A 57,247-nucleotide genomic window follows, 5' to 3' on the forward strand; every position below is an offset into this window, starting at 1 on the left:
CGTTCGCGTTGGGACGGCTTTAACTGGCCGACCCTGATGTCGCCGTCCGGCGTGCGCGAGCCGGTGCACCGTGCTACGTGCAAGACCATCGAGCCGGAAGAAATCTGGCGCGTGATCGGCAACTACGCCCAGGCCGCGCGGCGCGCCAAGGCCGGTGGCCTGGATGGCGTGGAGCTGTCCGCCGTGCACCAGCACATGATCGACCAGTTCTGGAGCCCACGGGTCAACAAGCGTACCGACGAATGGGGCGGCACCTTTGAAGGCCGCATGAAGTTCGGCCTGGAAGTGTTGAAAGCCGTGCGCGCCGAAGTGGGCGACGACTTCTGCGTGGGCATGCGCCTGTGCGGGGACGAGTTCCACCCGGACGGCCTGTCCCACGAGGACATGAAGCAGATCGCCAAGTATTACGACGACACCGGCATGCTCGATTTCATCGGCGTGGTCGGCTCGGGCTGCGACACCCATAACACCCTGGCCAACGTCATCCCGAACATGAGTTATCCACCGGAGCCGTTCCTGCACCTGGCCGCCGGTATCAAGGAAGTGGTCAAGGTTCCGGTGCTGCACGCGCAGAACATCAAGGACCCGAACCAGGCCACGCGCATCCTCGAAGGCGGCTATGTGGACATGGTCGGCATGACCCGCGCCCACATCGCTGACCCGCACTTGATCGCCAAGATCAAGATGGGCCAGATCGACCAGATCAAGCAGTGCGTCGGCGCCAACTATTGCATCGACCGCCAGTACCAGGGCCTGGATGTGCTGTGCATCCAGAACGCCGCGACCTCCCGTGAATACATGGGCGTGCCGCACATCATCGAAAAATCCACCGGGCCGAAACGCAAGGTCGTGGTGGTCGGTGCCGGCCCGGCCGGGATGGAAGCCGCGCGCGTGGCGGCCGAACGCGGCCACGACGTCACCCTGCTGGAGAAAAAAGAATTCATCGGCGGACAGATCACCACTGCCTCCAAGGCCCCGCAGCGCGACCAGATCGCCGGCATCACCCGCTGGTTCCAGCTGGAGCTGGCGCGCTTGAAAGTCGACCTGCGCCTGGGCGTCGCGGCGGATGCCGAGACCATCCTGGACCTGCGTCCGGACGTGGTGGTGCTGGCCGTCGGCGGGCATCCGTATATCGAGCAGAACGAACACTGGGGCGCCGCCGAAGGCTTGGTGGTGAGCAGCTGGGATGTGCTCGACGGCAAAGTCGCGCCAGGCAAGAACGTGCTGGTGTACGACACCATCTGTGAGTTCACCGGCATGTCGGTGGCCGACTTCCTGGCGGACAAAGGCAGCCAGGTGGAAATCGTCACCGATGACATCAAGCCTGGGGTGGCCATCGGCGGTACGTCGTTCCCGACCTACTACCGCAGCATGTATCCCAAGGAAGTGATCATGACCGGCGACATGATGCTGGAAAAGGTCTACCGCGAAGGCGACAAGCTGGTGGCGGTGCTGGAGAACGAATACACCGGCGCCAAAGAGGAGCGGGTGGTGGACCAGGTGGTAGTGGAAAACGGCGTGCGTCCGGACGAAGCGATTTACTACGGGCTCAAGGAAGGTTCGCGCAACAAGGGCCAGATTGACGTCGAAGCCTTGTTCGCGATCAAGCCGCAGCCGTGCCTGAGCGAAGCGGGCGAGGGCTACCTGCTGTTCCGCATCGGCGACTGTGTGGCGCAGCGCAACACCCACGCCGCGATCTATGACGCCTTGCGCCTGTGCAAAGACTTTTGATCAGGTGAACTCGGTCAAATGTGGGAGGGGGCTCGCTCCCGATAGCGGTGGGTCAGCTACAGCTGTATCGACTGACAGACTGCTATCGGGAGCAAGCCCCCTCCCACATTCAGGCCCGGTTTCACAGTAGACCTGTGTGGTCTGTGGGAGCTTCACCATGTTGAACACCTTGCTGCCTATTCTCTTGTTTGCCGCTCTGGGCCTCGCTGCGCTCGGCGCCTTGCGCCGGGTGAACATGTGGCGCCGTGGGCGCGCGTCGAAGGTCGACCTGCTGGGCGGCCTGCTGGCCATGCCCAAGCGCTACATGGTCGACCTGCACCACGTGGTCGCCCGCGATAAATACATCGCCAACACCCACGTCGCCACGGCCCTGGGCTTTGTGCTGTCGGCGCTGCTGGCGATCCTGGTGCACGGCTTCGGCCTGCATAACCGCATTCTCGGTTACGCGCTGCTGCTGGCCTCGGTGCTGATGTTTGTCGGCGCCACGTTTGTCTACCTGCGTCGACGCAACCCGCCGTCGCGCCTGTCCAAAGGCCCGTGGATGCGCCTGCCGAAAAGCCTGATGGCGTTCTCGGTGAGCTTCTTCCTGGTGACGCTGCCGGTGGCTGGGGTCCTGCCCGCCGACTTCGGTGGCTGGCTGCTGGCCGCGCTGCTCGGCGTTGGCGTGCTGTGGGGCGTGTCGGAAATGTTTTTCGGCATGACCTGGGGCGGGCCGATGAAGCACGCCTTCGCCGGTGCCCTGCATTTGGCCTGGCACCGCCGCGCCGAGCGCTTTGGCGGGGGCCGTTCCACCGGTTTGAAACCGCTGGACCTGAACGATAAAACCGCGCCCCTGGGCGTGGAAAAACCCAAGGATTTCACCTGGAACCAACTGCTCGGTTTCGACGCCTGCGTGCAGTGCGGCAAGTGTGAAGCGGCGTGCCCGGCGTTCGCCGCCGGCCAGCCACTGAACCCGAAAAAACTGATCCAGGACATGGTGGTCGGCCTGGCCGGTGGCACCGATGCCAAGTTCGCCGGCAGCCCGTATCCGGGCAAACCCATTGGCGAGCACGGCGGCAACCCGCACCAACCGATCGTCAACGGGCTGGTGGACGCCGAGACCCTATGGTCATGCACCACCTGCCGCGCCTGCGTGGAAGAGTGCCCGATGATGATCGAGCACGTGGACGCCATCGTCGACATGCGCCGCCACCTGACCCTGGAAAAAGGCGCCACGCCGAACAAGGGCGCCGAAGTCCTGGAAAACCTGATCGCCACCGACAACCCCGGCGGTTTTGCGCCGGGCGGTCGGCTGAACTGGGCGGCGGACTTGAACCTGCCGCTGCTCAGCGACAAGGGCCGCTGCGACGTGCTGTTCTGGGTCGGCGACGGTGCCTTCGACATGCGCAACCAACGCACCCTGCGCGCGTTCGTCAAAGTGCTCAAAGCCGCCAAGGTCGACTTCGCCGTACTCGGCCTGGAAGAACGCGACAGCGGCGACGTGGCGCGACGCCTGGGGGATGAAGCGACCTTCCAGCTGTTGGCCACGCGCAATATCCAGACGTTGGCCAAGTACAGCTTCAAGCGCATCGTCACCTGCGATCCCCACAGTTTCCATGTGCTGAAAAACGAATACGGCGCCTTCAACGGTGACTACGTGGTGCAGCACCACAGCACGTTCATGGCCGAGCTGATCGACGCCGGCGCGCTGAACCTGGGCCAGCACAAAGGCAACAGCGTGACCTATCACGACCCGTGCTACCTGGGCCGCTACAACGGCGAATACGAGGCGCCGCGCCAAGTGCTGCGGGCGCTGGGTATCGAGGTCAAGGAGATGCAACGCTCGGGCTTCCGTTCACGCTGCTGCGGCGGCGGTGGCGGCGCGCCGATCACCGACATTCCCGGCAAGCAACGTATTCCCGACATGCGTATGGACGACATCCGCGAAACCGGTGCCGAGCTGGTGGCCGTGGGTTGCCCGCAATGCACCGCGATGCTTGAAGGCGTGGTCGAACCGCGTCCGCGGATTTTGGACATCGCTGAGTTGGTGGCCGACGCCTTGCTAGAAGACGCTGCCCCTGCCAAAGCCCCGATCAAACGTGAACCTGCGGAGGTGCATTGATGAGCGACATTATCCGCCGCGACCCACGGGCCGAATGGATTGCCCGCAACCGCCTGCACCCGCTGCATGCGGCGATGCAACCGGTGCAACACAGTTGGATGGGCCCCAACGGGGTTATCCGCAAAAACGTACACGGTGTCGGGTTTATCGGCCCCAACGGCATCAAGCGCATCGACCGCAGCGGCGCCCAACAGGGCGGCGCGGCCAAGCGCACGGCGGCGGTGGAAGTGCAATTGCCGCTGCATCAGATCGCCGAACCGGCGTTCTACATCAGCGTCGTGCCAGACATGGTCGGCGGCCGCTTGAGCAGTCACGACCGCGACCTGCTCGGCCTCGCCCGGCAACTGGCCGGCAGCGACGGCGCGGTGCTGGCGGTGGTGTTTGGCGAGCACAAGGAAAGCGCGTTTGCCACGGCCGGCGTCGACCGTCTGCTGGTGCTCGAAGGCCATGAGTTCGACGGTTATGCGCCGGAGCAACGTGTCCAGGGCCTGCGGGCTGTGGATAACCAGTTCAACCCGCGCCACTGGCTGCTGCCCGACAGCCGCAGCGGTGGCGGTGAGTTGGGTCGGCGCTTGGCCGCCAGCCTCAACGAACGCCCGGCCACGCGGGTCTGGCAGATCAAGGGCAACGAATGCATCGGCCGCGCCGGTGCCGGCCAGCAAGATTTGGCGCGGCCACTGCCACGCCTGATCCTCGCCGCCGCCGAATGCGCCGAGCCGGTCAGCGACACCCGTCACGAAGTGCTGCCCGTGGAGTTATCCACAACCCTGGCGCGCCGCCTGCCGCGTATCGAAGACCTCGGCGCGGTGGCGGTGGACCCGGCGGCGATTCCCATGGCCGAGGCCGAATTCATTTTCTCCGGCGGCAATGGGGTCAAGGACTGGGCGCTGTTCCACCAGACCGCCGCCGCCCTGGGCGCCACTGAAGGCGCCTCGCGCGTTGCGGTGGACGATGGCTTCATGGCCCGCGATCGCCAGGTCGGCGCCAGCGGCACTTGGGTCACGGCGCGGGTGTATGTAGCCGTGGGGATTTCCGGGGCGATCCAGCACCTGCAAGGCATCGGTGCCTGCGACAAGGTGGTGGCGATCAACCTCGATGCGGGCTGCGACATGATCAAGCGTGCCGACCTGTCGGTGATCGGCGACAGCGCGGCGATTCTGCAGGCCTTGATCGATGCGGTTCACACATACCGCAACGGCGCCAAGCGCGATGCGGCTTAAGGAAATGGCCATGACCACGAATGTAATCAGCCTGGTGTCCATCGGCGCCCACCCCACCTCCGGCCGCCCGCGCCGCGCCGAACAGGATGCGCGCGCGGTCGAATTGGGCCTGCAAATGGCGGGGGATAAGTTGCAGGTGCTGCACGCCGGCGACATTGCCGAACCGACCTTGCGCAGTTACCTGGGCATGGGCTTGCCCCAACTGCATGTGCTCGAACAACCGGCGGGCAGCGATGCCTTGCCGGTGCTCAGTGAATATTTGCGCGAGTCCGGCGCCCAGGTGGTGCTCGCCGGCAGCCAGGCCGAAACCGGTGAAGGTTCGGGGATGTTGCCGTTCCTGCTCGCCGAGCAACTGGGCTGGCCGTTGATTGTCGGGCTGGCGCAGGTGGAGTCCATCGACGGCGGCATCGCCCATGTGCTGCAAGCCTTGCCACGGGGCCAGCGGCGGCGCCTGAAGGTGCGTCTGCCGTTCCTGGCCACGGTAGACAACGCCGCGCCCAAGCCACGCCAGAGCGCCTACGGCCCGGCGCAACGCGGGGAACTGGCGGCCCATGAGGTCGAGGTCGAAGAGGACGAATTATTCGCCGGCGCCCAGCTGAATCCCGCCAAGCCACGGCCCAAGCGTCTCAAGGTGATCAAGGCCAAGAGCGGCGCCGACCGCATGAAAGCCGCGACGGCCAAGGCCAGCGGTGGCGGCGGGCAAGTGCTCAAGGGCCTGAGCGCCGAAGACGGCGCGCAAGCGATCCTCAAGCTGCTGATCGAAGAAGGCGTCGTGCGCTGACCCGCCCCTACCGCCATCGCTCCTACCGTCAAGGTGGTGGGGGTGGTGGGGCGGCGGGTTTGGGTACCAGTTCCGGCAACGGCGGCGGCAAGGCCTGCCATGTCGCGTCCGGCTGCTGCATCGGCGGTGGCAGCGGGGGCAAGGCGTCGCCGCCGCTCGGTTTGAGGATCATTTTGTCGGTGGTGTCGCGCAGGATCATGCCTTCGGTCGAACTGCGCGCCTCGGTGCCGCTGTGGAAGGTGCTGATCTGGGAAATCGGCAGGTCCAGGTTGCGTTCGATCCTGGGCGTGAGCAGCAGGATGATTTCGGTCTTTTGCTGGGTGGTGACCTGGGTACCGAACAGCTTGTTGCCGAGCCATGGGATCTGGCTCAACCATGGCAATCCTGAACCTTCCTCGACGTCGGCCGTGCGGATCAACCCCGAGACGATCTGGGTTTCATTGTTGCGCGCGGTCAACAGGGTCTTGGTCGAGCGCGACCCCAGCTCAAACGTGGCCGGTACGTTTTCCGAGCCGGGAATGCGTTTGGTGATGTGGCTCATCTCTACGTTCAATTCCAGGTTCACCTCATCGCTCAGGCTGATGATGGGCTTGAGGCGGATTTGCAGGCCCACGTCCTGGTAAGACACCGACGAGGTGGTGACCTGGTTGGCGGTGGTCGTGGTGACTACCGGAATCTTGTCGCCGATATTGACCTCGGCCTCTTCGCGGTTACGCACCCGCACGCGCGGGTTGGCCAGGGTCACGGTGTTGCCGCTGCGCTGCAGCATATTGATCCGCGCCGAGGTGCTGCCGGCGTCCAGCAGGATGTTGTCGCTGTTGAGGCCGCGCAGCGCGCTGAGGGGCGTGCCCGCCAGCCCGGCCGGTACATTCGCCAGGTTGCCCACGGACAGGCCGATCGCATCCGGGTAGTCGATACCCAGGTTCTTCTCGTCGGTCACCGCCACTTCCAGCACTTGAATGCCGATGGTCACTTCCGCCTGGGCGATGTCCAGCGCTTCCACCAGTTTTTCCACGGCACTCAAAGTGTCGAGCCCGTCGCGCACGATCACCGCGTTGAGGCGTTCGTCCACCAGCACCTCCTTGGGCTTGAGGGTTTGTTTGATCTCGGCGGCGACAACCTTGGCTTCGCCATGGCTGAGGTAGAAAGTGCGCACCGCGAGCTCGCGGTATTCGCGTTCCTTGTCCGGGCGCCGGGGGTAAATCAGCAGGGTGTTGTTGTTGAGGATTTTCTTTTCCAGGCCTTGGGTGGTCAGCAGCAGGTTGAGCGCGTCCTCGGCGGTGGTGCGGCTGGCGGTCAGGCTTGCCGAGGCGCTGGGGTTGACGTCCTTGTCGATGACAAAGTTGACCCCGGACAAGCGGGCGATGGTCTCGAAAATCGTGGTCAGGCTTTGCGCGCTGAATTCCAGACTCAGCGGTTTGCGCATGGCTTCGGACAGGTCGGCGCTGAGGTAATCGGCGCTCACCAGTTCACGGGTCAGGGCGTTGCGAAAATCCAGGGCCTCTCGGTAGTTGGGCTTTTGCGCGATGATCTGGCGCACCAGGTTAAGGGCTTCCACCGGGTTGGCGCGCTTCATTTCATAGGCCCGGGCCAGTTGCGGGCGCAGTTGTTTCATCGCCTGGATGTTCTGGATTTCCTGGCGCGCGCCGAGGTTGGCGGGGTCGTATTTGAGGATGGTTTCCAGGGCCCGCAGGGCCGCCGCATCGTCACCGCGCATCAGCGCGGTGCTGGCCTCGCGGCTGTATTGGGCGACCAGTAATTCCAGGTTGCTGAATTGCGCGGTGCGCAATTGCACGTCGTCGGGGGCTTGCCTGGATTCGGCCTGCAACACTTCCACCGAGCGCACGATGTCGCCTTTCTGGCGCAGCTCATCGCTCTGCTTGATCGCCCGCTGGGTTTCGCACCCGACCAGCACCAGCAGTGCCAGGCTCAAGGGGCCCCACGGAGGTATGCTCATGATCGTGTCCTGCCCGTGTCAGTGGTTGTCCAGGCGCAAGGTGCTGGCATGCTTGAGGGGCATGTAGGTCAGCACCACCACGCTGTCGGTGAGCTTGTCCAAGCGGTAGTGCGCGTCGAGCATCTTGCCCGGCACGATGCGTCCGGGCACCGAGCAGCGGTTGCACAGGGTGTACTGGTTGCCGTTGCCGCTGAGCACGACGATTTTTGCCTGGTGCTCGTAGCGCCACTGCGCACTCACGCGAAACGGCAGCGGCGGCGGCTTGGGCGGCGTGGTGTCGACCGGTGGCGGCGGCGGTGGCGGCGGGTTCCAGGATTGGCTGGGGAACAGGTCGACCGTCGTCGCCGGCGTTGGTGTGACCGGCCGCGCTGGCGGCGCCGGCTCGAGCGGGCGGGTGGCGACCGGCGTGGCTGTCTGGGTGGGGCTGTCGGGTGTTTCCTGCCAGAACAGCCAGGCGCAGCCCACCAGGGTGAGCAGCAGCAATACGCGCAGATACAGCGGCAGCTTCATTCCACCACCCCCAGCACGCTCAGTTTGAGGTTGATGTTCAGCATGCCGCTGCTGATGGCCTTGCGTTCCAGGGTGAGGCTTTCGATGCGCACCGCCGGTTCGCGTGCCATCTCGTTCAGCACCTCGCGCAACAGGCTGTAGGGGCCGGTGAGGGGGATTTCCACCTCCAGGCGTTGCAGCCCGGTGTCGCCGGGGGCGGAGTACGCTAGGTTGGTCTGCTCGATGAGGAAACCGCGTTGGGCGAGCAAGCCCAGGAGTTTTTCCAGGCGCGGGGCGAAGTCCTCGGCGCCGGGCATTTTTTCTACCGCCACCGGCTCCGTGACCTGAACCTCCTGGGGCTGTTCGGCGATGCCGGCTTCCAGCTCCTGGCGCCGTTGTTGGTCGCTGATCAGCGCCGGACGAATCACCGCCACGTCGATCAACAGCGCCGCCGCCATCATGCCCAGTGCCAGCAGCCCCCAGAACCCCAGGCGTTGCCGGCACTGCATCAGCTGCCAGCGCAGGCGCGGCATATGGCGGCTGAGGGCGTCCATCGGCGGCTACCCTGCGCCAACGCTGAGTTTGACCTGCACCGGGTGTTGCGGGTCGTCGGTCTTGCGCATGCTCTGTTGCAGGTTCACCTGTACGCCGGGCTGGGCTTGCAGCCGTTCGACAAAGCGAAAGGCATCGCCGAGCGCCTTGGCCTCCAGCTCCAGGTTCAGCCGTTGTGCCTGGGTGTTGACCTCCAGGCGCGTCAGGGCAATGTCCCGGGACCAGGCCTGGGCCACGGCGTCCATCAAGGCGAAGGGGCTGGCCGATTGCTGGGCGAAGGCCGCCAACTGTTGTTTTTGCGCGGGCGACAGGCGGATCGCTGCCTGGATCAGTTGCTCCTGGCGACGCGTCAGCTGGATAAATTGCTGCTCTTGTTCATCGGTCTGCCGTTGCAGGTCTTGCATGTGTTGCCACTGCTGCCAGGTGCTGAACGACAGCACGGCGGCGCCCAGCCACAGCGCGGCCACCCAGGCCCGTCGAGGGGCGCCGGGGTGCTGGAAATCGACGTTGGGCGCACGGGGTGCGCGCAGCGCTTGCCAGAAGCGCATGAGCCTGGGGTTCATACCGAGGGTTCCTCCAGCCACGGGTGCAAGGGCCCCAGGCGTTCGTCCGTCGGGGTGTTGGCGACCACTCGCAGGGGCAGTGCGGCTCGCTCCACCAAGAGGCCGGCGGTGAACAGGTTGTCGTTCAAGGCACTGTCGGGCTGGGTCGGGATCGCACACACCTGGTCAAGCACGCCGTGCTGTCGATACAGGCAACTGAGGCCTTCGGCTTCGGGGACCGCCAGCACGCAGTCGTCGGGCAAGTGTCGCCAATACCGGCGGGCGACGGCCGTCAGCAGCGGCTCGCAAGTGACCAGGGGCAAATGGTGCAGCTTGAACAGGTCGCGCAGGTCGTGCAGCAAGTCCCGCGGCGTGGCGACCGCCAGGCGTTGCTGGCCGAACGCGCCGTCGGCGAGCTGCACCTGCCAGGCCGGCAGGTCGAGGCCCGCCTGCTGGCTGAACGTGGCTTCGGCGAAGCCCTGCCAGTCGTCGCTGCTGTACAGGCCGGTCTGCCAGGGCAGCATCAGGTAGTGCACATGGGGGAAACCCAGCAGCAGTGTGGCCCGGTCGAGAAACCGCACAGGCCCGCGCGGCACCTGTTCGAGCAGCTCGGCGCAGGCCGTCAGGGGGGCGCCGGCACTGCGCGCGCGCCACACCGGCGCGCCCCGCCAGCGTGCCCGCGCGGCCCATTCGGCGCCGGCGCTGTGCAGCCACGCCACATGCTCAATAAAGGGAAATGACACGGTGGATCTCCTTGAGCGTGGTGTGGCCCAAGGCGGCATGGGCCAGGGCGATATCGCGGATAAACACATGGCCGGCGTCTCGCGCCAGTTCACGCAAGGTGGATGCTGAGCTGCGCTTGAGCAGACCCTCTTTGATCGAGTCGTTCAGGCTCAGCACTTCGGCCAGGGCGAGCCGGCCGCGATAACCGGTGTGACGGCAGGCGTCGCAGCCTTTGCCTTCGCGATAGGCCCCGTTGTCGAGTTGGGCCTCGGGCAATTGCGCCAGGCGGGCGATGTCCGCGTCGGGGCGAGTCTCTACGCCGCAGTCCGGGCAGACGCGTCGCACCAGGCGTTGGGCGACAACGCCATTGAGGGCTTCGACGAAACTCGCCGGGTCCACGTCCATGTAGGTGAAGCGCTCCAGCACGCTGAACGCGCTGTTGGCATGCACCGAAGACATCACCAGGTGCCCGGTCAGCGCCGCCTGCACCGCGATGCCGGCGGTTTCGCCATCGCGGATTTCCCCCACCAGAATGGTGTCCGGGTCATGGCGCAGGATCGAGCGCAGGCCACGGGCGAACGTCAGGCCCTTCTTGTCGTTGACCGGGATTTGCAACACGCCGGGCAGTTCGTATTCCACCGGGTCTTCGATGGTGATGATTTTTTTCTCGCCGGTGTTGGTCTCCGACAAGGCCGCATACAAGGTGGTGGATTTGCCGCTGCCGGTGGGACCGGTCACCAGCAACATGCCGTAGGGTTCGCTGGCCAGCACGCGGATGCGCGCGATGGTGTCGGCGTCCAGCCCCAGGTTGGCCAGGCTCAGGGATTCGCCGCGCTGGGATTTGTCGAGAATCCGCAGCACCGCATCCTCGCCGTGGATGCTGGGCATGATCGACACGCGAAAATCCACTTCGCGGCCCTGGATTTTCATCTTGAAGCGCCCGTCCTGGGGCACCCGCCGCTCGCCGATATCCAGCTCCGACAGGACCTTGAGGCGCGACAGTGCCTGCTCCGCCATGTCCATGCCGCTGGCTTGGCCCATCTGCTGCAACACGCCGTCGATGCGGTACTTGATGACCAGGCCCTGCGGGGTGGTTTCCACGTGGATATCGCTGGCACGACTTTGCAGGGCATCGAACAGCATGGAGTTGACCAGGCGCACCACGGGGTTGTCGTCGCGGGCGATGCTGCTCAGGGAAATCTCCTGGGCAGCCTGGCCGACCGGGCCGTTTTCGTCGGCTTCGCCGAAGGGCTGCATGACCCGTTGGCTGGCTTCGGCCTGGGTCAACTGGGCCTTGACCGCACCGGGCAGGCTCATCGCCAGGGGCAACTGGCGCAGGGTGGCGCTGGATTGCAGCCAGTAGCGGCTGGCCAGGGTGAACGGGTCGCCGAGCACCAGGCACGGCTCGCCCTCGTGGTCCACGGGTAATACGTTGTGGATCAGCGCCAGGGGCAGCGCCAGCAGATCGAAGCGCCAATGCTCGCTCAACTGCTGCGGCGCAATGGCGCGCAGGCCCAGGGGCCGGGCGATGGTCGCCAACTGGTCGGGCGCCTGCTCGAGCACCTCCAGCAAATAGCGGGACAGGCTGATGCCGCGTTGCGCCGCGAGGGCTTGCCATTGGTGTGTCTGCTCGCTCATCTCGCTACCCCTGGATGGAACCGGCCAGCTCGAAAATCGGCATGTACAACATGAACACGATCAGGCCGATCAACCCGCCCACCACCAGCATCAACAACGGCTCGAATACCTTGCTGAACAGTTCGATGGCGCGTTCCAGGGCTTCGTCGTGGAACTGCGCAATGCGTTCGCACATCGCCGCCAGCTCGCCGCTTTGCTCGCCCACCCGCAGCAGGCGTTCGGCGACGGCGGTGGTCAGTTGGTGGCGGGCCAGGGAGGTGGACAAGGGCTGGCCGGCCTGGATATCGGTCATGGCGTGGCGCAGGTCGGCCTGGCGTTCCGCCGGCAGCAGCGCGCCGGACAGCGCCACGGCGGTGACCACCGGCATGCCGCCCATCAGCAACATGCCGGCGGTGCGATAAAAGCGCGCGAGGACGAACAGCGTGCGCTGCGCCCCCAGGCTGGGGATTTTCCACAGCAGGCGGGCCGCGCGCTGCTTGAAGGCGGCGCTGCGCAACAACAGCACCAGGCCGCCCACGGCCAGCACCAGGCCGGTGAGCAACAGGTTGCCCTGGGTCTGCACCAGGTCGCCCCACCACACCATCAGGCGCGCGGTGGCGGGCAGGTCGGCCACGGCGTCGAACACGGCGGCAAAACGCGGGATCACGAAAAACAGCAGGAACACCAGAATCAACGCCCCCACGCTGAGCACCACCATCGGGTACATCAGCGCGCCGCTGACGCGTTTTTTCACCGCTTCCAGGTGCGCTTCGAAATGGTGATAACGCCGCAGCGCCACCGACAGTTGCCCGCTGTGTTCGGAGGACGCCACGGTGGCGATCAGCAGGGACGGGAACACCTCGGGCTTGAGTTGCAGGGCTTTGGACAATGAATTGCCCTGGTACATCGACGCCAGCAAGTCGCTCATCACCTGGCGATTGATCCCCGGCGCGGCCTTGTCGCGCAGGGTTTCCACGGCTTCCACCAGCACCAGGCCGGCGTCCAGCAACACCACCAGTTCCTGGATGAACAGGCCCAGGGCGAAGCGCGCGCGCCGGCCCGGCCACCGGAGTTGGCGGCGCGCCTGCAACGAGATCACTTGGGCGCCGTCGGCCTGCAACTGGTGGCGGGCCTGGTCGACGTCGAGGGCTTGCACGCGCAGGGTGTGCAGATGGCCGTCCCGCACGATACGGGCGTCGAAGTCGATCATGGCGTTTGCCTCGCCAACTGCTGGCGCTGTTGCAGCAATTGGCCGTAATAGCGCCACACGGCCGCCGCATAGTGGGCGCGGCGGCTGTCACGTTGCGGCCCGGTGCCGGCGTTGTAGGCGCCCACCGCTTGCCAGCCGTAGCCTTTTTCGCGGATGAACCCGGCCAGAATCCACGCGCCGACGATCACGCTGGTACAGGGCTGGCTGATCAGGTGCTGTTCGGTGATGCCGTATTGCGCCAGCGTGGGCAAGTGACGGCTGTTGATTTGCATCAGGCCGATGTCGCGGCTGCCGTCGCTGTTGACGTTGCGGGCCATGGGGTTGAGGCCGGACTCGACCTTGGCGATGGCGTAGAGCAAGAGCGGATCGACGTGGTAGCGACTGGCTGCCAGCTGCCAGCAATTGGCCAGGGCCGGGCCGCTCAGGCACAGCCAGAACAGGGTGATCCACACCGTGCGCATGGCCGGCTCACAGTCCGAACACAATGTCGGCGTTGGTGCCTTCCCCGCCGGCCTTGCCATCGCGACCGAGGGAGATGATCTCCACCTCGTTGGGGGGCGTGCCGGGATTTTTGTACTGGTAGGGATTGTTCCACGGGTCTGGCGGCGTGGCCTTGGGCAAGTACGGGCCGTGCCAGTTCGGTTCGCTGGCGGGCCGTTCGCTCAGGGCGTTGAGCCCCAGCGTTTCGGCGGGGTAGTGGCCATTGTCCAGGCGATATTGGTTCAGGGCATCGCCCAGGGACTTCATCTGGCCCTTGGCGGTTTGCACCTTGGCCAGCTCCAGGCGGTCGAACATCTTGGGGCCGACGTACCCGGCGAGCAACGCGATGATCAGCAGAACGACCAGCAATTCCAGCAGGGTAAAACCGGCGTGGGGTCTGTGGATAACTGAGGGAATGGCCATGGGAATACCCTGTTGGGAGTGCCAAGGTACGGCGGTTATGTCTCAATCTCCCGGCCCGCTGTAGAGCGGGCACCGCCGGTAGTACGTCGATACATACCCTTACAACTGTAGCGTTTGCCGATATAAGGCGCCGTGAGGCGCCCTATAACGTTTGGCTCTTGTGTTTATTGGCTTAATGCATATGCCCATGGGCTCATGGCACTTGTTCCCATGCCTGATCCCACGCCGCACCGGTGCCCGGCGCATAAGCCCACGCCGCGCCGGCGCACCAGGGGGTGAACGGCTGCGGTTTGCAGCGGTAGTTGTTGCCTCGGTTGCTGACGATGTCGCCGGCTTTGTAGGCGGTGCCCTCCTTGTAGGCCGGGTACTCTTCGCCGCCGCCCGCCGGGGTCACGGTGAAGTTCTGTTCGGCCTGGCCGGTCTTGCCGTTTTGCTGGTCGCGAACATTCAGGCTGGCCGTGAAGGACGTCGCCTCCGTGACGGTGCCAGCGGTGCCGCTGACGGTGGCACCGTTCGGCGCACTGGTCATGCCCGGAACGACCCATTGATAGACCAGTTGCCCGTTGCTGCCGCTGGACCCGGTGCCGCTGAAGGTAAAGGCCTGTCCTGACTTCAGTGCGGTCGGGCCGGTGATCCGGGCGACGGGCGCGGTGGGATTGACCGGGGTTACGCCGCCCGGGACGATCGCCATCGCCTTGGAGTACCCCTCGGCCCTGACGAAGACCGAATTGGCGTCGGGGTCGGAAGGGTTGAACACGATGTTGTTGCCTTCTTTTTCACCCACTTTGGCGATGGACGGGTTGATTTGACTCGCCAGTTGCTGGCCCCAGATGTTCGCGTCCAGGTTGCTCGCATCGATGGGCAGGGTGATGTCGACGACTTCCTTGGCTTGCGGGGTGTTGTCCAGGATCCGGAAGTGCACCGAATCACCCGGCACGAGCGCCTTCATGACCGCATCGATGAATTGGCCAAGATCGAACCAGCGGTCCGGAATGCCGGCCCTGACGATGTTGATATCGCTGCAGTTGTAGAAGCCTTCCCCTGCCGGATCGTCGCGCTGCCACTGCACGAAGAGCGTTGCCTTGCCCGATTGCTCGGGGGGATCGGCACCGGGAACTTGAAGAACCCGGAGGCGGAAATGACCGGCGGCCGGGTGCCCCAGTTGGTTTGCGCGACGTCCAGTTTTTCGGTGTGGATAAGGGTCAGGTCATTCCAGGTCAACGGTGAGCGGGTCGGATCGAAGCCCGGTTTGGTGAGAAATACTTTGGCGAAACTGGGCACGTGCGGCGCCGTACCGATGATGCGCACCTCCATCGTGCCGTTGGTGGGGGTGACGTCGGTGCGATACCAATCGTTCGATACCAGGTTCAGCCCGTCTTTCTTGCTGTCCGCCGCCGAACAGAGTTTGCCGTCCGGCACTTCGCGCTTAACGATTTCCAGGTCTTCATAGCCGGGTTTCGGGATCAAATGAGCCACTTCGTTCCATTGTTGGCCGGGGTACTGTCCGCTTTTGCGGGCCAGCGCCGCGCACCCGGCATCGCTGGGGTTGCCGGACCAAAAGTCCGGAAGTGTCTTGCAGTAGACCTGTCGTGCGATGGGGGTATCCACCGCGCCGTGGGCCATCGCCAGCGCCGGTACCAGAAGTACCAGCGCGAGCATCCACATGATCAAAGTCCTCGTATGTCGCTGTAAGTTCTTCATGCTGTAGTCCGCCTTGATTCAGATAAACAAGTTCCGAACGGCTGGAACGCTCAGTGTGTGCATGGGCATCATCGGGTTGGCTGATCTCCATGGGGCGCGGTGGGGGTTGCAGGATGGCTCTGCCCAGGGCCGTGCAGAAATACCCACCCTTGATAACTGCCTTGCCCTGTAAAACCTTGGTCGATGACGGCGAAGTCACCCTGTTTGAAGGGCGTGCCCGCGGCCTGGCTGAACACGCCCATGATGGTGTCGCCAGGGCCGGGCACCACGCCCCAGTCGGCGCGGCCGGTCAACGGGTCGTCGTAGACTTTGCGCAGGTAGCGCTTGATCGTGGGTTGGCGGCGATCGAGCACCAGGTCTTCCAGGGTCTTGGGGTAGGTGTTGCCCGCGCTGTAATACAGGCCGATGGCCCGCCGAATCTCATCGCCACGGGCCAGCAGCTGCGACTCGCGCTCGCGTTGCAGCACGCTGGACCACAGGGTGCCGACTTCCATCAACATCACGGCCACCACGGCCACCGTCACCAGCATGGCCATGAACACCGCGCCGTGCTGGCCGTGCCTACCAGTCTGCATAGGCGCTCCCATCGTTACCGTTGCCCCTGGCGCCGCTGCGCACATCGCCCAGGCCTTGTTCGTCGGACGGCTGCAGTTGCCAGGTGTCGCGCTTGCCCGTCAGCGGGTCCATGGGGATCTCGCGCAGGTAGCGGCGGTCCACCAGGGCTTGCAGGGAATCGGGGTTGGCGCCGTGGTCTTCGCGGTATTGGTCCAGCGCCTGGCGCAGGGTGGAGAGGTTGTGGCGCAGCACGGTTTCCTGGGCCTTGGTGTGCTGGCGAAAATACTGCGGGGTGACCAGGGTCATGAGGGTGGCGATGATGGCCATGACCACCAGCAACTCGATCAGGGTAAAGCCCCGATCACCACTGGCTGTATAACGTTCCATTCAAACTCTCCCGGGTACTTCGGGATGAAACGTCGAATACATCTTCTCCCGCTTGTGGGTTGTCGGCCGTGCTTTTGTAACTGCGCAGTTGCCAGGTGTTTTCGGGCGCGACGTCAGGGCACTCGCAGAGCGGGTCGCGAGGAATACGGCGCAGGAAATAGAGTTTGCGGCCTTGCAGACTGGTTTTGTCCGTGACCCCTTCGACCAGCACGCTCAAGGAGGGTGGGTAACCCGAGTCGGTGATGCTCTTTTCGATACGACCGTCGTCAGCCGCTTGTTTGTAGGAATCGATGGCGCGGCGTATCTCTCGCAACGAACGTTGCAAGTCCAATTCCCGGTCGCGTTTACCCATCAATGCTGTCAGCGGATAAGCCACTGTCGCGAGCGTGGCCAGCAGGGCCAGCGTCAGTAGCAACTCAATCAGCGTAAAACCTTTGGCGCAGTGACGGCTGGGCTTGCCCTGCCACATCACTTCTGTACCTCCGTTCAGGCTGCCAAGGACTTCCGCGTTAACCCAGGCCTATGGATTCGGTTGCAAAGGTGAGTGTAGATGCTGAGTGTTTTTTGTACAGGTGATGGGGTTACCCACAAACGCTGTGAGCGTAGCTGTGGATAAGGTGTTCGTGGGTGCCCACAGGCCAGGCAAATCAACGCCTGTAGCCGGTTGTATGAAAAACGATCAGGCTAAGTCACGGTTTTTACGGGGATTTCTGTGTGGATAAGGCCAGTGCGCTGTTGCGACTTGCCCCCAAAGTCTGTTGGCGCTTCTGTGGATAAGATGTTCGCTATCGGCTACAGGCCATATGGATAAAGGCTTCCAATGGTTTGATTAATTATTGATCAATTCAGCCTTTGACGCGGATAAAAACCCTGAAAGCCTCGGTTTATGACGCTTTGGCACGGTTTTCCACAGCACCGGCGAAGTTGCCCCCAAAGTCTGTTGGTGCTTCTGTGGATAAGGTGTTCGCGTACTGCTACAGGCCACGGTTCATATGGCTTGTACGGAGTTGTTCAAAAAATGATCGATGGTGCCTGAAAACCGCCAAGTCGAATAAGTCACGGATTTTCTTGATTTAATTTCGGCGGATGGGCGCACTTGCCCACAATTGCTGTGGGTGGCTCTGTGGATAAGTTGTTGGGCAAAGGCTGGAGGGCAGGCTGACAGCGGTCTTGCAGACAATTGAACGTTTTTCGTACAACACCACCTCCGTGTAGGAGCGAGCTTGCTCGCGAAGAATGCCAAGACACTGCGTTCATCCAAGATGGGCGCGTGATCGTTGACGACCTTCGCGAGCTAGCTCGCTCCTACAGGAGATTGGGGGTTATTCGTGGACGGCAACGCCTTTGAGGTAAGGCGCCGGCGCCGCGCCGAGGTTGTTGAGCATGCGCTCGCTGTACCAGTCCACAAAGTTCACCACGCCGAACTCATAGGTCTGGGAGTACGGGCCCGGTTGGTAGGCGGCGGAGTTGATGCCGCGCTGGTTTTCTTCGGCCAGGCGACGGTCCTGGTCGTTGGTGGCGTCCCACACCAGGCGCATGCGCTCGGGGTCATAGTCCACGCCTTCGACGGCGTCCTTGTGCACCAGCCACTTGGTGGTGACCATGGTTTCCTGGGCGCTGATCGGCCACACGGTGAACACAATGATGTGGTCGCCCATGCAGTGGTTCCACGAGTGCGGCAAGTGCAGGATGCGCATCGAGCCCAGGTCCGGGTTCTTGATGCGGCCCATCAGTTTGGCGCAGCCCTGTTTGCCGTCCATGGTCATCGACACGGTGCCCTTGAGCAGCGGCATGCGCACGATACGGTTACGCAGGCCAAAGCTGGCGTGGGCGTAGGGGATCTTCTCGGCTTCCCAGGCGGCCGCGGAGTCCGCGACGTGATCCTTGAACGCCTGGTCGGCGCGCGGGTCGGTGACGTCGTCCCATTCCAGCAGGGTTTTCAGCAGTTCCGGGTGCGACGCGTTGCAGTGGTAGCACTCGCGGTTGTTTTCCAGCACCAGCTTCCAGTTGGCCTTTTCCATCAAGGTGGTTTGCACCGCCACCTTGGTGTTCTCCATGTCGTAGGGTTCCATGTAGTGGTTCAGCGTCGACAGGAAGTCATCGATGGCCGGCGGGTTTTCGGCCAGGCAGATAAAGATGTAGCCACCGGAGGTCTTCACGTTCACCGGCTTCAAGCCGTATTGCTTCATGTCGAAGTCGGCGCCCATCTCGGTGCCGGCGAACAGCAGGCGGCCGTCGAGCTCATAGGTCCACTGGTGGTACGGGCAGACCAGCTTGGCGACCTTGCCCTTCTCACTGGCGCACAAGCGTGAGCCACGGTGGCGGCAGACGTTATGGAACGCATGCACCACGCCATCGGCGCCGCGGAGCACGATGACCGGGTTCTTGCCCACTTGCAGGGTCAGGTAGTTGCCCTTGGCCGGGATCTCGCAGGTCATGCCGGCGATCAACCACTCTTTCTGGAAGATCTCCTGCATGTCGATATCAAACAGGCGCTCATCGGTGTAGAACGGCTGGGGCAGCGAAAAGGTGCGCTCGCGCTCTTGCAGCATCTGCGCGGTGGCCTTGCGTGCGGGTTCCAGCGGATCGCCCAGGCTTAAGGTTGCGGTGACGTCCATCGTGTATGTCCTCATGGCCATTCGGTGTGGCCGGCGAATAGTGGCTGATCAGGTTTGCAGCAAGGCGTAAACAAAGCGTCGTTGTTGGGAGCGAGTGTGGGGCCGGCGTTGCGCCGAACCTTATCCATGGGCGACATGGCCCAATCTGATCCCGACGCGCAAGCCTAGGTAATTGGGGGCTGGTCGCGATAAGTATGTGAATGTCGCAGATAGGTAAATGGGTGGTTCGTGCGTTACGCAGAATCGCCACCATAAGGCCGACCTCGGCGGTGGAGAACAGCATGTCCAACAATTTCCTGAATCCAGTAACCACACAGACCTGGGCCAATGGTCGGCACATTGTCCGTTGCGTCAAAGTCATCCAGGAAACCTGGGACGTGCGCACCTTCTGTTTCATGGCCGACCAGCCGATCCTGTTCTTTTTCAAGCCAGGGCAGTTCGTCACCCTGGAGCTGGAGATCGACGGCCAGCCGATCATGCGCTCCTACACCATTTCCAGCTCGCCGTCGGTGCCCTACAGCTTCTCGGTGACCATCAAGCGCGTGCCGGGCGGGCGGGTTTCCAACTGGCTGCACGACACCTTGCATGAAGGCCAGGAACTGGCGGTGCACGGGCCGGTCGGGCTGTTCAATGCCATCGACTTCCCAAGCCCGAAAGTGCTGTACCTCAGCGGCGGTGTCGGCATCACCCCGGTGATGTCCATGGCGCGCTGGTTCTACGACACCAATGCCAACGTCGACATGACCTTCGTGCACAGCGCGCGCTCGCCCAAGGACATCATTTACCACCGCGAGCTGGAGCATATGGCGTCGCGGATCGACAACTTCAGCCTGCACCTGATCTGCGAAAAACACGGCCTGGGCGAACCCTGGGCCGGCTATCGCGGCTACCTGAACCACAAGATGCTCGAACTGATGGTGCCGGACTTCCTCGAGCGCGAAGTGTTCTGCTGCGGCCCCACGCCGTACATGAACGCGGTCAAACGCCTGCTGGAAGTGGCCGGTTTCGACATGGCGCGCTACCACGAGGAATCCTTCGGCGCCACACCGCCCGAAGCCCGTGCCGACGCGGTGGAGCAAGCCGAACAAGCCGCCGACGCGCCGGAAGTCGACCTGGCGGACCTGCACCAAGTGGAATTCATCGCCTCGGGCAAGAGCATCCGCGTGGCACCGGGGGAAACCGTCCACGCCGCCGCCGCCAAGCTCGGGTTGTTGATTCCCAAGGCCTGCGGCATGGGGATCTGCGGCACCTGCAAGGTGATGAAACTGGGGGGCGAGGTCGAGATGGAGCACAACGGCGGGATTACCGAGGAAGACGAAGCCGAGGGTTACATCCTGTCGTGCTGCAGCGTGCCGAAGGGTGATGTGCGCATCGACTTCTGACACTCAACGGTAAAGCGACGGGCGGCGGTCCTGGTGCACATGGTTGTGGGCGCTGATGCACTTGTCTCTGGACTGGGCCAGCGGCAGGTCGGCCACCAGGCGCTGTTCGGCCGGATGCGCGACCGCGCCCGCCTGTGGATAACCGTCGGCATCGACAATCACCGAACCGCCGACCCAGTCCACGCCGCGCTCTTGGCCATGGCGGTCGCAGGCGGCGATGAACAGGCGGTTGACCGCCGCGTTGGCCTGGACTCGCACGATTTCTCCCGGCCGTTCACCGGCCGGGCGCGGGCCATCCGGCCAGTTGACTGGCGCGCAGAGCAGGTCGGCACCGGCCAGGGCCGGCCGGCGGACCCACTCGGGTAACTCCAGGTCATAGCAGATCATCACCGCGATGCGTCCGACGGCGGTTTCCACCACCGGCGGCGGTGCATCGCCGGGGGTGAAGATCAGCTTTTCGCGATCCCACAGATGCGCCTTGCGGTACACCGTCATGGGCCCATCAGGTTCGATCAGCGCCGCGCTGTTGGCCACCTTGCCGTCGGCCAGGCGCTCGCAGAAACCGGCCGCGACGATCAGGTTCAATTGGCTCGCCAGGGTTTTCCACAGGGTCAGGGTCGGGCCATCCAGTGGCTCGGACAGCGCATACGCTTCCTGTACGTCATTGAACACATAGCCGCTTTGCATGAGTTCCGGCAACACCAGCACCTGCGCGCCCAGTGCCGCCGCGCCACGGATGGCCTCGGCACTGAGGGCGCGGTTGTAATGTGCGTCGCCCAGGCGCGGCGCCAGTTGATGGCAGACAACCCGCACGTGACTCACGAGCGTTGCCCTTCGAGCAGGGCTTCGCTGGCGGCGATGGCGCGCGCTTCTGCGAGGGTGTCGAGGTTGCGACTCATCAGGCAATAGACCACGGCGGAAACGCCCAGGCCGACGACAAAGGTGATGTCGGCGCCGCCCAGCGCCCTGGCGACCGGACCTTCATAGAAACTCAGCGACATGAACGGGATCATCGACACCATGCCCAGGCCATAGGCGACGAGGCCCGCTTTGCCCCATTGGCCGTAGATGCCGGCGGGGTTGAAGATGTCGCTGATGGCGTATTGGCCTTTGCGCACCACATAGAAATCCGCCAGGTTGACCGCCGTCCATGGCACCAGGAAATACAGCATCAGCAGCACAAAGGTGTTGAAGCTGGCCAGGTAGCTGTCGGGAATGCTCAACGCGATGAGGAAAATCACCACCGCCACCAGGCCGATGCCGATCACGCGGCTCTTGAGGCGCGGTCGGATCTTCACGAAACCGTCGATGGCACTGATGCCGGTGAGCATCGCGCCGTAGCAGTTGACCGCCATGATGCCAATCAGCGCCGGCACCGCGATCAGCACGGTGAAGGTGCCGAAGCCCGGAATCAGCTGGTTGCCCACCTCGCGCACGCTGCCGATGGCGTCGGGCGACGGCAGGGCGGAGGCCAGGAATGCGCCGAGGGACATCAGCCACAGGGCCGAGCCGGCGGCGCCCAGGTAGGTCCAGAAAATCACACTGCGCGAGGGGGTGTGATGGGGCAGGTAGCGCGAGTAGTCGGACACGTAGACCGCGTAGCTGATCTGATAACCGGCCGCAGCGCAGAGCTGAATCAGAAACGCCGACCAGGAGAAGTGTGCACCGGCCACTGCGGCATCGGCCTGCAGAGTCATCAGCGCCGCCACGGTCAGCACCGCGAACACGCTGATCATCACGTAGGTCAGCCAGCGTTGCACCGTGTGCAGCAAGTCGTGGCCGATCACCGCAATCACCACGGCGAGCACGATCATCAAGGCATACCACGGCGCCCGGCTGCCCGGCAGCACGGTGTTGATGGCATCGGTGGCGAGAATCACGTTGAACACATTGAAGCCGATGTACACGAAGATCACCGCGATGAACGGCACAATCGCCCCGCGCAGGCCGAATTGGGCGCGCGACTGGATCATCTGCGGCAAGCCCATGCGCGGGCCCTGGTTGGCGTGGAAGGCCATGGCGAACGTGCCCAGGCCCACGCCGATGACGATCGCCAGGATCGCGTACACCAGGCCCAGACCCAGGGCCGCGCCGGTAAAACCGGTGATCATGGTGGTCAGGACAAAGTTACCCGTGAACCAGAACGGACCTTGGTGCCAGACTTTGCCGTGGCGTTCATGGCGCGGCACGTAGTCGATGGAACGGGTTTCGATTTTCAGGCCGGTGGCGGCGGAAGGTGGCGTCTTGTCAGAGGAAGCATTCATAGGTTCACGGTTTGTTTTTATGGTGATTGAGCGTCGGAGCATCGGGTAAGCAGCGATTCAATTGAATCGCGGGGGGCAAATAATTACTTCAGACTTTCCTTAAGTAATGGATTTTTCATCGGGTGGATGGAACCGCCGCGGGGTTATCTCCAAGCGATATAAGCGCGTGCGGGGGGCTGTTCTAAGCTGAAATTCAGCTGCGTCGCAGTCGCCTTGGCCTTGTATTCGGGGTGGACATTCTTCCAACCGGCAAGGAGGCATCGTCATGTCGGCTATCCCTTCCCGCGTCAAAAGCGCCCCGCGCCTGCTGAGCCAGGACGTCACCGCGCTGATTCCGGACTTTCCCTTCCATTACGCCCGCTATTTGCAGACCGCGCGTGACTCCCTTTCCACCCTGGCCCATGTGCCTGCTGCTGCGCGCGGGCGAAAAGTGCTGATTGTGGGGGCGGGGGTCGCGGGCATGGTGACGGCCTATGAGGCGATGCGCATGGGCTTGCACCCGGTGCTGGTCGAAGCCTCGGACCGCATCGGCGGGCGGCTCTATGCCCATGTGGCCGGCGATCCGGACGATCCGGCCAAGCGAGTGATTTGCGAGCTGGGAGCCATGCGTTTTCCCCAGTCGGGCAAAGCGCTGATGCACTACTTCGACAAGGTGGGCATGACTGCCAACTCCGCCGATTTTCCCAATCCGGGCTCACCGGCGACGGCCAGCACGGTGGTCGATTACAACAATACGCAGACCTACTACGAAGGCAGCGACTTGCCTGCCGAGTACCAGGAAATCGAGCGGCTTTTTTTCGAGGTGTTCCTGGAAACCGATCCGATCCGGTTCACCGAGATGGAGCAGGCCATGTCCGAAGGCGCGATTGATCAGGCGCTGATCAAATCGATCTGGAACGCCATCCTGGAGGCCGGCTGGGACAACCTCAGTTTCTTTTCCGCCCTGGTCGAGAAAGCGGGGTGGTCGCGTGCGGACATCGACCTGTTCGGCCAGATAGGCTTCGGCACCGGTGGCTGGAACACTGATTACCCCAATTGCTTTCTGGAAGTGTTGCGAGTGCTGTACACCGGGCTGGATACCAACCACACCTTGATGTACGACGGCTCGTCGCAATTGCCCACCCGCTTGTGGAATCGTTCCCCGCAGGCCCTGGGCGATGTGATGGTGCACTGGCCCGCCACCACCACCGTGCAGATGCTCAGCGAGCAGGTCATCGCCCGGCCGTTCAACCAGGAAGTACGTCAGATCGAGCGCCAGGCCGATGGCAGCTTTGAGGTGTTTATCTACGATACGCAACTGGGGCAGGGCACGCGTCACGCCTTTGACAGCGTGGTGTATACGCCCCACGTGCGGATTCTCGACAAGTTTCGCTACATGGGCGGCAGGGACCGTTTGGCGGCGATGGACAGCTTGTTCCCCAGGGAAACCTGGGAAGCCGTGATGTACACCCACTACATGCAGTCGGCGAAGATCTTCGCCGCCACCACGCAACCCTTCTGGAAAGAAACCGGCCCCGACGGGCGTTACAAAATGAGCGTCACCTTGTCCGATCGGATTACCCGAGGCACCTATCTGCTGGATTATTCCGCCAGTACGGGGGGCTACAAAGGCAGTGGGATTTTCCTGTCCTACACCTGGAATGACGACAGCCTGAAATTTCTCGGCGAGCGTGTGGCGCCGTTACCGACCCATGTCGAACTCTGTACCTCGTTGCTCGATGAGGTGTACCGAGGGGCCAACCTGAACCTGGCTGCGCATTTCGCCGCAAGAGACCCGTTCGTGGAGATCAACTGGGAAGAGCAGCCGTTCTTTCTCTGCGCGTTCAAGATGAACCTGCCGGGGCAGTACGAGTATCAGCGCCGCTTGTTTTCCCAGTTCATGAGCGGGGTCGGCGAGGGCAATCCCGACGGTTTCATCCTGGCCGGCGACGATGTGTCGTGGACGGGCGGTTGGGCCGAAGGGGCGGTGACCACCGCGCTCAATGCGGTGAACAAGTTGGCCGTGGTGTTTGCGGGCGGGGCTTATCTGCACAACCCCGGGCCCATCGACCAATGGGAGGCGCTCAAGCCGATGGCGCTGTGACGGGGCGATCCTACGCAATGCCTGTCAGGTGCAGGCATTGCGTTCATGGGGGTTTCAGCTCGACATCACTTCACGAATATCCGCCGCCAGTTCCCGCACGCGCGCTTCTTCGGTGTCCCACGCACACATGAAGCGCGCGCCGCCTTTGCCGATGAAGGTGTAGAAGCGCCAACCCTTGGCGGTCAGTGCGGCGATGGCCGGTTCCGAGAGTTGCAGGAACACGCCGTTGGCCTGCACCGGGAACATCAATTCCACGCCGGGAATGTCCGCCACCAGGCTGCTCAGCAATTGTGCGCAGTGGTTGGCGTGGCGTGCGTGCTTGAGCCAGGCGTCGTTTTCCAGCAGGCCCACCCACGGGGCGGAGAGGAAGCGCATCTTCGAGGCCAGTTGGCCGGCCTGTTTGCAGCGGTAGTCGAAGTCTTCGGCCAGGTCGCGGTTGAAGAACAGAATCGCCTCGCCCACCGCCATGCCGTTCTTGGTGCCGCCAAAACACAGCACGTCGACTCCGGCTTTCCAGGTCAGGTCGGCCGGCGAGCAGCCGAGAAACGCGCAGGCATTGGCGAAGCGGGCGCCGTCCATGTGCAGGTTCAGGCCCAGTTCCTTGCAGGTGGCGCTGATGGCGCGGATTTCTTCCGGGGTGTACACGCTGCCGACTTCGGTGGCCTGGGTCAGCGTGACGACGCGGGGTTTGGGGTAGTGGATGTCCTGGCGCTTGAGGGCGATCTCGCGGATCGAGTCCGGGGTCAGCTTGCCGTTTTCGGTGCGGGCGATGAGTAGCTTGGAGCCGTTGGAGAAAAACTCCGGCGCGCCGCATTCGTCGGTTTCGACGTGGGCGGTTTCCGAGCAAATCACGCTATGGTAGCTCTGGCACAGGGAGGACAACGCCAGGGAGTTGGCCGCGGTGCCGTTGAAGGCGAAGAACACTTCGCAGTCGGTCTCGAACAGGTTGCGGAAGCCGTCGGCGGCGCGGTGGGTCCATTCGTCATCGCCATAGGCGCGCTGGTGCCCGTGGTTGGCTTGTTCCATGGCGGCCCAGGCTTCCGGGCAGATGCCGGAATAGTTGTCGCTGGCGAACTGTTGGCTCTTGTCGGTCATGGCCCATTCCTGTGGTCGATGTTGGTGCGCACTTTAACCAAGATTGTCTGGGGTGCGCACGCACTGTAAATGCAAAGTCATTGGGGAATTATGCACGCGACTGAAACGATGCCTGTCGGACGCGTCCGAGATGGCGCTTTGGATTTGCTCAAGTGGCTGGCGCTGCTGAGCATGGTGCTCGATCACCTGCGCTACGTCGGCTTGAGCCTGGATGGCCTGTATGTGCCGGGGCGCCTGGCGTTCCCGTGGTTTTGCCTGGCGATTGCGGCGAATTTGCATCGGGTGCGCCACGTCGCAGTCAGCGGTCAATGGCGCTACCTGGGCTGGTTGCTGCTGTTCAGCCTAATCAGTGAGGTGCCGTACCGCCTGTTTATCGAGGATGCCGATACGTTGAACGTACTGCCGACTCTGGCCCTGGGTCTGCTGGTTGCCCGAGGATGGCAGCAGAAGGCCGCGGTTGATCGAGGATTGGCGCTGATCGCCCTGGCGATAGGCGCGGTGTTTTCCACCCAACTGATGTTCGGCTTCTTCGGTGTATTGCTGCCGTGGGCGATGCTGTTGGTGTTCAGCCGGCCATGGTATTTCAGCATGTTGCCGGGGCTGGTGTGTGTGGCGGCCAATCAATGGCAGATCCTGCTCGATAACGGCACGCCGTTGGCGCTGATGGGCTTGGCGGCCTGCCTGATCGCGCCATTGGCGGGCCTGCTCCTGTTGCGACAGGCCAAAAACGCCACGCCGCCGGCCATGCGCCGCTGGGCGTATGCGCTCTATCCCGCGCATTTCCTGCTGCTGCTACTCGTCCGCACGATCATCGCCTGATCCTTGTGGGAGGGGGCTTGCTCCCGATAGCGGTGGGTCAGCCATGGCATGTGCAAGCTGATCCACCGCTATCGGGAGCAAGCCCCCTCCCACATTTGTTCTGCGTTGTTCCAGCAATGTCGTAAACGCACCTTTGCGTGGCGTCCATAGGCATTTGACCTGCAGGCGCCAGCCCTACCATCGCATCAAAGGGCCCTGCACGGGCCTCAACAATACGAAAGGCTGGGAGAGACGCGATGTTCAGCAAACAAGACCAGATTCAGGGATATGACGATGCACTGCTGGCGGCGATGAATGCCGAGGAGCAGCGCCAGGAAGATCATATCGAGCTGATCGCGTCGGAGAACTACACCAGCAAGCGTGTGATGCAAGCCCAGGGCAGTGGCCTGACCAACAAATACGCCGAAGGCTACCCAGGCAAGCGCTACTACGGTGGCTGCGAACACGTCGACAAGGTCGAGGCCCTGGCCATCGAACGCGCCAAGCAGTTGTTCGGCGCCGATTACGCCAACGTGCAGCCGCACTCCGGTTCGTCCGCCAACAGCGCGGTGTACCTGGCGCTGTTGAACGCCGGCGACACCATCCTCGGCATGAGCCTGGCCCACGGCGGCCACCTGACCCACGGCGCGAAAGTGTCGTCTTCGGGCAAGCTGTACAACGCGGTGCAATACGGTATCAACACCGACACCGGCCTGATCGACTACGACGAAGTCGAGCGCCTGGCCGTCGAACACCAGCCGAAGATGGTCGTGGCCGGTTTCTCCGCCTACTCCAAGACCCTGGATTTCCCACGCTTTCGCGCCATCGCCGACAAGGTCGGGGCGCTGCTGTTCGTTGACATGGCCCACGTCGCCGGCCTGGTGGCTGCCGGTCTGTACCCGAACCCACTGCCTTACGCCGACGTGGTCACCACCACCACCCACAAGACCCTGCGCGGTCCACGGGGCGGTTTGATCCTGGCCAAGGCCAACGAAGCGATTGAAAAGAAACTCAACGCCGCGGTCTTCCCCGGCGCCCAGGGCGGCCCGCTGATGCATGTGATCGCCGGTAAGGCGGTGTGCTTCAAGGAAGCCCTGGAACCTGGCTTCAAGGCCTACCAGCAACAAGTGATCGACAACGCCCAGGCCATGGCCGGCGTGTTTATTAACCGTGGCTACGATGTCGTGTCCGGCGGCACCGACAACCACCTGTTCTTGGTCAGCCTGATCCGTCAGGGCCTCACCGGCAAAGAGGCGGACGCCGCCCTCGGTCGTGCCCACATCACCGTCAACAAGAACGCTGTGCCGAATGACCCGCAGTCGCCGTTCGTGACCTCGGGCCTGCGTATCGGTACGCCGGCGGTGACCACACGCGGTTTCAAAGTGCCGCAATGCATCGAACTGGCCGGCTGGATCTGCGACATCCTCGACAACCTCGGCGACGCCGACGTCGAGGCGGATGTGGCCAAGCGCGTGTCGGCCCTGTGCGCTGATTTCCCGGTTTATCGCTGAGCGCGGTTTTGGAGTAATGACTATGCAACGCTACTCGGGCTTCGGCCTCTTCAAGCACTCCCTCAGCCACCACGAAAACTGGCAGAAGATGTGGCGCACGCCGACGCCTAAAAAGGTGTACGACGTGGTCATCGTCGGCGGTGGCGGGCATGGTCTGGCGACCGCTTACTACTTGGCCAAGGAACACGGCATCACCAACGTGGCCGTGGTCGAGAAAGGCTGGTTGGGCGGCGGTAACACCGCGCGCAACACCACCATCGTGCGTTCCAACTACCTGTGGGACGAGTCGGCGCACCTGTACGAACACGCGATGAAACTGTGGGAAGGCCTGTCCCAAGACCTCAACTACAACGTGATGTTCTCCCAGCGCGGCGTGTACAACCTGTGCCACACCCTGCAGGACATCCGTGACTCCGAGCGTCGCGTCAGCGCCAACCGCCTCAACGGCGTGGACGGCGAACTGCTCAATGCCAAACAGGTGGCGGACGAAATTCCGTACCTGGATTGCTCCAAGAACACCCGCTACCCAGTCATGGGCGCCACCGTGCAACGGCGCGGCGGCGTGGCCCGTCACGATGCGGTGGCCTGGGGCTTTGCCCGCGCCGCCGATGCGTTGGGCGTGGACCTGATCCAGCAGACCGAAGTGATCGGCTTTCGCAAGGAAAACGGTGTGTGCATCGGTGTGGAAACCAACAAGGGCTTTATCGGCGCCAAGCGCGTCGGTGTGGTCACCGCCGGTAACTCGGGGCACATGGCCTCGCTCGCCGGTTTCCGCCTGCCGATCGAATCCCACCCGCTGCAAGCGCTGGTGTCGGAGCCGATCAAGCCGATCATCGATAGCGTGATCATGTCCAACGCCGTACACGGTTACATCAGCCAGTCCGACAAGGGCGACCTGGTGATCGGTGCCGGTATCGACGGCTACAACGGCTACGGCCAGCGCGGCTCGTACCCGGTGATCGAACACACCATCCAGGCCATCGTCGAGATGTTCCCGGTGTTGTCCCGCGTGCGCATGAACCGGCAGTGGGGCGGCATCGTCGACACCACGCCGGATGCCTGCCCGATCATCTCCAAGACCCCGGTACCGAATATGTTCTTCAACTGCGGTTGGGGCACCGGTGGCTTCAAGGCCACCCCCGGCTCAGGCAACGTATTTGCCGCGAGCCTGGCCAAGGGTGAAATGCACCCGTTGGCTGCCCCTTTCTCCATCGACCGTTTCCACAACGGTGCGTTGATCGACGAACACGGCGCCGCGGCCGTCGCCCACTAACAGGAGAAATTTCCTATGTTGCATATCTTCTGTCCTCACTGTGGCGAACTGCGCTCCGAAGAGGAATTCCACGCCTCCGGCCAAGCGCACATCCCGCGCCCGCTGGACCCGGGTGCCTGCACCGACGAGCAGTGGGGCGATTACATGTTCTTCCGTGACAACCCCCGTGGCCTGCACCACGAGCTGTGGATCCACGCCGCCGGCTGCCGTCAGTATTTCAACGCCACCCGCGACACCGTCACCTACGAAATTCTTGAAACCTACAAGATAGGCACCAAGCCGCAATTCACCGCCAAGGCTTCTGGAGAGAAGGTATGAGCCAGATCAATCGCCTGTCCAACGGTGGCCGGATCGACCGTAACAAGGTCCTGACCTTCAGCTTCAACGGCCAGACCTACAAAGGCTTCGAAGGCGACACCCTGGCCGCTGCCCTGCTGGCCAACGGCGTCGACATCATCGGTCGCAGCTTCAAGTATTCGCGTCCACGGGGCATCTTTGCCGCCGGCGCCGAAGAGCCCAACGCGGTGCTGCAGATCGGTGCCACCGAAGCCACCCAGATTCCCAACGTGCGCGCCACGCAACAGGCGCTGTACCAGGGCCTCGTCGCCACCAGCACCAACGGCTGGCCGAGCGTCAACAACGACGTGATGGGTATTCTCGGCAAGGTCGGCGGCAAGCTGATGCCGCCGGGTTTCTACTACAAAACCTTCATGTACCCGCAATCGTTCTGGATGACCTACGAGAAGTACATCCGCAAGGCCGCAGGCCTGGGCCGCTCGCCGACCGAGAACGATCCGGACACCTACGACAACTTCAACCGTCACTGCGACGTGCTGGTGGTCGGTGCCGGCCCTGCCGGTCTGGCCGCTGCACTGGCCGCCGCGCGCAGCGGTGCCCGCGTGATCATCGCCGATGAGCAGGAAGAGTTCGGTGGTTCGCTGCTCGACTCCCGCGAAAGCCTCGACGGCAAGCCTGCGGCGGAATGGGTCGCCAGCGTCATCGCCGAACTCAAAGCCCTGCCGGACGTGGTGCTGCTGCCCCGCGCCACCGTCAACGGCTACCACGACCATAACTTCCTGACCATCCACGAGCGCCTCACCGATCACCTCGGCGACCGCGCGCCGATCGGCCAGGTGCGCCAGCGTATCCACCGTGTGCGCGCCCAGCGCGTGGTGCTGGCCACTGGCGCGTGCGAGCGTCCGCTGGTGTACGGCAACAACGATGTGCCGGGCAACATGCTCGCCGGCGCGGTCTCGACCTACGTGCGCCGTTACGGCGTGGCGCCGGGTAAAAAACTGGTGCTGTCGACCAACAACGATCACGCCTACCGCGTGGCCCTGGACTGGTTCGACGCCGGCCTGAAAGTGGTCGCCGTGGCCGATGTGCGCCACAACCCACGTGGCGCGCTGGTGGAAGAAGCGCGCGCCAAAGGCATTCGTATCCTCACCGGCAGCGCCGTGATCGAAGCCCGTGGCAGCAAGCACGTGACCGGCGCCCGTGTGGCCGCCATCGATGTCAAAGCGCATACCGTCACCAGCCCCGGCGAGTGGCTGGACTGTGACCTGGTGGCCAGTTCCGGCGGCTACAGCCCGGTGGTCCACCTGGCTTCGCACCTGGGCGGCAAGCCGATCTGGCGCGAAGACATCCTTGGTTTCGTACCCGGCGAAGCCCCGCAGAAACGTGTGTGCGTCGGTGGTATCAACGGCGTGTACGCCTTGGGCGATGCCCTGGCCGATGGTTTCGAAGGCGGCGTGCGCGCGGCCAGCGAAGCCGGTTTTGCACCAGTGGAAGGCACACTGCCGAAAGTCTTGAGCCGTCTGGAAGAGCCGACCCTGGCACTGTTCCAGGTGCCCCACGAAAAAGGCACCGCACGGGCGCCGAAGCAATTCGTCGACCTGCAGAACGACGTCACCGCCGCCGCTATTGAACTGGCGACCCGCGAAGGTTTCGAGTCGGTCGAGCACGTCAAACGCTACACCGCGCTGGGCTTCGGCACCGACCAGGGCAAGCTGGGTAACGTCAACGGCCTGGCGATTGCCGCGCGCTCGCTGAACGTGACCATCCCGCAGATGGGCACCACCATGTTCCGTCCCAACTACACGCCGGTCACCTTCGGCGCGGTGGCGGGCCGTCACTGTGGGCACATCTTCGAGCCGGTGCGCTACACCGCGCTGCACGCCTGGCATGTGAAAAACGGCGCCGAATTCGAAGACGTCGGCCAGTGGAAACGCCCGTGGTACTTCCCGCGCAACGGTGAAGACCTGCATGCCGCCGTCAAACGCGAATGCCTGGCGGTGCGCGACAGCGTCGGCCTGCTGGATGCGTCGACCCTCGGCAAGATCGACATCCAGGGCCCGGATGCCCGCGAGTTCCTCAACCGTATCTACACCAACGCCTGGACCAAGCTCGATGTGGGCAAGGCGCGCTACGGCCTGATGTGCAAGGAAGACGGCATGGTCTTCGACGACGGCGTGACCGCGTGCCTGGCCGACAACCACTTCCTGATGACCACCACCACCGGCGGCGCCGCCCGTGTGCTGCAGTGGCTGGAAATCTACCAACAGACCGAATGGCCGGACCTGAAGGTGTACTTCACCTCGGTCACCGACCACTGGGCGACCATGACCTTGTCCGGCCCCAACAGCCGCAAGCTGCTCAGTGAAGTGACCGACATCGACCTGGACAAGGACGGCTTCCCGTTCATGACCTGGAAGGAAGGCCTGGTCGGTGGCGTACCGGCGCGAGTGTTCCGCATCTCGTTCACCGGCGAGCTGTCCTATGAGGTCAACGTACAGGCCGACTACGCCATGGGCGTGCTGGAGAAAATCGTCGAGGCCGGCAAAAAGTACAAGCTGACCCCTTACGGCACCGAGACCATGCACGTGCTGCGGGCCGAGAAGGGTTTCATCATCGTCGGCCAGGACACCGACGGTTCGGTGACCCCGGACGACCTGAACATGGGCTGGTGCGTCGGGCGCACCAAACCGTTCTCGTGGATCGGCTGGCGCGGCATGAACCGTGAAGACTGCGTGCGCGAAGAGCGTAAGCAGTTGGTAGGCCTTAAACCGATCGATCCGAAAGTGTGGCTGCCGGAAGGCGCGCAACTGGTGTTCGATCCGAAGCAGGCGATCCCGATGAAGATGGTCGGCCACGTCACCTCGAGCTATGCGCACAACTCCCTGGGCTATTCGTTTGCCCTGGGTGTGGTCAAGGGCGGCTTGAAGCGCATCGGCGAGCGGGTGTTTTCGCCTCAGGTGGACGGCAGCGTGATCGAGGCGGAGATCGTGTCCTCGGTGTTCTTCGACCCGAAAGGCGATCGCCAGAACATCTGATAGACCGAGGCGCGGCCATCGGGAGCAAGCCCCCTCCCACAGGGGAATGCATTCCAAATGTGGGAGGGGGCTTGCCCCCGATGACGCCAGTAGCCACACAACAGAATTCAGCAAAGGTGCTCTATGACAGCAGCCAACGTTTACCAACAACGCCCCACCACCGGGGCCAAGGCCGAGTCCTCGCTGCACCATGCCGACCTCGCCAGCCTGGTCGGCAAGGGCCGCAGGAACGCCGGCGTGACCGTGCGTGAAAAGAAACTTCTCGGCCACCTGACGATTCGAGGCGACGGCCACGATGCCGCGTTCGCCGCCGGCGTGCACAAGGCCCTGGGCATCGAACTGCCCGGCGCCTTGAAGGTGATCGTCAAGGGCGACACCAGCCTGCAATGGCTCGGCCCGGATGAGTGGTTGCTGGTGGTGCCGAGCGGCGAAGAATTCGCCGCCGAACAAAACCTGCGCGCCGCCCTGGGCGATCTGCATATCCAGATCGTCAACGTCAGCGGCGGCCAGCAGATCCTCGAACTCAGCGGCCCGAACGTGCGCGATGTGCTGATGAAATCCACCAGCTACGACGTGCACCCCAACAACTTCCCGGTGGGCAAGGCGGTGGGCACGGTGTTCGCCAAGTCGCAGCTGGTGATCCGCCATACCGCCGAAGACACCTGGGAACTGCTGATTCGTCGCAGCTTCTCGGATTACTGGTGGTTGTGGCTGCAGGACGCCTCGGCCGAATTCGGTCTGAGTGTTCAAGCCTGATATGACGCCCGCCCCCCTCACTTGCGGCCCATACCCCCACCTTGTAGGAGCGAGCCAGCTCGCTTCTACAGGAGTGGGGTGGGTGGTGGGTGAGGCCGGGCTTTGCTTGAGGAGTGACCTGTCATGAGCCGCGCACCCGATACATGGATTTTGACTGCCGACTGCCCCAGCGTGCTCGGCACGGTGGATGCGGTCACCCGCTATCTGTTCGAGCAGGGGTGCTATGTCACCGAGCACCATTCGTTCGATGACCGCCTCTCGAGCCGGTTTTTCATTCGCGTGGAATTCCGTCAGCCCGACGGTTTCGACGAGCAGGCATTCCGCGCCGGCCTGGCCACGCGCGGCGAAGCCTTTGGTATGGTCTTCGAGCTGACGGCGCCGAACTATCGGCCCAAAGTGGTGATCATGGTGTCCAAGGCCGATCACTGCCTCAACGATCTGCTGTACCGCCAGCGCATCGGCCAACTGCCAATGGACGTAGTCGCGGTGGTGTCCAATCACCCCGATCTCAAGCCCTTGGCCGACTGGCACCAGATTCCCTACTACCATTTCCCCCTGGACCCCAACGACAAACCGTCCCAGGAGCGTCAGGTGTGGCAAGTGATCGAAGACACCGGCGCGGAACTGGTGATCCTTGCGCGCTACATGCAAGTGCTGTCGCCGGAGCTGTGCCGCAAGCTCGATGGCAAGGCGATCAACATTCACCACTCGTTGTTGCCGGGGTTCAAGGGCGCCAAGCCGTATCACCAGGCGTACAACAAGGGCGTGAAGCTGGTGGGCGCCACGGCGCATTACATCAACAACGACCTGGACGAAGGCCCGATCATCGCCCAGGGCGTGGAGGTGGTGGATCACAGTCATTACCCCGAGGATTTGATCGCCAAGGGGCGCGATATCGAGGGGCTGACTCTGGCCCGGGCGGTGGGGTATCACATTGAGCGGCGGGTGTTTTTGAACGCCAATCGGACGGTGGTGCTCTGACTGACGCTATCGGGAGCAAGCCCCCTCCCACATGTTGATTTGTGAATACCTTCAAATGTGGGAGGGGGCTTGCTCCCGATAAGGCCCTCATCCACAACGCAAAAACAGCATCTGCAACCCGAGCACTCAACGCGCTGCCTGCCTGGGCAACGCGCTTCCATAAAAACAACAGCGAGGTGAAAGCATGTCTGGTAATCGTGGTGTCGTGTATCTCGGCAACGGCAAAGTCGAAGTACAGAAAATCGACTATCCCAAAATGCAGGACCCCCGTGGCAGGAAGATCGAGCACGGCGTCATCCTGCGCGTGGTCTCCACCAATATCTGCGGCTCCGACCAACACATGGTGCGCGGCCGCACCACCGCCCAGACCGGGCTGGTGCTCGGTCATGAGATCACCGGCGAAGTGATCGAGAAGGGCAGCGATGTCGAAAACCTGAAAATCGGCGACCTGGTCTCGGTGCCCTTCAACGTTGCCTGCGGCCGCTGCCGCTCGTGCAAAGAGCAACACACCGGCGTGTGCCTGACCGTCAACCCGGCCCGTGCCGGCGGCGCCTATGGTTACGTCGACATGGGCGACTGGACCGGCGGCCAGGCCGAATACGTGCTGGTACCGTACGCCGACTTCAACCTGCTGAAACTGCCGGACCGCGACAAGGCCATGGAGAAAATCCGCGACCTGACCTGCCTCTCCGACATCCTCCCCACCGGCTACCATGGCGCGGTCACCGCCGGTGTTGGCCCGGGCAGCACCGTTTACATCGCCGGCGCCGGTCCGGTCGGCCTGGCCGCTGCCGCGTCGGCACGCCTGCTGGGCGCGGCGGTGGTGATCATCGGCGACGTCAACCCGATCCGCCTGGCCCATGCCAAGGCCCAGGGATTCGAAATCGCCGACTTGTCCCTGGACACCCCGCTGCACGAACAGATCGCTGCGTTGTTGGGCGAACCGGAAGTCGACTGCGCCGTTGACGCGGTGGGCTTCGAAGCCCGCGGCCACGGCCACGAAGGCGTCAAGGCGGAAGCTCCGGCAACGGTGCTCAACTCGCTGATGGGCGTGGTGCGCGTAGCCGGCAAGATCGGTATCCCGGGCCTGTACGTCACCGAAGATCCCGGTGCGGTGGATGCCGCTGCGAAAATGGGCAGCCTGAGCATTCGCTTTGGTTTGGGTTGGGCTAAATCCCACAGCTTCCACACCGGGCAAACGCCGGTGATGAAGTACAACCGCCAGTTGATGCAGGCGATCATGTGGGACCGTATCAACATCGCGGAAATCGTCGGCGTGCAGGTGATCAGCCTGGATGACGCGCCCCGTGGCTACGGCGAGTTCGACGCGGGCGTACCGAAGAAGTTTGTGATCGATCCACACAAGTTGTTCAGTGCGGCGTAAAGCCAAATGAAAGGGCGGCCCTCGGGTCGCCCTTTCTGCATCCGGTGGCCTGTAGGAGCGAGCTTGCTCGCGAAAAACCTGAGGCCGCCACGGGGTGTCAGGTGACCGCGTTATCGTTGACGATTTTCGCGAGCAAGCTCGCTCCTACATGGGGTTCCCAGGCGGCTTGGAACAATATGGCGAATCGCCAGTCAAACGCCTGCTTTTGCCCCTATATCCAGAGGTTGTTTCGATGAAGATTTCACGCGGTTTCGCCCTTTCCTGCCTGATCAGCCTGGCCGCCAGTCCGGTGTTCGCCGCCGGGTTCAGCCTCGGCGATGCGGCCAATGCGATTTCCGGCATGCAAGGGGGCAACAACAAAGCTGCCGCCGCCGCACCGTCGTCCGAGACGGCCGGCCTGCTGAGCGCCCTGACCTCGCAACTCAACGTCACCCCCGAACAGGCCGTGGGCGGCACCGGCGCCATGCTGGGCCTGGCCAAGAACAAACTGAGCGGTAACGACTATTCGCAACTGGGCAAGAGCGTGCCGGGGCTCGATCAGTTGTCGGGCAACAATGCCCTGGGCAGCCTCGGCGCCTTGAGCGGCATGCTCGGCCAGACCGGCGGCAGCAAGACCAGCGGCCTGGACAGCCTGCTGGGTAACGTCAAAGACACCAACGACTTGAACACCGCGTTCAGCGCCCTGGGCATGGACAGCGGCATGATCGGCCAGTTTGCCCCGGTGATCCTGCAATACCTGGGCGGCCAGGGCGCCAGCAGTTCCGTGTTGGGCAAACTGGCCCAGGCCTGGGGCACCGGTAATTAAATCTGATGTTCCGCGCGCAGTTGTTCGATGCGCGCGTCCTTCTCCGTCCAGAGCTGGTTGACCCAGTTCTGGACGCTCTGGCGAAACGCCGGGTCGTTCTCGTAATCCCCTTGCCATAAAGCCGGGTCCAGCTCGCGGGTGTGGATATCGATGATCACCTTTGGCACCGCGCCGCTGATCAGGTCCCAGAACCCCGGGATTTTTGCCTGTGGATACACCACGGTCACGTCGAGGACCGCGTCCAACTGCTCACCCATCGCCGCCAGCACAAACGCCACGCCACCGGCCTTGGGCTTGAGCAGGCGGGCGAACGGTGAGGCTTGCTGCGTGCGCTTGGCTTCGGTGAATCGCGTGCCTTCCAGGTAATTGACCACCGTCACCGGCTGGCGCTTGAACAGCTCGCACGCTTGCCGGGTGATCTTCAGATCCTGCCCCGCCAGCTCCGGGTGCCGGGCCAGGAACGCCTTGGTGTAGCGCTTCATGAACGGGTAATCCAGCGCCCACCAGGCCAGGCCCAGGAACGGTACCCAGATCAGTTCTTTTTTCAGGAAGAATTTGAAGAACGGCGTGCGGCGGTTGAGGGCCTGGATCAGTGCGGGGATGTCGACCCAGGACTGGTGGTTGCTGATCACCAGGTAAGAGGTGTCGCGGCGCAGGTCGCTGCCGCCGCGAATGTCCCATTGGGTCGGGATGCACCGCGCGAGGATCAGTTTGTCGATCTCGGCCCAGGTCTCGGCGATCCACATCACCGCCCAGGACGCGTAGTCCCGATAACGGCCGGGGGCCAGCAGTTTGAGCACGGCAAACACCATCAAGGGGCCGAACAGCACCAAGGTGTTGAGCAACAGCAGCAGGGTGACGAAACAGCCGGTGAGCAGGCGGCGCATAAGCAACTCTTGGACTCTGGTGGGCGGGCCATCATAAGAGAGCCGCGTCGAGAGGCCAAATCGCAAATCGCTGCACGAATGTTTCACAATGTGCCGGGTAGGGTGGCAGAACTAACTAAGTGCTGTGTTTGCGGTCTAGAATCCGTCCACTTCTTTCCGAGGAAATCACTTCGTGAAACTGCTCCTTGCCTCGCTCGCCCTGGCGGCCTTGCCGGTCATGGCCGCCGAACCGACCGTCTACGGTCGCTACGAATACATCCAGTTGCCGGAGATCGGCGAAACCTTCAAGGCCAAGATGGATACTGGCGCGCTGACCGCCTCGCTGTCGGCCCGCGACATCGAGACCTTCACCCGCGATGGCGACGAATGGGTGCGCTTCCGTCTCAGCGGCAAGGACGTCAGTAACAAGGTGTATGAACACAAGGTGTCGCGCATCAGCAAGATCAAGAGCCGCGCCGACGAAGACGAGGAGAACGACGAAACCAGCGTGGCCAAGCGCCCGGTCATCGACCTGGAAATGTGCCTGGGCAACATCAAGCGCACCGTCGAGGTCAACCTCACCGACCGCAGCAGTTTCAACTACCCGCTGTTGATCGGCGCCAAGGCCCTGCGTGAATTCGGCGCAGCGGTGAACCCGGCGCGTCGCTACACCGCCAACAAACCGGACTGCTGACGGACCAATCCACACAGATCCGCAGTTGCCCGCCTCACACTGGCGGCTGAGTCTCCAGCATCGAAGGCCGCTGGCCGACCTCGGCATACCAGGCGGCCAGCTTGGGATTGTCCGCGCGCCAGTGCATATCGGGATGGCGGAAATCGAGATAACCCAAGGCACACGCCACGCTGATCGACGCGACATCGAAGTGGCTGGCCAACTCGGCAATGGCGTCCTGCTCCAACTCGGCGAGGGTGCGGCGGATTTTGTTGCGCTGCTCATCGAGCCACGGCGCCCAATGCTTTTCCACCGGACGCAGCGCGCTCTCGTAACGCACCAACACGGCCGCATCCATGATGCCGTCGGCCATCGAGGCCAGAGTCAGACGCCGCCAGCGGGCCGAACCGTCGCGGGGGATCAACGGGTTGCCGACGTGCTGATGGTCGAGATAATCGAGAATCACCCGGCTGTCATGCACCACACTGCCATCGGCCAGACGCAGGGCCGGGATCTTGCCCACAGGGTTGCCCTGCACCAATTGCGCGTCGGGGGCGACCGGTGACGGCATAGAGGCCAACAAGGCCACGCGGTCCTGCTGACCGGTCTCGATCAGCAACACACGGACCTTGCGAACGAACGGCGAAGCGGGATTGTGAAACAACGTCATGCTGGGCACAGACATGGACATTCCTCTGTAGGAGCGAGCGTGCTCGCGAAGAACGTCAACGATAACGCAGCGCATCGGGTTTTACGCAACGCTCTATAACAAGCCCATGCCCTCTGTCCCGTGGGCGTGGTTATTGGCGATGTTGATCCGGGTGGCCAGCCATGGCGGGTTTGGTGATGACTAATCGGTGCTCATGGGGACATTTACTTTGGCTTTGATGAAGGGTACGTCTGGAGATAGGTAGGGTTTGATGAAATTTGCTACTGCTTCTTTTTGTTTGCGTTTGCAGAAGATATTGAGATTCCATTTCACTATTCGCCCAAGGCGTGGGTCAAAGTGACAAAATTTCAAGTCCACTACTTCTCTATTGGTTGCAATTGCTAGTTGTGTGAAATCTTTCCATTCATACACTAAGTGGTGGTGTTGCGTCTGCATCTGTTGGTAGGTTTTAGAGTGCGCCATCGACAAATACATCAGCCCCATACTACCGGGGCCAATCAGAGCACCAATCAAGAATGTCGGGTCAATGGTCGCCAAATAGATAAAAATAATCGCAGCGATCCCGGAAAACCATTTCAGGAATGTTAATGCCCACTTTGGGAAGTCTTTCCATTCGCAGCACTCTATTCCTGAGCGGGTAAAACGATAGGCGAAATTCATTCGTTGGTGGGTCATCGATATTAAAGCGGCATTGACGATAATGAAAAATAGTAGAGTTGATATTGCGTTGAAGACTAGATATTCTTTCGTGCTTCGATATAAAAAAATTGAGCCGGCTGTTATGGCGATGAAGCAAACCCAAAACATCGCGTTGGCTATAAACGTATTGTAGTTGCGCGCACGGATTGTCCATGTCATCAGTTCTGGCTCATTTGCATACTTCCATTGTAGCTGTGGCGGCAGGTCAAGTGGTTTGCTGAAATTAAACATAATAGGGCTCGTTCACTTAATTGGTTTTTTGGGGGGGATTAGTTTTAATGGCTGTATTGCTTTTTGGCTAAGTACAATGCCATCTTCTTCTTTTAGTTCACCACTAAAGGCAGTGTTAAGCCGGTCTGCTTCACTTGTGGACCATCCAAACGCCACCCGAAATATATAACCACGGCCATCCCCTCGTTGAAGCACCCCAGGCGGATACTTGATCTCGAGTTCAAGGATTGGATCGTCTATAGGTGTGCCAATCCACACCTGCCAAAGTCGATGTTGTTCGGTTTCGGTATAAGTGAAATCGGCCGGATTGGGTTTGCCGCCAGGGCTGTTGGGCAGTTGTCCAAGCTGTGTTGGATCAACCCAATTGCCATTGAGAAATTGCTCGTAAAAACCAATGGGCATGGCTCGCAGCCTATTCTCGGAGCGCAATTAGTCAGTGCTCATGGGGACATTTACCTTGGCTTTGATGAACGGTACGCCTGGAGATAGATAGGGCTTGATGAAGTTTGCTACCGCTTCTTTTTGTTTGCGTTTGCAGAAGATATTGAGATTCCATTTCACTATTCGCCCAAGGCGTGGATCAAAGTGACAAAATTTCAAGTCCACTACTTCTCTATTGGTTGCAATTGCTAGTTGTGTGAAATCTTTCCATTCATACATTAAGTGATGGTATTGCGTCTGCATCTGTTGGTAGGTTTTAGAGTGCGCCATCGACAAATACATCAGCCCCATACTACCGGGTCCAATCAGAGCACCAATCAAGAATGTCGGGTCAATGGTCGCCAAATAGATAAAAATAATCGCAGCGATCCCGGAAAACCATTTCAGGAATGTCAATGCCCACTTTGGGAAGTCTTTCCATTCGCAGCACTCTATTCCAGAGCGGGTAAAACGATAGGCAAAATTCATTCGTTGGTGAGTAACACTCAGAAGAACAAGTAACATCAGAGAAAAAAAGAAAATGCACGAAGATATACGCCAGGATTGACTCATGCCCTCGTAAACCGAGTACATAATCAATGTTGCTCCGAGTATTACGGTAGCCATAAATGAAAACATTAGATTGGCAACAAATGTGTTGTAGTTGCGCGCGCGGATTGACCATGTCATCAGTTCTGGCTCATTTGCATACTTCCACTGAAGTTGTGGCGGAAGGTCAAGTGCTTTGTCGAAATTAAGCATAATGGAACTCGTTCATTTAATTGGTTTTTTTGGAGGGATTAGTTTTAGCGGCTGTGTCGCTTTTTGGCTAAGCACGATGCCATCTTCTTCTTTTAGTTCACCACTAAAGGCAGTGTTAAGCCGGTCTGCTTCACTTGTGGACCATCCAAGCGCCACCCGAAATATATAACCGCGCCCATCCCCTCGTTGAAGCACCCCAGGCGGATACTTGATCTCGAGTTCAAGGATGGGATCGTCTATAGGTGTGCCAATCCACACTTGCCAAAGTCGGTGTTGTTCGGTTTTGGTATAAGTGAAATCGGCCGGATTGGGTTTGCCGCCGGGGCCGTTGGGCAGTTGTCCAAGCTGTGTTGGATCAACCCAATTGCCATTGAGAAATTGTTCGTAAAAACCAATGGGCATGGCTCGCAGCCTATTCTCGGAGCGCAAAAACGTGGTTTCGATCATGGCCGGTTGCAAGGTCACTTCTTCGCCCGCCACCGCAATAGGCAACTGGATCTGGACCCAGAACCCCAGCCATGTTCTCGGCGTACTACCGCCACCGTGATACAAGGCTCTTGCCAAAACGCTGGGGCGTTGCAGGGTTTCCAGTAAGGCGTACGTCTGTTTTTTATGCCCCTCGTCGCCCAGCCATTTAGGTTCTGCTCCGCGTCCCCAATTGCAGCGGTATAACCGTAGGCGCAGCCCTTCGCGTTTGTAGCGGTTGGCAGCCATGGAGATTATTAAATATGCGATTCCCAAAACCGCCAAAATGATCGTTACGGGAGTGGACATCACCCAAGCAAAGCCAAACCAATAGCCAAGACCTGCGCCGACTAGTTGAATGGATGCGGTAATTGACATTCCAATGACCACACCAAATTTTGCCCAAAGTAACGTGTTTTCTTCTTCACTGGTGGCCGAACTGGCATCCTCGGAAATCTGCCAAGCCTCCAACCCCGCCGCAATCGCCCCAAAAGCCGCCCAAGTCACAGTCCGTAAAATCAAACTTTTTGAAGCAGCTGCAAATTCATGTGCAACTGCTGCTTGAGCGCTACCACGTGAAGCTGCTTTGGCTTCGTTTAACCATTCGGTATATCCCGCTTGAGCCAGACTGAAAGTTTTACTACCAACCTCAGCCACCATCTTCCCCGCCCGACTCCAAGCCGGCCCCACCCACAACGCCACAATCGCGTTCGCCGTATACGCCGCATTCGCGCCCATCACCCGCCATTCTTGCGCCGTAAACCGTCCGTCGTTCGCGGCGTTGTTCGCGCTTTCGAACAGGTTCCACAGGTTCAAGCCCACCAGTAAAACCGGCAGGGCGTTGCCCAGGTTCTGGTTTATCCAGGCGTGGGTGCGGACGCTGTAGGCGTGGGTTCCGGCTACTTTCAGTTGGGCCTTCACTTCCGATGGCCCCAGGTCGGCGAGCCATGTGTTGATTGTCCACGGGTCGATACCCAGGCGTGTGCTGCCGGAGGCTTTGGCGGTGATTTGATTGGGGCGGTCCAGCCAGAGGATTTTCAGTTGCGCTTCGTGGTTTTGCAGGGCGTGGCGCGCGGTGCGGTGGTTGTGGGCGTGGCCGGGACGGCTGAGGATTTGGCGGGTGATGTCGATTTTGTCGTGCAAGGCCTTCACTTCTCGCAGCCATGCCTGGAAGTCGCGCTGGTAGGTGGGGTTGAAGGTCAGTTGGGTCGAGCTGGCAATTTCGGTGGAGAACAGCACCTGGGTGGCGGCGAGGGTCAGTGCCAGGTGCTGTTTCATCGCCGGTAACAACGCGCTGCTCAGTCTGTGCCAGGCATAGCGGGCGTGGTCGTTGGCGACGTCGATCAGGGTGTTCATGGTGGCTTTGGCGACGCTGCTCATGGCCTGATAGACCGCGCTGTGCTTGACCGTCTCGAGGTCGAACACGGCTTTGATTTCGGTGCTGCGGGTGACGAGGCTGGTGGCGTCGCCGGCGGAGGTGGGCGACAGGGCTGGGGAAGTGCCATCGCCCTCGCGGCCCAGGGCGTCGAGGCTGCCGGTGGTGCTGAAGTTGTGGGTCACTTGCCTGATCAACGCGGCGATTTCCGGGTTGAAGTTGAACAGTGCCAGGCCAAACAGGCGGGTCGGCGTTTTGGCTTGCTCGCACAACCACTGTTGCCCGGCCTCGGCGTTACCCAGTGCGGTGTAGAGGGCGTGGGCCGTTTCCATCAGCAGGCTGGCTTGACCGGCTTCGCACGGGTCGTGGTAGACGGCTTCGGCGTGGGGGGCCAGTTGATCGAGCCAGGTGATCAGGTCGGCTTCACTGCGTTGGATATGTTGCTGCAACTGCAAGGCTTCGCGGGTGGTCTGGCTCAGGTACTGCTGCACTTCATCGAACCGCACATCCTCGCGCCACAAACGTCTGGCGTACCATTCATCGAGCGCGGTGCGCCAGGCCGTTCGCTCGGGCAGTGTTCCCCATCGGGCAATGAAACGTTGGTGGGCAGCACTCATGATCGAGGCGCCCGCCCACTCGGCCAGGTTGGATTCAAAGCCCGGGACATGGTCCTTGCCGCGCTGTACTTGATCATGGGCGTCCAGCAGCATGTACAGGTCGTCGGTGTAGGCCTGGCGTTGGAGGGGGTCAGTGATGGCCTTTGGAATCAATGCTTTGACGTCGAGGCCGCATAAGTTCTGCACGGCAAAGGCGCTTTGCAGGGTGTGTTGGTGCAGGGCCTCGAACTGGCTTTGCTCCATGAGCCGGCCGATCAGGTTCATGTTCAGGTCGTCGACCAGCGCCAAGGGGTCGTCCAGCGCGACGAACAGGGCGGTGTCCTGCGCCGGAACCCGGCCGCGCACCAGGGCGGCCTCGAAGGCCGGCTTGAACGGCGCGTCGGCGCTGGTGGGCTGGGTGGGTAACAGCGTGCTGGTGAAGGTCGGGGCCGTTTCGCCCCAAGCCAGGATGTCCGCCACGCTGTCGCCCAGTTCGGTGATGGGCGCGCCGTGGTCGATGTGGGCCTGGGTGCAGTAGGCCGGCAGGTCGACCTTGCGCATCCATTGGGTCTGCTGGGTTTCGTGGCTGCGTATCAGCTCGCACAGGCGCAGGGTCCATTGCACGGGGGAATAGGCGATATGCAGTTGGCTGTCGCGGGGGTAGAGCAGGTAAGGACGGGCCGCTCCCGGATGGTCGGGGTCGTCGTTGTCGGGCCAGGTGTGAGGGATGAACATCTCCCCCTGGACCTCATACTCATGCAGGATTTTGGCGCTGCTGTCCCACACATACACCCAACCGTCGCGCAGTTGGCGCAGGGTGTAACTGCGGCTTTTCAAGGGCGGCAAGGTACTGCCGGACCAGTTGGCGGGTAGCGGATGAGGGCCTTGGGCGCTGCCTTTTTCCGGTGACTCATCCAGGGCATATCGCACCGGGAAAATCGCCACTTCCTTTTGCATCAACGGGCACTGGCCACGGGTCATGGAGACGTTCTGGAATTCCTGGTTGCGGTAGGCCTGTCTGAGTTGGGCGGGGGTTGCGGGTGGACTCATCACACTTCCTCGTTGATCTCGATGACCATAGATGGTTAGGCGGCATAAATGACGTTGCCCGATGGGCGAGTTCATCAAACCTTTATCAAGTGCCGTGCCAACTTAATAAATAGCCATATGGATCAACTGCTTATAAGGAGCTGTATGAAGTTTCCTTCAGCGTTATCCAGGAAAAGTTGTAATAAGTGTGCAACTTCTTGCGCAGTGGCTGGCAACTTCTTGCGCACTTAGTTGCAGCCGCTTGTATATAAGCCCTGTAGCGATCTATCCACAGGGTTATTCACATTTAAGTGTGCAAGAAGTTGCCATCGGCAGGGGGCGTTGCGGTAAAAGAGTTGGGGGTAAAGTGGCGAAGTTTTTCGCGGGTAAGTTCACCCCCGCAGCAGTTTGTAGACCCCAATGACGGCGGGAATACCCAACCCGACCCAGCTGAGCGAATCCCACACCCCGTCCCCCAACAGTGCGGCAAACAACCCGGCGGCGCTGAGCACGCCGATGCCCAGCGGAATGCCAAACACTTTCCAGAAATTCGACGGACGTGGCTTCATGCCTTGCCCGCCTTGCGTCTGACGATCCACAGGTACAGCCCGCTGCCCAGCACGATAAGGGTCAGCCCATCCAACACCGCCCACAGGATCTTCATCGGCATGCCGCCGTAGTCGCCAAAGTGCAGCGGCTGGGACATACCCATGGCGTCCATGTACCAGGGCCGTTCGCCGACGGCGGTGACGGCCAGGGTGCCGGCGTCGATCAGCACCGGGGTGAGCAGGTGCGCGGTCAGGTGGGTGCTGCCTTTCATGAACACCGCGTAGTGGTGCTCGCTGGAAAAGCGCGTGCCGGGAAAGGCGATAAAGTCCGGCTGCATGCCGGGCGCGGCCTTGGCGGCGATGTTCAGCAGATCGCTGGCCGGTGCGCGTTGGGTCAGCGGCGGGGCGTTTTTGTAGGGTTCGACCATCGCGCTGAGGCTGTCGGTGCGCCAGGCGGCGATGATCAGATCGGCACAGGCGCTGATCACGCCGGTCACGCCCACCACCAGCGCCCAGGTCAACGTGACCACGCCGATCAGGTTATGCAGGTCGAGCCAGCGCACGCGGTTGGATTTGTCCTGGCGCACGCTGGCGAATTTCAAGCGGCGCATGAACGGCAGGTACAGCACCGTGCCCGAGACCAGCGCGACCACAAACAGCAGGCCCATGAACGCCAGCAGCAGCTTGCCCGGCGGGCCGGCGAACATATCCACATGCAGGCGCAGCAGGAACAGCGTAAAGCCGCCGTTGGCCGACGGCATCTCGACTGCTTCACCGCTGCGCGCGTCGAGCATGAAGGTGTGGGAGGCGTTGGGTTCGGTGCCGGCGGTGGCGGCCATGATCGCGATCACGCCGTTTTTATCGTCTTCGTCCCAGGCCAGGTATTGCAGGGCTTCGCCGGGGCGATGGGCCTGGGCCTTGGCCACCAGTTGCTCAAGGTTCAGTTGCGGTGTATCGGCGGGCATCGGCGCCAGTTGTGGCTCGTTGCCCAGCAAGTGATCGATCTCGTGGTGAAACACCAGCGGCAGCCCGGTGAGGGCGAGCAGCAGCAGGAACAGCGTGCAGATCAGGCTGGTCCAGGTGTGGACAAAGGACCAGCGGCGCAGGGTGGAGCTTTTCATGTTCTAGCCTTCGGACATGCCAAGGCCGCCCAAGGGGCGGCCCGCTGGTTAACCCCGTGGGTTACCACTGGTAGGTGGCACTGGCGACGACGCTGCGTTGGTCGCCGAAGTAGCAGTAGCTGCCATCGCAGGTGGACAGGTAGTCCTTGTTGAACAGGTTGGTGGCGTTCAGTTTCACCGACGCACCTTTGAGGCTGTTGTCCAGGCGGCCCAGGTCGTAATGCACCGCGCCGTCGAACACCGTGTAGGCATTGGCCTTGCCCAGCCAGGTGTTGGCCTGGTCGCCATAGGTATTGCCGGTGTAGCGGGCGCCGAAGCCGATGCCCAGACCGTCGAGCACGCCGGTGTGCCAGGTGTAGTCGGTCCACAGCGAGGCTTGCTGATTGGGCATCAGTTGCAGGCGGTTGCCTTTGTAGATACCGGTCTGCACCTCGGACTTGGCCAAGGTGTAGGCGGCGATGACTTTGAGGTTCTCGGTCACGTCAGACACCGCTTCCAGCTCCAGGCCCTTGACCTTCACTTCGCCGGCCTGGTCGGTGATCGACTGATTGCCCGCGCCGATCCGGGTCACCAGCACGTTTTTCTGGGTCAGGTCGTAGACCGCCGCACTCAGCAGCGTATTGGAGCCGGGCGGCTGGTACTTGATCCCCAGTTCCCATTGCTGGCCTTCGGTGGGCTTGTACGACTTGACCGGGTCGACACTGGCGTTGCTCGCCGGCTGGAAGGATTCGGCGTAGGACAGGTACGGCACAAAACCGGAATCGAATACATAGCTCAGCGCCGCGTTGCCGCTGAAGTTCTTGCTGCGGTCCGTGTTGGTCGCATCCAGTTTGTTGAAGTAGGTAGTGCCCTGGTGCACCCAGTCTTCGCGTCCGCCCAGGGTCAGGCGCCAGTTGTCCAGGGCCATCTGGTCTTGGGCGTAGAGGCCGGTCTGTACGGTTTTCTGGTTGTAGTCGTAATACGCATCGCCGGTCGGGCGCACCGTTGGCACGCTGTTGACCGGGTTGAAAATATTGATGCTCGACGCAGTGCCGTAGATCGTCCGGAACGAGGTATCGGTGCGCTGGTGATCCAGGCCGAGCAGCACGGTGTGGGTGATATCGCCGGTGGCGAAGTCGGCCTGGAAGTGATTGTCCAGCGCGAACTGACCGATGTTCTCGTCAACGTTGGTGGTCGAGCGACTGATGGTGCCCGCAGCGTCCGCCGGGGAGTAGGCATAGGAACCCACGGTCAGTTGCTGGAAGGACAACTCCGACTTGGTGTAGCGCAGGTTCTGCTTGAACTGCCAGGTGTCGTTGAAGCGGTGTTCGAAGGCATAGCCCAGCGCGTAGTAGGTGCGGTCGTAGAACTCGTAGTCAGGATCGCCGAGGTTCTTGTGGTGGGAGATCTCGCCCAGGGGCGATTTGATCTTGGTGCCCTGGATCGGCAGGAACTGGCTGGTGGTGCCGGTATCGTCGCGGGTGAACTGCGAGAGCAGGGTCAGCTTGGTGTCGGTGTCGATGTTCCAGGTCAGGCTGGGGGCGATGTTGTAGCGCTTGTTGTCGATATGGTCGACCTGGGTGCCGGCGTCGCGCACCACCCCGCTGACGCCATAGAGGAACCGGCCGTCGTCGTCGATCTTGCCGGTGCTGGCGAAGTTGATCTGGCGATAGTTGTCACTGCCGTATTGCACCTGGATGGCATGGCTCGACTCTGCGCTGGGACGGCGGCTGACCATGTCCAGCAGGCCGCCCGGCGGGGTCTGGCCATACACCGACGACGCCGGGCCGCGCAGCAGGGCGATGCGGTCGAGGTTCCAGGTTTCGGCTTTCGGGTTGGCATACACGCCGCGTGGCAACGGCAGGCCGTCGAGGAACTGGGTGGGCTCGAAGCCACGCACGCGCATCCAGTCGTAGCGGGTGTCGCTGCCGTAGCTGGCGGACACGATGCCGGGCATGTATTTGACTGCGTCATCCAGGTTCTGCACGTTGCGGTCCTGCATCTGCTCGCGGGTGGCCACGGAGATCGAGCGCGGCGCTTCCACCAGGGCGGTGTCGGTCTTGGTGCCGGCGGCGGTGCGCGTGGCCAGGTAGCCCTGGACCGGGCCCCAGGCGCTTTCCTGTTGGCCTGCCTGGCCGGTGATGTTGGTCGCCGGCAGCGCCATGACGCCCTCCGGAATCGCCACCAACGTAAACGTCCCCGCGCTGCTCTGCTCCAACTGCAGCCCGGTACCCCGCAGGGCTTCGCGCAACGCGCCTTGGGCATCGAACGGCCCCTGCACCGGTGCGGAAGTCTTGCCCGAGGCCAGGGCCGGGTTGAGGGTCAGTGCCAGCCCGGCCTGGCTGGCGATCTGGTTCAAGGTGCCGGCCAAGGGCGCCGCCGGTAGGTTGTAGGCACGCACGCTGGAGGCTTGTTCGGCGGCGATCAGCAAGGGGCTGGCCAGCGGGGCGCCGAGGGCAATGGCCACGGCTAACAGGCTGGGGCGCAACAAGGTGTCTAGCGTGCGGGACATGGGTAGCTCCTGAATAGAAGTAATTCGCAATTACCCCTGTGCCGAACGAGATCCGCAAAGTGATAGGGCCAGATGAAAATAAATTCTATTTAGCGCGGATGGGGGGAGGCGGTTACCGGTTTGGAGCAACGCTTGTGGGTACGAATCATCTCGGTCCCACAGGTTTTTCAGGCCAATCCCATAGCCCTGAAAACGTTGGCCTACAGAAGCGTCCTGTTTTTTACGCATCAAGCCTCGAGCGGTTGACCCTGCCAGTTTGGCTATCTAGGTTCCCGACCTACCGTACCCAACAAAAAAGGCGCGCACCTGTCGGGAAAGCCTGCGGCACGTGTCACGGCGCTGGACCGCCTGAGCGTCGAGGAAGAGAACCATGACCACACAAGCCCTCGTGCCACACGAACTGGACACGAAAAAACTTTGGGACAGCACCGTCGAACTGTCTACCTGCAAGCGCATAACCAGCCATGACGGCAGAAATCCGAAGACCACCATCGTAGTACCGATACTGACCTGTCGCTGCCTATGGAAAAGGTTTCAACGAGAAGCCGAAGACTGGATCGCCCCCGGCGGCGTACTCATCGCCGATCCACAGGCACGTAACCGCAGGATCAATGCGGCATATGCGCAGTTGTGGCTGGCGGATAACCGCTTTCAATGGGCGGGGTTGGCGGCGTTTGCGTCCAAGCAGGTGGGGTGTGGGTTGCTGCATGCCGTCACGCTGGATGAACGCATCGAAGCGGAAAAAAGGGCTTATCAACAACTCAGAGACAAAGCGCCCCAGGACCTGCTTGACCGCCGAAGGCTCATCAACATCCGCCCAAAATCCGAAGAATGGCACGCGTGGGACCAGGCCAGGCAGCAGAACCCGCTTCCCCAGGCGAGCAATCCACTGCTGGGTGGCGCGGTTGCGACATTACAGGACCAGTTGAAGTACGTTCATGAAATGCTGGCGCTTGGGAATACCGCGCTGTTTCTGGATGTTTATCCGTTGCATCGGTTTTATATGGTGCGTGGGTTTGAGGAGATGCAGACATGTTTGGAGGACCGCAACAGTCTGAAAGATGAAGTAATTTGGCCGATTGCGGATAAAGTTGAGTTCGGTGCGTTTCAAACCGAGGTGTCCGATAGCTTTCGAGCAATCGAATCAGGAAATATTGCTAAAGGGGTGGATTATATGGCGGCCCATGAACAGCTCAATATTCTTCAGCCTGCCATGTATGATGACCCCGATTTCGCGAAACTTATGCAAGGCACTCAGGCGGGTGATGTTCTATCTATCGTGACTGGGCTATTCACGGGCATCTCAGAAGAGATCCAGCTCACGTTAGCCAGCCAGTGCAAAGTCACCGACGATCGTAGGGTTTCATTCTCAAGCAATCCTTTTGCAAACCTTGCAGACAAAAACCAGCGGATGGAATTTGTTGGACGCGCTGCCACCCAATTTGACCAGTTACTGAAGAATCCGATAACGCGGGCTCAGCTTGAGCGTTCGATTTTTGAAATTTCTACTGGTATGGATATAAAACCATGACGCCCTTAAAGCGCAAGTTGTTGTTCTTGCTATCCGTACTTGCGGTACTTGCTTTTTATTTGTTCTATTCCAATCGCGCGTTAAATACGCTCCGCGTACATGTTGGAAAGCCTTATGAAGAAGTTATACGAGACTCGACGTTTTCTGTAAAAGCCAACACTGTTATCTACCCCAGCGAACCACCACGCCCGAGCTCGACCTGGATCACCAGCCCGGTTGTTATACAGTACGACGATCCAAACTATGGCTTCACTTTACCCGCCACTAAATTTGGTGCAATCACTTACGGAGATGGAAAAGTCATAGGCATTACAACCTCTCCGATGCTGGAAATGCTGTCCTTCAGTGAGCTTGTACCTCTTCTCGAAGAGATTCAGTCGCGCCTGAAAAGGTCCGGCTGGACACCGCAATATCCCAATAAACTCACTTGGCTGCCCACCACCACCGAGCAGCAAAAAACCGCCCTGCAAGATGAATTATTCAATGAGGTGGGTCTCGTTTTGCTTGGCATACCGCAAAAATACACACTCGCAATCAACATCAAATGCTTCAAGCGATGCAACGAGCGCAATCCTGCGACGGCAAAATATTTAATTGATATCAGCATGGGAAGAAATTACTTCCGCGAATGAGTCAGGAAATATCGTAAAGGAGGGGATTTTATGGCAGCCCATGAACAGCTCAATATTTTTCAGTCGGCCATGTATGAAGTGCCCGATTTTGCGAAACCCATGAATCCGATAACGCGGGCCCGGCCTAAGCGTTCGATTTTTGAAATTTCTATTGGTCTGGATATAAAACCATGATGCCCCCAAAGCGCTGGCTACTGATCTTGCTGCCCATACTGGCATTCCTTGCTTTGTATTTGTTCTATTCCAATCGCGCGTTAAATACGCTCCGCGTACATATCGGAAAGCCTTATGGCGAAGTTGTACGAGACTCGACGTTTTCCGTAAAGGCCAACACCGTTATCTCCCCCAGCGAACCACCACACCCCGGTTCAACCTGGATCACCACCCCGGTTGTTATACAGTACGACGACCCGAATTATGGCTTCGTCTTACCCGCTACTATATTTGGTGCAATCAGTTACGACGATGGAAAAGTCTCAAACATTACAACCTCTCCCATGGTGGAAATGCTGTCCTTCAGTGAGCTTGTACCTCTTCTCGAAGAGATTCAGTCGCGCCTGAAAAGGTCCGGCTGGACACCGCAACATCCCAATAAACTCACTTGGCTGATCACCACCACCGCGCAGCAAAAAACCGCCCTGCAAGATAAGTTATTCAAGCAGGTGGCCATCGTTTTGCTTGGCATACCGCAAAAATACACACTCGCAATCAACATCAAATGCTTCAAGCGATGCAACGAGCGCAATCCTGCGACGGCAAAATATTTAATTGATATCAGCATGGGAAGAAATTACTTCCGCGAATAAATGGGCTTTCTGTGTGTTGTTCAAACGGTCAGTCACGCGGTGGATGTAAGCGTGGACGGCATTCCACAACCGATAAACAGCGCTGGCTACCCATTCCCCGCGCCGGAAGGCCCAAGGTCAGTTTGGCGCCTTCATTGCCACGCTCACCCACCACGGCGTGTGCTGTTCGATCTGTACCGGCAGGGTCGGCAGCAGGGCGTTGAGCGCGAGGGTGGTGTCGTGCAGCGGGAAGCTGCCGGTGATGCGCAGGTCGGCAACGCGTTTATCCACACCCAGGTAACCGCTGCGGTAGCGGCCCAGTTCGGCCACTACGTCGGCCAGGCGCGCGTTGTCCACCACCAGCATGCCGCGCGTCCAGGCGTCGGTGCCGGGCGGGACGGCCAGCAGCGGGCCGAGGCCTTTGCTGTGCATCAGCACTTGCTCGCCTGCCTTGAAGATCTGTTCCTGCGCCAGCGCTTCAGGCTGGGCGCCCACCGCCGATTGCAGCACGCTCAGGCGCGTGGCATCGGCTTCGCGCTTGACGATAAACCGCGTGCCCAGCGCCCGCAGGCTGCCGTCGCGGGTTTGCACGTAGAACGGGCGCGCATCGTTGTGGCCGGTCTCGACGAGGATTTCGCCTTCCTGCAACACGATCAACCGGCGCTGTTCATCGAAACGCACGTCGATGGCGCTGTGGGTGTTGAGGTTGATCCGAGTGCCGTCCGCCAGTGTCAGTGTGCGTTGCTCGCCGGTGGCGGTGCGCTGGTCGGCCAGCCAATAGTGGATCGGCACGTAGCGTTCGCCGGCCAACAACGCCAGGCCGCACACCAGCGCGATACTCGCCAGGCCGCTGCCGAGCTTGCGCACGCGCCGGCGAATGCCTTCGCGCGACTGCAGCAGCGCCGCCCGCGCCGGGCCCGAGGCCACGCTGACGCGCTGGTCGAGCAGGCCCAGTTGGCGCCAGGCGCGGGCATGTTCTTCATCGCTGGCCAACCATTGGCTGAAGGCTTCGCGCGCCACCAGGTCGCCGTCGCCCGAGTCGAGGGACAACTGCCAGGCAATCGCCGCATCCAACACGCGGGCCGACACCGGTTTGGCGTTGATCGCGGTCATAGCGGCTCGCCATACAGGGCGATGTAGCACTGGCGGATGCCTTGGGCGAGGTACTGGCGCACCCGCGGCACCGACACGCCGAGACGCTGGGCGATGTCCGCGTGGCCCAGGCCGTCGACGCGGTTATAGAGGAACGCGGCGCGGGCCTTGCTCGACAGCTTGCCAAGCAGACGGTCGATGGCCTTGAGGTCTTCGAGGATCAATTGCTGGTCTTCCGGCGAAGGCTGTTCGCTTTCCGGGATCAGCATCAATTCGTTGAGGTAGGCCTGTTCCAGGGCGGCGCGGCGGAAGTAATCGAATAGCAGGCCCTTGGCGATCGCCAGCAGGAAGGCGCGCGGTTCGCGGGGTTCGCGCAACTCGTCGCGGCCCAGCAGGCGCATGAACGTGTCCTGGCTCAAGTCTTCGGCGCGGCTGGGGCAGGCTACGTTGCGGCGCAGCCAGGCCAGCAACCAGCCACGATGGTCGCGATACAACGCGCCAACACGCTCACTGTGTGGGTTCTGGACCAACGACAAGGCATCACCGAATAAACAAGGGGTTTAAACTAACGAGAATTATTCGCGATTGTGTCAGAGGCGTGGGATGGGCGCAATTGGCGTCGGTCGGGAGAGGCCATTAAAACGAGGGCGCTTGTTTACGGCGTTTCCATTGGCTCAACCGTTCTTGCAACGTCTGAGGCGTGTCGATGTGCTGCTGACGTGCGCGGCTGAACAGGATCAACATCAGCTCCGCCGTGGCCAGGGCATCGGCGCTGGCGTGATGACGTTCGCCCACTTGCAGGTTGAAGTACTCGATCCAGTCATCCAGCCCGGCGTCGCGGATCGGCGCCTGGGGGCACAGCATCGGGGCGATTTCGGCCACATCCAGAAACGGATGGGCCAGTCGATAACCCAGGCTGTCCTTGAGTGCCCGGCCGAGCATGTGTTGATCGAAGCGGGCATGGAAGGCCAGCAGCGGGCTGTCGCCGACGAATTCCATGAACTCCAGCAGCGCTTGCACCGGGTCGCTGCCGGCGGCGATGGCGCTGGGGCCCAGGCCGTGGATCAGGACGCTGGGGCTGAGCTTGGTTTCGGCGCGGTGCAGGGTGCGCTCGAACAGTTGGGAAAAATCCACCGCGCCGTCCTCGATCACCACGGCACCGATCGATAGCACTTGGTCGCGGTTGAGGTTCAGGCCGGTGGTTTCCAGGTCCACCACTACCCAACGCTGGCTGCGCAACGACCCGTCGCCGAGGGCGGTGGGTTTGGGCAATTGCGCCAGGCGCTGTTGTTGGGTGGCGTCGAGCCGGGGTTTGGCCGCACGCAGCCAGCCGAACCAGCTCACAGCTGGTACCGCAACGTCAGGCTGCTTTGCAGGCGCTGGGCCTGGCGCAGGGATTCGCGCAGGATACGTCGGTCCAAGTGGTTGAGGCTGTCGGGGTCGACCCGGTTGGAATACGGCAGGTTTTCGCGGGTCTGCAATTGATGTTGCTGCATGCGGGTCTGCTGGATGAAGTGGTAGGCCTCTTCATAGGCGGCGCCGTCCAGCGGCTCGATCACTTCCTTGACCACCAGTTGGCGCAGGCGCTCCAGGGTATTGATGGCGTGGACATCGTGGGCCAGGGCCAGCAGGCGGGCGCCGTCGACGAAGGGCGTGAGGCCTTGCACCTTGAGGTCCAGCGTGGCCTTTTCCGCACCTTTGCGCGTCAGCACGAACTCACGGAAGCGCCCCACCGGCGGGCGTTGGCGCAAGGCGTTCTCCGCGAGCATGCGCTGGAACAGGGGGTTGTCCGCGACTTGGTCGAGAATGCCCTGGCGCAGTTGTTCACAGCCCTGCTCATCGCCCCACACCACCCGCAGGTCGAAATAGATGGTCGACCCCAGCAGGTTCTCCGGCGTGGCTTCGCGGATGAACGCCGCAAACCGTCGCGCCCATTCGGCCCACGACAGGCACAACTCGGGGTTGCCGGCCATGATGTTGCCCTTGCACAGGGTGAAGCCGCACTGCGCCAGGCTCTGGTTGATCTGCTGCGCCAGGGGCAGCAGGCGCGCGCGAATCTCGGCGGCTTCGGCGGCGTCCTTGGCCTCGAACAGGATGCCGTTGTCCTGGTCGGTGTACAGCGTCTGCTCGCGCCGACCTTCGCTGCCGAAACACAGCCAGCTGAATGGCACGCCGGGATCGCCTTTGTCGGCGAGGGTCAACTCGATCACCCGGCACACGGTGTGATCGTTGAGCAGGGTGATGATGTGGGTGATCTGGGTCGACGACGCGCCATGGGCAAGCATGCGCTCGACCAACTGGCCGATCTCGCCGCGTATCGCCACCAGGTTCTCCACCTTGGGCGCATTGCGGATGGTGCGGGCCAGGTGCACCAGGTCGACCCGCTGCAGGGAAAACAAGTCACGCTCGGACACCACGCCACACAGGCGCTGGTCTTTGACCAGGCACACGTGGGCGATATGCCGCTCGGTCATGGCGATAGCGGCGTCGAACGCGCTGTGGTCCGGCGAGAGGAAGAACGGCCCATGGGTCATGTGCCCGTCGATCGCCTGGGTGAAATCGCTGGTGCCGTCGGCCACCACCTGGCGCAAGTCGCGCAGGGTGAAAATCCCCAGGGGCGCCTTGTGTTCATCGACGATCACAATGCTGCCCACTTGCTGCTCATGCATCAGCGTGACCGCTTCGCGCAGCGGCGTCTGCGGGCCGCAGGTGACCGGGTGGCGCATGGCCAATTCGCCCAGGCGGGTGTTCAGGGAATATTGGGTGCCGAGGGTTTCCACGGCTTTTTGCTGCACTTGCTGGTTGACCTGGTCCAGCAGGCTACTGACGCCCCGCAGGGCGAAATCGCGAAACGGGCTGGACAGGGCAAACAGCTTGATGAACGCCGGTTTGTTCAGTTGCAGGCAGAACGTGTCTTCGGCGGCTTTGTGCTCGGTACGGGTCGCGCGTTCGCCCAGCAACGCGGCGAGGGGGAAGCACTCGCCGGTGGTGATTTCAAAAGTGGTCTCGGCAGAGTCCGGCCGTTCGCCGATAACCCGGCCCTGCTTGACGATGTAAAAGTGCTCCACCGGCCCGCCCGACGGCTTGAGGATGCTCTCGCCGGGGGCATAGAAACGCAATTGGCACTGCTCGACCAGAAAGGCCAGGTGCGCATTTTCCATCTGGTTGAAGGGTGGGAAGCGTTGCAGGAACTGCAGGGTGCCGTGAATGTTCTGCAGTACGGCGGTTTTTCCCGCCTGGGTGAAGGCATCAGCTTTACTCATAACAGTGACCGCGATTTTTTTGTCGTTATCGTTCTCCATGGTCGACTCCTGCGCGGTAGGTGCCCATTGGACGTAAGTCTAGGTCGATGAGAACAGGGTAAAACTCAGGAAAAACCTTACAAGGTTATGGCTCGAACCCCGTAGAACGCCCACTAGGCAAACTTTCCGACGAAGTGCACATTGTTCGCACTTCCGCGATGTCTGACGAGTGTGCCGGGAGATTGATGAGAATTGCCGAGAACCGTATGTCCGACCACGATATTTTGAGCGATGCCGAGCGCGAGGCGCTCAGCGCTGTGATGCTGGAGCCTGGTTTGCCGCCACAACGGGTGTTGATTGTCGATGACGACAAAGACTCGCGTGACCTGCTGGCGCAAATCCTCGACCTGGAAGGGATTTGCTGCGTCACCGCCGACAGTGGCGAGGCCGCGTGGAGCCTGTTGAAGTCGAGCAGCTCCATTGGCTTGCTGATCACCGACCTGCGCATGGTGCCGAGCAACGGCCTTGAGCTGATCCGCCAGGTTCGCGAATCCTCGCGGGCGGCGTTGCCGATCATCGTCATGTCCGGGGACGCTGAAGCTCCGGATGTGATCGATGCGATGCATTTGAGCGTGGTGGACTTTTTGCTCAAGCCGATCGATAGCGCGAAGTTGGCGAAGATGATCAAGCAGGAGTTGGGGATGACGAAGTAAAACCCGCCTACAAAAAAAGCCCTGATCTCACGATCAGGGCTTTTTTAACTGTAGGAGCGAGCTTGCTCGCGAAGAACCCATAGGCAACGCGGGCTATCTGATAGCACTGCGTTATCGTCAACGGCCTTCGCGAGCAAGCTCGCTCCTACAGGGGCAGCGTTTAGTTACAGGCCATTCTTGGCCTTGAACTCGCGACGCCTGCGGTGCAATACCGGCTCGGTATAACCGTTAGGCTGTTTGGTCCCTTCAATCACCAACTCGACCGCCGCCTGGAACGCGATATTGCTATCGAAATCCGGTGCCAGCGGACGGTACAGCGCATCCCCGGCATTCTGACGGTCCACTACCGGCGCCATGCGCTTGAGGCTTTCCATCACCTGATCCTGAGTGACCACGCCGTGGCGCAGCCAGTTGGCAATGTGCTGGCTGGAGATACGCAGGGTGGCGCGGTCTTCCATCAGGCCGATGTCGTTGATGTCCGGCACCTTCGAGCAGCCGACGCCCTGGTCGATCCAGCGCACCACGTAGCCGAGGATGCCCTGGGCGTTGTTGTCC

At 61.6% G+C, this 57,247-nt stretch carries 53 protein-coding genes (2 of these 53 only partly in view); 21 read left to right on the forward strand and 32 right to left on the reverse strand.

What is annotated here, in order from left to right; genetic code table 11:
• The 4 genes from dgcA to etfB all read left to right on the forward strand — a co-directional run.
• Positions 1-1,731: the 3' portion of a dimethylglycine demethylation protein DgcA gene (gene dgcA, locus BLR63_RS24870; RefSeq protein WP_010565966.1), read on the forward strand. 330 nt of this gene lie to the left of the window's left edge; the window shows 1,731 of its 2,061 coding nt (coding positions 331-2,061); its start codon lies off the left edge, out of view; the stop codon is at positions 1,729-1,731.
• A gap of 157 nt (positions 1,732-1,888) precedes the next feature.
• A complete protein-coding gene (dgcB, locus tag BLR63_RS24875; RefSeq protein ID WP_010565967.1) occupies positions 1,889-3,832 on the forward strand; it encodes a dimethylglycine demethylation protein DgcB in 1,944 nt (647 codons plus the stop codon).
• Positions 3,832-5,052, forward strand: coding sequence for an electron transfer flavoprotein subunit alpha (gene etfA / locus BLR63_RS24880; protein ID WP_010565968.1), 1,221 nt, complete (start codon positions 3,832-3,834; stop codon positions 5,050-5,052). Before dgcB ends, etfA begins: the two co-directional genes overlap by 1 nt.
• A gap of 10 nt (positions 5,053-5,062) precedes the next feature.
• Positions 5,063-5,833 (forward strand): electron transfer flavoprotein subunit beta, encoded by a 771-nt coding sequence (etfB, locus tag BLR63_RS24885; protein ID WP_010565969.1) that lies wholly within the window; start codon positions 5,063-5,065, stop codon positions 5,831-5,833.
• A gap of 28 nt (positions 5,834-5,861) precedes the next feature.
• Here the strand turns inward: etfB and BLR63_RS24890 are convergent, their stop codons facing one another.
• From BLR63_RS24890 to gbcA, 15 genes are all read right to left on the reverse strand, one after another.
• Positions 5,862-7,790, reverse strand: coding sequence for a secretin N-terminal domain-containing protein (locus tag BLR63_RS24890; protein ID WP_010565970.1), 1,929 nt, complete (start codon positions 7,788-7,790; stop codon positions 5,862-5,864).
• Between the two features lie 18 nt (positions 7,791-7,808).
• Positions 7,809-8,300 (reverse strand): hypothetical protein, encoded by a 492-nt coding sequence (locus tag BLR63_RS24895; protein WP_010565971.1) that lies wholly within the window; start codon positions 8,298-8,300, stop codon positions 7,809-7,811.
• The gene (locus tag BLR63_RS24900; RefSeq protein WP_010565972.1) at positions 8,297-8,833 is read right to left on the reverse strand and encodes a hypothetical protein; all 537 of its coding nucleotides are present in this window, start codon (positions 8,831-8,833) and stop codon (positions 8,297-8,299) included. Before BLR63_RS24900 ends, BLR63_RS24895 begins: the two co-directional genes overlap by 4 nt.
• 6 nt (positions 8,834-8,839) lie before the next feature.
• Entirely contained in the window at positions 8,840-9,394 is a 555-nt protein-coding gene (locus BLR63_RS24905; RefSeq protein WP_010565973.1) for a hypothetical protein, read from the reverse strand.
• Positions 9,391-10,116, reverse strand: a complete 726-nt coding sequence (locus BLR63_RS24910; protein ID WP_010565974.1) for a hypothetical protein — start codon at positions 10,114-10,116, stop codon at positions 9,391-9,393. Before BLR63_RS24910 ends, BLR63_RS24905 begins: the two co-directional genes overlap by 4 nt.
• Positions 10,097-11,734, reverse strand: coding sequence for a GspE/PulE family protein (locus BLR63_RS24915; protein ID WP_010565975.1), 1,638 nt, complete (start codon positions 11,732-11,734; stop codon positions 10,097-10,099). The genes BLR63_RS24910 and BLR63_RS24915 overlap by 20 nt, the downstream gene beginning before the upstream one ends.
• Positions 11,735-11,738: 4 nt before the next feature.
• Positions 11,739-12,923, reverse strand: a complete 1,185-nt coding sequence (locus BLR63_RS24920; protein ID WP_010565976.1) for a type II secretion system F family protein — start codon at positions 12,921-12,923, stop codon at positions 11,739-11,741.
• A complete protein-coding gene (locus tag BLR63_RS24925) occupies positions 12,920-13,384 on the reverse strand; it encodes a transglycosylase SLT domain-containing protein (protein WP_010565977.1) in 465 nt (154 codons plus the stop codon). The genes BLR63_RS24920 and BLR63_RS24925 overlap by 4 nt, the downstream gene beginning before the upstream one ends.
• 7 nt (positions 13,385-13,391) lie before the next feature.
• Positions 13,392-13,826: a type II secretion system major pseudopilin GspG gene (gspG, locus tag BLR63_RS24930; protein ID WP_010565978.1), complete on the reverse strand. Its 435-nt coding sequence runs from the start codon at positions 13,824-13,826 to the stop codon at positions 13,392-13,394.
• A 193-nt stretch (positions 13,827-14,019) separates the two neighbouring features.
• Positions 14,020-14,775, reverse strand: coding sequence for a hypothetical protein (locus BLR63_RS31975; protein WP_231998112.1), 756 nt, complete (start codon positions 14,773-14,775; stop codon positions 14,020-14,022).
• Entirely contained in the window at positions 14,772-15,491 is a 720-nt protein-coding gene (locus tag BLR63_RS31980) for a lytic polysaccharide monooxygenase auxiliary activity family 9 protein (protein ID WP_231998114.1), read from the reverse strand. Before BLR63_RS31980 ends, BLR63_RS31975 begins: the two co-directional genes overlap by 4 nt.
• Positions 15,492-15,595: 104 nt before the next feature.
• Positions 15,596-16,102: a hypothetical protein gene (locus BLR63_RS24940; protein WP_010565980.1), complete on the reverse strand. Its 507-nt coding sequence runs from the start codon at positions 16,100-16,102 to the stop codon at positions 15,596-15,598.
• Positions 16,089-16,469, reverse strand: a complete 381-nt coding sequence (locus tag BLR63_RS24945; protein ID WP_010565981.1) for a type II secretion system protein — start codon at positions 16,467-16,469, stop codon at positions 16,089-16,091. The genes BLR63_RS24940 and BLR63_RS24945 overlap by 14 nt, the downstream gene beginning before the upstream one ends.
• Positions 16,444-16,938: a type II secretion system protein gene (locus BLR63_RS24950; protein WP_010565982.1), complete on the reverse strand. Its 495-nt coding sequence runs from the start codon at positions 16,936-16,938 to the stop codon at positions 16,444-16,446. The genes BLR63_RS24945 and BLR63_RS24950 overlap by 26 nt, the downstream gene beginning before the upstream one ends.
• Positions 16,939-17,791: 853 nt before the next feature.
• The gene (gene gbcA, locus BLR63_RS24955) at positions 17,792-19,087 is read right to left on the reverse strand and encodes a glycine-betaine demethylase subunit GbcA (protein WP_010565983.1); all 1,296 of its coding nucleotides are present in this window, start codon (positions 19,085-19,087) and stop codon (positions 17,792-17,794) included.
• A 281-nt stretch (positions 19,088-19,368) separates the two neighbouring features.
• Here gbcA and gbcB point away from each other — a divergent pair, with 281 nt between their 5' ends.
• A complete protein-coding gene (gbcB, locus tag BLR63_RS24965) occupies positions 19,369-20,469 on the forward strand; it encodes a glycine-betaine demethylase subunit GbcB (protein ID WP_010565984.1) in 1,101 nt (366 codons plus the stop codon).
• A gap of 3 nt (positions 20,470-20,472) precedes the next feature.
• Here gbcB and BLR63_RS24970 read toward each other — a convergent pair whose 3' ends face one another.
• Both BLR63_RS24970 and BLR63_RS24975 read right to left on the reverse strand, forming a co-directional pair.
• A complete protein-coding gene (locus BLR63_RS24970) occupies positions 20,473-21,291 on the reverse strand; it encodes a nitrilase-related carbon-nitrogen hydrolase (protein ID WP_010565985.1) in 819 nt (272 codons plus the stop codon).
• Positions 21,288-22,733: a purine-cytosine permease family protein gene (locus tag BLR63_RS24975; protein ID WP_010565986.1), complete on the reverse strand. Its 1,446-nt coding sequence runs from the start codon at positions 22,731-22,733 to the stop codon at positions 21,288-21,290. The genes BLR63_RS24970 and BLR63_RS24975 overlap by 4 nt, the downstream gene beginning before the upstream one ends.
• A gap of 265 nt (positions 22,734-22,998) precedes the next feature.
• On the opposite strand from BLR63_RS24975, the gene BLR63_RS24980 reads away from it, so the two are divergent.
• A complete protein-coding gene (locus BLR63_RS24980) occupies positions 22,999-24,816 on the forward strand; it encodes a flavin monoamine oxidase family protein (RefSeq protein WP_010565987.1) in 1,818 nt (605 codons plus the stop codon).
• Positions 24,817-24,870: 54 nt separating this feature from the next.
• Here the strand turns inward: BLR63_RS24980 and BLR63_RS24985 are convergent, their stop codons facing one another.
• Positions 24,871-25,911 carry a threonine aldolase family protein gene (locus BLR63_RS24985; protein WP_010565988.1) on the reverse strand — a complete coding sequence of 347 codons (1,041 nt, stop codon included), beginning with the start codon at positions 25,909-25,911 and terminating at the stop codon, positions 24,871-24,873.
• A gap of 90 nt (positions 25,912-26,001) precedes the next feature.
• On the opposite strand from BLR63_RS24985, the gene BLR63_RS24990 reads away from it, so the two are divergent.
• From BLR63_RS24990 to BLR63_RS25030, 9 genes are all read left to right on the forward strand, one after another.
• Positions 26,002-26,730: a TraX family protein gene (locus tag BLR63_RS24990; protein ID WP_042947072.1), complete on the forward strand. Its 729-nt coding sequence runs from the start codon at positions 26,002-26,004 to the stop codon at positions 26,728-26,730.
• A 236-nt stretch (positions 26,731-26,966) separates the two neighbouring features.
• On the forward strand, positions 26,967-28,220 hold the full coding sequence (gene glyA / locus BLR63_RS24995) for a serine hydroxymethyltransferase (RefSeq protein ID WP_010565990.1): 1,254 nt from the start codon (positions 26,967-26,969) through the stop codon (positions 28,218-28,220).
• A 22-nt stretch (positions 28,221-28,242) separates the two neighbouring features.
• Positions 28,243-29,493, forward strand: a complete 1,251-nt coding sequence (locus tag BLR63_RS25000) for a sarcosine oxidase subunit beta (RefSeq protein ID WP_003209185.1) — start codon at positions 28,243-28,245, stop codon at positions 29,491-29,493.
• 15 nt (positions 29,494-29,508) lie between these two features.
• Complete coding sequence (locus BLR63_RS25005; RefSeq protein ID WP_010565991.1) at positions 29,509-29,811, forward strand: sarcosine oxidase subunit delta; 303 nt, start codon at positions 29,509-29,511, stop codon at positions 29,809-29,811.
• A complete protein-coding gene (locus BLR63_RS25010) occupies positions 29,808-32,825 on the forward strand; it encodes a sarcosine oxidase subunit alpha (RefSeq protein WP_010565992.1) in 3,018 nt (1,005 codons plus the stop codon). The genes BLR63_RS25005 and BLR63_RS25010 overlap by 4 nt, the downstream gene beginning before the upstream one ends.
• Positions 32,826-32,948: 123 nt before the next feature.
• The gene (locus BLR63_RS25015; protein ID WP_010565993.1) at positions 32,949-33,581 is read left to right on the forward strand and encodes a sarcosine oxidase subunit gamma; all 633 of its coding nucleotides are present in this window, start codon (positions 32,949-32,951) and stop codon (positions 33,579-33,581) included.
• Between the two features lie 123 nt (positions 33,582-33,704).
• A complete protein-coding gene (purU, locus tag BLR63_RS25020; protein ID WP_010565994.1) occupies positions 33,705-34,562 on the forward strand; it encodes a formyltetrahydrofolate deformylase in 858 nt (285 codons plus the stop codon).
• A 184-nt stretch (positions 34,563-34,746) separates the two neighbouring features.
• Positions 34,747-35,946: a formaldehyde dehydrogenase, glutathione-independent gene (fdhA, locus tag BLR63_RS25025; protein WP_010565995.1), complete on the forward strand. Its 1,200-nt coding sequence runs from the start codon at positions 34,747-34,749 to the stop codon at positions 35,944-35,946.
• Positions 35,947-36,178: 232 nt separating this feature from the next.
• On the forward strand, positions 36,179-36,751 hold the full coding sequence (locus tag BLR63_RS25030) for a DUF2780 domain-containing protein (protein ID WP_010565996.1): 573 nt from the start codon (positions 36,179-36,181) through the stop codon (positions 36,749-36,751).
• On the opposite strand, the gene BLR63_RS25035 is transcribed toward BLR63_RS25030, so the two are convergent.
• On the reverse strand, positions 36,748-37,638 hold the full coding sequence (locus tag BLR63_RS25035; protein ID WP_010565997.1) for an acyltransferase: 891 nt from the start codon (positions 37,636-37,638) through the stop codon (positions 36,748-36,750). The two genes, BLR63_RS25030 and BLR63_RS25035, sit on opposite strands and share 4 nt — an antisense overlap.
• A 172-nt stretch (positions 37,639-37,810) precedes the next feature.
• Here BLR63_RS25035 and rloA2 point away from each other — a divergent pair, with 172 nt between their 5' ends.
• Positions 37,811-38,311, forward strand: coding sequence for a retropepsin-like aspartic peptidase RloA2 (rloA2, locus tag BLR63_RS25040; protein WP_010565998.1), 501 nt, complete (start codon positions 37,811-37,813; stop codon positions 38,309-38,311).
• 34 nt (positions 38,312-38,345) lie between these two features.
• Here rloA2 and BLR63_RS25045 read toward each other — a convergent pair whose 3' ends face one another.
• From BLR63_RS25045 to BLR63_RS25070, 8 genes are all read right to left on the reverse strand, one after another.
• Complete coding sequence (locus BLR63_RS25045; RefSeq protein WP_010565999.1) at positions 38,346-38,975, reverse strand: glutathione S-transferase; 630 nt, start codon at positions 38,973-38,975, stop codon at positions 38,346-38,348.
• A 165-nt stretch (positions 38,976-39,140) separates the two neighbouring features.
• Positions 39,141-39,890 (reverse strand): hypothetical protein, encoded by a 750-nt coding sequence (locus BLR63_RS25050; protein WP_010566000.1) that lies wholly within the window; start codon positions 39,888-39,890, stop codon positions 39,141-39,143.
• 12 nt (positions 39,891-39,902) lie between these two features.
• On the reverse strand, positions 39,903-40,292 hold the full coding sequence (locus BLR63_RS31350; protein WP_130926133.1) for a hypothetical protein: 390 nt from the start codon (positions 40,290-40,292) through the stop codon (positions 39,903-39,905).
• 27 nt (positions 40,293-40,319) lie between these two features.
• A complete protein-coding gene (locus tag BLR63_RS31985; protein ID WP_010566001.1) occupies positions 40,320-41,072 on the reverse strand; it encodes a hypothetical protein in 753 nt (250 codons plus the stop codon).
• 12 nt (positions 41,073-41,084) lie between these two features.
• On the reverse strand, positions 41,085-44,558 hold the full coding sequence (locus tag BLR63_RS25060) for a T6SS effector BTH_I2691 family protein (protein WP_083365972.1): 3,474 nt from the start codon (positions 44,556-44,558) through the stop codon (positions 41,085-41,087).
• Between the two features lie 371 nt (positions 44,559-44,929).
• A complete protein-coding gene (locus tag BLR63_RS31580) occupies positions 44,930-45,106 on the reverse strand; it encodes a hypothetical protein (protein WP_010566287.1) in 177 nt (58 codons plus the stop codon).
• On the reverse strand, positions 45,103-46,206 hold the full coding sequence (locus BLR63_RS25065; RefSeq protein ID WP_010566288.1) for a PepSY-associated TM helix domain-containing protein: 1,104 nt from the start codon (positions 46,204-46,206) through the stop codon (positions 45,103-45,105). Before BLR63_RS25065 ends, BLR63_RS31580 begins: the two co-directional genes overlap by 4 nt.
• Positions 46,207-46,267: 61 nt before the next feature.
• The gene (locus tag BLR63_RS25070; RefSeq protein ID WP_010566289.1) at positions 46,268-48,697 is read right to left on the reverse strand and encodes a TonB-dependent siderophore receptor; all 2,430 of its coding nucleotides are present in this window, start codon (positions 48,695-48,697) and stop codon (positions 46,268-46,270) included.
• 370 nt (positions 48,698-49,067) lie between these two features.
• On the opposite strand from BLR63_RS25070, the gene BLR63_RS25075 reads away from it, so the two are divergent.
• From BLR63_RS25075 to BLR63_RS25085, 4 genes are read left to right on the forward strand one after another with little or no spacing between them, the layout of a single operon-like run.
• Positions 49,068-50,228, forward strand: coding sequence for a DUF2515 family protein (locus BLR63_RS25075; RefSeq protein WP_010566290.1), 1,161 nt, complete (start codon positions 49,068-49,070; stop codon positions 50,226-50,228).
• Positions 50,225-50,860: a hypothetical protein gene (locus BLR63_RS25080; protein WP_010566291.1), complete on the forward strand. Its 636-nt coding sequence runs from the start codon at positions 50,225-50,227 to the stop codon at positions 50,858-50,860. Before BLR63_RS25075 ends, BLR63_RS25080 begins: the two co-directional genes overlap by 4 nt.
• A gap of 30 nt (positions 50,861-50,890) precedes the next feature.
• A complete protein-coding gene (locus BLR63_RS31360) occupies positions 50,891-51,034 on the forward strand; it encodes a hypothetical protein (RefSeq protein WP_156791910.1) in 144 nt (47 codons plus the stop codon).
• Positions 51,031-51,666, forward strand: a complete 636-nt coding sequence (locus BLR63_RS25085) for a hypothetical protein (RefSeq protein WP_010566292.1) — start codon at positions 51,031-51,033, stop codon at positions 51,664-51,666. The genes BLR63_RS31360 and BLR63_RS25085 overlap by 4 nt, the downstream gene beginning before the upstream one ends.
• Before the next feature lie 117 nt (positions 51,667-51,783).
• Here BLR63_RS25085 and BLR63_RS25090 read toward each other — a convergent pair whose 3' ends face one another.
• From BLR63_RS25090 to BLR63_RS25105, 4 genes are all read right to left on the reverse strand, one after another.
• Positions 51,784-52,758, reverse strand: coding sequence for a FecR domain-containing protein (locus BLR63_RS25090; RefSeq protein WP_010566293.1), 975 nt, complete (start codon positions 52,756-52,758; stop codon positions 51,784-51,786).
• The gene (locus tag BLR63_RS25095; protein ID WP_010566294.1) at positions 52,755-53,273 is read right to left on the reverse strand and encodes an RNA polymerase sigma factor; all 519 of its coding nucleotides are present in this window, start codon (positions 53,271-53,273) and stop codon (positions 52,755-52,757) included. The genes BLR63_RS25090 and BLR63_RS25095 overlap by 4 nt, the downstream gene beginning before the upstream one ends.
• Positions 53,274-53,373: 100 nt before the next feature.
• Positions 53,374-54,081, reverse strand: coding sequence for a 3'-5' exonuclease (locus BLR63_RS25100; protein WP_010566295.1), 708 nt, complete (start codon positions 54,079-54,081; stop codon positions 53,374-53,376).
• A complete protein-coding gene (locus BLR63_RS25105; RefSeq protein ID WP_010566296.1) occupies positions 54,078-56,000 on the reverse strand; it encodes a putative nucleotidyltransferase substrate binding domain-containing protein in 1,923 nt (640 codons plus the stop codon). Before BLR63_RS25105 ends, BLR63_RS25100 begins: the two co-directional genes overlap by 4 nt.
• A gap of 245 nt (positions 56,001-56,245) precedes the next feature.
• Here BLR63_RS25105 and BLR63_RS25110 point away from each other — a divergent pair, with 245 nt between their 5' ends.
• Positions 56,246-56,692, forward strand: a complete 447-nt coding sequence (locus BLR63_RS25110; RefSeq protein ID WP_010566297.1) for a response regulator — start codon at positions 56,246-56,248, stop codon at positions 56,690-56,692.
• 164 nt (positions 56,693-56,856) lie between these two features.
• On the opposite strand, the gene BLR63_RS25115 is transcribed toward BLR63_RS25110, so the two are convergent.
• On the reverse strand, positions 56,857-57,247 hold the 3' portion of the coding sequence (locus tag BLR63_RS25115) for a malate synthase G (RefSeq protein ID WP_010566298.1). It continues 1,787 nt past the right edge of the window; only the last 391 of its 2,178 coding nucleotides appear in the window; the start codon falls outside the window, past its right edge; it ends in the stop codon at positions 56,857-56,859.

Source organism: Pseudomonas extremaustralis, assembly GCF_900102035.1.
GTDB classification, from domain to species: domain Bacteria; phylum Pseudomonadota; class Gammaproteobacteria; order Pseudomonadales; family Pseudomonadaceae; genus Aquipseudomonas; species Aquipseudomonas extremaustralis.

Coding starts and splice junctions, on each gene's coding strand:
- BLR63_RS24905 (WP_010565973.1), bottom strand. CDS start 9,394: ATGAACCCCAGGCTCATGCGCTTCTGGCAAGCGCTGCGCGCACCCCGT.
- BLR63_RS24980 (WP_010565987.1), top strand. CDS start 22,999: ATGTCGGCTATCCCTTCCCGCGTCAAAAGCGCCCCGCGCCTGCTGAGC.
- BLR63_RS25005 (WP_010565991.1), top strand. CDS start 29,509: ATGTTGCATATCTTCTGTCCTCACTGTGGCGAACTGCGCTCCGAAGAG.
- glyA (WP_010565990.1), top strand. CDS start 26,967: ATGTTCAGCAAACAAGACCAGATTCAGGGATATGACGATGCACTGCTG.
- BLR63_RS25030 (WP_010565996.1), top strand. CDS start 36,179: ATGAAGATTTCACGCGGTTTCGCCCTTTCCTGCCTGATCAGCCTGGCC.
- etfB (WP_010565969.1), top strand. CDS start 5,063: ATGACCACGAATGTAATCAGCCTGGTGTCCATCGGCGCCCACCCCACC.
- BLR63_RS25045 (WP_010565999.1), bottom strand. CDS start 38,975: ATGTCTGTGCCCAGCATGACGTTGTTTCACAATCCCGCTTCGCCGTTC.
- BLR63_RS24890 (WP_010565970.1), bottom strand. CDS start 7,790: ATGAGCATACCTCCGTGGGGCCCCTTGAGCCTGGCACTGCTGGTGCTG.
- BLR63_RS24990 (WP_042947072.1), top strand. CDS start 26,002: ATGCACGCGACTGAAACGATGCCTGTCGGACGCGTCCGAGATGGCGCT.
- BLR63_RS25075 (WP_010566290.1), top strand. CDS start 49,068: ATGACCACACAAGCCCTCGTGCCACACGAACTGGACACGAAAAAACTT.
- BLR63_RS31975 (WP_231998112.1), bottom strand. CDS start 14,775: ATGAAGGCGCTCGTGCCGGGTGATTCGGTGCACTTCCGGATCCTGGAC.
- BLR63_RS25035 (WP_010565997.1), bottom strand. CDS start 37,638: ATGCGCCGCCTGCTCACCGGCTGTTTCGTCACCCTGCTGCTGTTGCTC.
- etfA (WP_010565968.1), top strand. CDS start 3,832: ATGAGCGACATTATCCGCCGCGACCCACGGGCCGAATGGATTGCCCGC.
- BLR63_RS25000 (WP_003209185.1), top strand. CDS start 28,243: ATGCAACGCTACTCGGGCTTCGGCCTCTTCAAGCACTCCCTCAGCCAC.
- gbcB (WP_010565984.1), top strand. CDS start 19,369: ATGTCCAACAATTTCCTGAATCCAGTAACCACACAGACCTGGGCCAAT.
- BLR63_RS31350 (WP_130926133.1), bottom strand. CDS start 40,292: ATGCCCATTGGTTTTTACGAGCAATTTCTCAATGGCAATTGGGTTGAT.
- purU (WP_010565994.1), top strand. CDS start 33,705: ATGAGCCGCGCACCCGATACATGGATTTTGACTGCCGACTGCCCCAGC.
- BLR63_RS24900 (WP_010565972.1), bottom strand. CDS start 8,833: ATGGACGCCCTCAGCCGCCATATGCCGCGCCTGCGCTGGCAGCTGATG.
- BLR63_RS24940 (WP_010565980.1), bottom strand. CDS start 16,102: ATGCAGACTGGTAGGCACGGCCAGCACGGCGCGGTGTTCATGGCCATG.
- BLR63_RS24975 (WP_010565986.1), bottom strand. CDS start 22,733: ATGAATGCTTCCTCTGACAAGACGCCACCTTCCGCCGCCACCGGCCTG.
- BLR63_RS24915 (WP_010565975.1), bottom strand. CDS start 11,734: ATGAGCGAGCAGACACACCAATGGCAAGCCCTCGCGGCGCAACGCGGC.
- gspG (WP_010565978.1), bottom strand. CDS start 13,826: ATGGCCATTCCCTCAGTTATCCACAGACCCCACGCCGGTTTTACCCTG.
- BLR63_RS31360 (WP_156791910.1), top strand. CDS start 50,891: ATGGCAGCCCATGAACAGCTCAATATTTTTCAGTCGGCCATGTATGAA.
- BLR63_RS25015 (WP_010565993.1), top strand. CDS start 32,949: ATGACAGCAGCCAACGTTTACCAACAACGCCCCACCACCGGGGCCAAG.
- BLR63_RS25065 (WP_010566288.1), bottom strand. CDS start 46,206: ATGAAAAGCTCCACCCTGCGCCGCTGGTCCTTTGTCCACACCTGGACC.
- BLR63_RS24950 (WP_010565982.1), bottom strand. CDS start 16,938: ATGTGGCAGGGCAAGCCCAGCCGTCACTGCGCCAAAGGTTTTACGCTG.
- BLR63_RS25090 (WP_010566293.1), bottom strand. CDS start 52,758: ATGACCGCGATCAACGCCAAACCGGTGTCGGCCCGCGTGTTGGATGCG.
- BLR63_RS24945 (WP_010565981.1), bottom strand. CDS start 16,469: ATGGAACGTTATACAGCCAGTGGTGATCGGGGCTTTACCCTGATCGAG.
- BLR63_RS25080 (WP_010566291.1), top strand. CDS start 50,225: ATGACGCCCTTAAAGCGCAAGTTGTTGTTCTTGCTATCCGTACTTGCG.
- BLR63_RS24925 (WP_010565977.1), bottom strand. CDS start 13,384: ATGCGCACGGTGTGGATCACCCTGTTCTGGCTGTGCCTGAGCGGCCCG.
- BLR63_RS25050 (WP_010566000.1), bottom strand. CDS start 39,890: ATGTTTAATTTCAGCAAACCACTTGACCTGCCGCCACAGCTACAATGG.
- BLR63_RS31980 (WP_231998114.1), bottom strand. CDS start 15,491: ATGTGGATGCTCGCGCTGGTACTTCTGGTACCGGCGCTGGCGATGGCC.
- BLR63_RS24920 (WP_010565976.1), bottom strand. CDS start 12,923: ATGATCGACTTCGACGCCCGTATCGTGCGGGACGGCCATCTGCACACC.
- BLR63_RS24985 (WP_010565988.1), bottom strand. CDS start 25,911: ATGACCGACAAGAGCCAACAGTTCGCCAGCGACAACTATTCCGGCATC.
- BLR63_RS25060 (WP_083365972.1), bottom strand. CDS start 44,558: ATGAGTCCACCCGCAACCCCCGCCCAACTCAGACAGGCCTACCGCAAC.
- BLR63_RS25010 (WP_010565992.1), top strand. CDS start 29,808: ATGAGCCAGATCAATCGCCTGTCCAACGGTGGCCGGATCGACCGTAAC.
- gbcA (WP_010565983.1), bottom strand. CDS start 19,087: ATGGACGTCACCGCAACCTTAAGCCTGGGCGATCCGCTGGAACCCGCA.
- BLR63_RS31985 (WP_010566001.1), bottom strand. CDS start 41,072: ATGCTTAATTTCGACAAAGCACTTGACCTTCCGCCACAACTTCAGTGG.
- BLR63_RS25085 (WP_010566292.1), top strand. CDS start 51,031: ATGATGCCCCCAAAGCGCTGGCTACTGATCTTGCTGCCCATACTGGCA.
- BLR63_RS25110 (WP_010566297.1), top strand. CDS start 56,246: ATGTCCGACCACGATATTTTGAGCGATGCCGAGCGCGAGGCGCTCAGC.
- BLR63_RS25105 (WP_010566296.1), bottom strand. CDS start 56,000: ATGAGTAAAGCTGATGCCTTCACCCAGGCGGGAAAAACCGCCGTACTG.
- dgcB (WP_010565967.1), top strand. CDS start 1,889: ATGTTGAACACCTTGCTGCCTATTCTCTTGTTTGCCGCTCTGGGCCTC.
- BLR63_RS25070 (WP_010566289.1), bottom strand. CDS start 48,697: ATGTCCCGCACGCTAGACACCTTGTTGCGCCCCAGCCTGTTAGCCGTG.
- fdhA (WP_010565995.1), top strand. CDS start 34,747: ATGTCTGGTAATCGTGGTGTCGTGTATCTCGGCAACGGCAAAGTCGAA.
- BLR63_RS31580 (WP_010566287.1), bottom strand. CDS start 45,106: ATGAAGCCACGTCCGTCGAATTTCTGGAAAGTGTTTGGCATTCCGCTG.
- BLR63_RS24895 (WP_010565971.1), bottom strand. CDS start 8,300: ATGAAGCTGCCGCTGTATCTGCGCGTATTGCTGCTGCTCACCCTGGTG.